This is a genomic window from Pseudomonas sp. SMV71, assembly GCF_052042015.1.
In the GTDB taxonomy this organism is placed as follows: Bacteria; Pseudomonadota; Gammaproteobacteria; order Pseudomonadales; family Pseudomonadaceae; genus Aquipseudomonas.
In genome coordinates, this window is the sequence record NZ_JBKGGU010000002.1 from 171,228 (window position 1) to 228,898 (window position 57,671).

Genomic DNA, 57,671 nt, shown 5'->3' on the forward strand with positions numbered 1-57,671 from the left:
CTCGCCACGGGATGGGTCTACTTGGCCGTTGCAGCGGTTTCAATCAACCGGGCCACCGGCTCTGGGTTGGAAACCATCACCACGTGCGAAGCCCCCTTGACCACCTTCACGGCCTTGGCATCGGCGCGCTTGGCCATGAATGCCATGGCTTGCGGTGGGATGTTCTTGTCCTTGTCGCCATAGATGTACCAGGACGGAATCTGCTTCCAGGCCGGTGGGCCCGACGGTTCGTTCAGCGCGGCGTCGGTGACTGGACGCTGGGTCGCTGACATCAGCGCCGCCTGGCCGGCCGGGACATCGGCTGCGAACTGGTCATGGAACTTGTCCTGCTGGATGTACAGATCCTTGCCGCCATCGGGCAGTGCCACAGGCGCGGCCAGGGTCGGGCCCAGGGTGCTGCCGGGGAACTTGCCGGCGAGCCCGGCGACGGTTTCGCCCGCCTCCGGTGCGAAGGCACTGACATAGACCAGCGCCTTGACGTTGGCATGGTCATTGGCCGCTTCGCTGATCACGTTGCCGCCATAGGAATGCCCCACTAGCACCACGGGCGCCTTGATGCTGCTCAGCAACGCGGAAACCGCCGCACCGTCGCTTTTCACGCTGCGCAATGGGTTGGCGGCTGCGATGACCGTGTAGCCGTCCCGCTCGAGAATCCTGGCGACGCCGTTCCAGCTTGAAGCGTCGGCAAAAGCGCCGTGCACCAGCACGACGGTGGGTTTGACGGGTTGTGCATAGGCGCCGGCAGCGATGAACAGGCCGGCGCTGCACGCCAAGGCGAGAAAGACTTTTTTCATGGGTGACTCCTTGATTGAATGGCTTTGCAGCGGCTCAGGGGGCATAGCGGGTAAAGACAAAGTCATGGTTCTGGACCCGCGCCTGGTGACAGGCGAAACAGGTCTGGTGCTGGGCTTCATCGGCGGGCTTACCGTTGATGAAGCGCCCGAATCCCCAACCGCCAGTGGCGGCATATCGCTTGGAGTCCTTGACCATTACCTGCACGGTGGTCGCCGCGCCGGGGATCGACGCCGGCTCGAACTCCGGCGACTGGACGTGCTTCCAGGCCAGCTTGACCAGCACCGTGCCGTCCGGGAACGGCAGCGTTGCGTCCTGATAGGCCTTGATCGCCTTCGCGTTGCCCAGCACTGCACGCAGCTCATTGAGTGGCTCGGCCTCCTGGGCCGGGCCGACCAGTTGCCAGGCGCGATACCCGTCGGGGATCTTCACCCCGTAGATCGGTGAAGCCTCACCACTGCCCGCCTCGCCGAGGGCCGCGCCGGTCGCGGCCAGCGCAGCCGAGGCAAGGGCAGCACAGGCTGCCAGTCGCTTGAATGTCATGTCGTTCTCCCTACGAGCCGTGGTCAGAGGTGGTCGGCATCGATCACGGCCTGGGCGAAGGCTTGGGGAGCCTCCTGTGGCAGGTCGTGGCCGATACCCCCGTCGATCAGGCGATGCTCGTACTTGCCGGTGAAGCGTTTGGCATAGGCTTCGGCCGGCGGATGCGGGGCACCATTGGCGTCGCCCTCCATGGTGATGGTCGGCACGCTGATGGCCGGGAATGTCGCCAGTTTTTTCTCCAGCGCGTCGTACTTGGCTTCGCCCTTGACCAGGCCCAGGCGCCAGCGGTAGTTGTAAATCGAAACGGCGACGTGATCGGGGTTCTGCAGGGCCGCAGCGCTGCGCTCATAAGTCGCGTCGTCGAACTTCCATTTCGGCGACGCCAGTTGCCAGATCAGCTTGGCGAAATCGTGGGTGTTTTTCTCGTAGCCCAGGCGACCGCGTTCTGTCGCGAAGTAGAACTGATACCACCACTGCAATTCGGCGGCCGGTGGCAGTGGCGCCTTGCCGGCCTCCTGGCTGCCGATCAGGTAGCCACTGACCGCCACCAGCGCCTTGACGCGCTCCGGCCAGAGAGCCGCAACGATATCGGCGGTGCGTGCGCCCCAGTCATAGCCACCGAGCACCGCCTGTTTGATATGCAACGCGTCCATGAAATCGATCAGGTCGCTCGCCAGCGCTGAAGGCTGGCCGTTGCGCAGGGTCTTGGCAGACAGGAAGCGCGTTTCGCCATACCCGCGGGCAGACGGGATCAATACCCGGTAGCCCTTCTCGGCCAGTGCCGGTGCGACGTCGGCGTAGCTGTGGATGTCATAGGGCCAACCGTGCAGCAGGATCACCACCGGCCCATCGGCTGGGCCAAGTTCGGCATAAGACACATCCAGCAGCCCCGCCTTGACGTGTTTCAACGTGCCCAGGGAGGTATGACTGCCGGGCGTGATAGCGCTGATGGTGCTCGCTGGCACCTCGGCGGCGCTGGCCTGGGACGAGGCGAGCCCCAGCGCGCCCAGCTGCATCATGGCGAACACCAGGATCGAGGGGGCCAGCAGACGGCGCTGGCGCGGTGCGGTGTGTTGTTTCGAGAGGGTCATGTCCATGGGGATCTCCTTGCGAACAGCGGGTACGCGACTCCGGGGGCGGAGCCGCCTGGAGGGTTTAACGGTTGGTTTGCGCAACGCTGTCTTCTGCCGCCGCGCGCAATGGGCGGAAGGCCTCGCGCAACTCTTCACTGAACAACTGAGGCTGTTCCCAGGCGGCAAAGTGGCCGCCCTTGCTGACCTCGCGGAAATAGGCCAGCGACGGATACGCCCGCTTTGCCCAGGTTTCAGGGGCACGATAGATCTCGTGAGGGAACACGGTGATTGCCACCGGGACTTTGATGTCCGCGGTCTTCTGCGCCGCAGCGCTGAAGTTATTGTTGTTGTTCTCCCAGTAGAAACGGGAGGACGACGCGCCGGTGTCGGTCAGCCAGTACAGGCTGATGTCGTCGAGCATTTCATCACGGCTGAGCACCCGCTCGGGTTTGCCGTCGCTGTCGGTCCAAGCGGCGAATTTCTCGTACATCCACGCCGCCGTGCCGGACGGTGAGTCGGCCAGCAGGTAGCCGATGGTCTGTGGGCGCGTCACCATCATCGCGCCGTAGGCAGCATTGCGACCGAAGAACGTGCTCAGCGAGTCATAGGCCCTGCGCTCCGGAGCGCTCAACCCGGCGGGCGCCGGGTCACCGCTGTTGATCGGTTTGACCAGCTCCGGCGGAACGGTGGCCGGCATGTTCAGGTGGATGCCCAGCAAGCCCGGCGGCGACAGTCGGCCCAGGGCATCGGAAATCACCGAACCGTGGTCACCGCCCTGGGACACGTAGTGGTTGTAGCCCAGGCGCTTCATCAACACATCCCAGGCTTTCGCCACCCGATCAGGCCCCCAGCCCAGTTCCGTCGGTTTTCCCGAAAAACCGTGGCCCGGAATCGATGGGATCACCACGTCGAAAGCGTCTTCGGCACGTCCGCCGTATGCGGTCGGGTCAGTCAACGGACCGATGGTCTTGAGGAATTCGAACTGCGACCCCGGCCAGCCGTGGGTCAGGATTAACGGCATCGCGTTGGGGTGGCGCGAACGCACATGGATGAACTGGATGTCGACGCCGTCGATGGTGGTAATGAACTCGGGCAAGGCGTTGAGCCTGGCCTCGGCCTTGCGCCAGTCGTAGCCATCGCCCCAGTACTTCACCAGCGCTTGCACCTGGGCCAACTGGACGCCTTGGGACACGTCGCTGACCGTCTCCTTGTCAGGCCAACGGCTGGCGGCGATGCGCTTGCGCATCTCGGTCAGTTTCGCCTCGTCAACGTGAATGTGATACGGGCGGATGGCGTCGGATTGGCTCGGTGCGCTGGCGCCTGACGGTTCTGCCGAGGTAGCGGCCCAGGCACCGCCGCTGGCGGCCGACAGGGCGAGGGTCAACAGGCTGATGCTGGCGGAGCGCGCCAGGCAACGTGGCCAGGCAATAGCGGACGAAGTGACAAGCATGGTGAAACTCCTTGAGTGAATAGCCCTTGGGGCTGGCGATCGTTGCCGGAGCGATCATGGGCCGCAGCACGCCTCGTTCAGATGCGTCGCCGCGACTCAGGCAGGCTGATCAAACCACCGCGATTGCGCAGCGACGATTGCACCAAGGTGTCGATCGATACCTTGGTATCGGCGACCGCAAAGTGCGGCCGCTCAAGCGCCTCTGAAGGGCCCGGGCGTCAATTGCCCTGGTCGCAGTCCTGAGCGAAGGTGCTGTAGTCAAGCGCCTGGATACGACCGCTGGAGTCCAGGTAGGTCATGCGCGATTCGACGATCCCGCAGCCCGAGGACGCCGCTTGCTTGACCGACAGCACCTTGGCGATGTCCAGGTGGTCGCCGTACATGTAGGCGTGGGGTTTGACGGCGTCCTGGGCATTGGCGGCGACAGCGCCGAGGCTCAGGATGGCGAATACTGAAGCGAGGCTGAGGTTCTTCCAGTTCATGACGATCTCTCCGATGTAGGGTTTCCTGTGAGACGGCTTGTGCTGTCTCGATGGGTCCCATTTGACGCCAGTCGGGTATCGCCGATGTGTCACCGATGGTCTGTAAAGAAACAGCGCGTATCGGCGGGTGGGTTGGATACACAGAGATACATTTGCAATGCTTCGCTTGGTTCCCTTGCGCCTGAGCAGGCGTTCAGCGATTGCACGATCAGGCAATCATCCACCCGGATCGTGCAATCGGCCCTACGGATTTGTTCCTATAGTTAACCGGAGCCAAACCATCCGGAGCTGGTCCGACTATGAGCGTCCTGAACATCAATGGCCGTGAGTACACCGTTGACATAGACCCTGGCACCCCGATTCTCTGGACCCTGCGCGACACGCTGGGCATGACCGGCACCAAGTTCGGTTGCGGCGCGGCGTTGTGCGGAGCCTGCACCGTTCACCTGGATGGCCAGGCCATCCGTTCCTGCGTAACCCCCATCGCAGCCGCCGAAGGCAAGAAGATCACCACCATAGAGGCGGCCACCCAGGGCGACGATCCGGTGGGCAGCGCCGTCTACGAGGCCTGGGTCAAGCACGACGTGGCGCAATGCGGCTATTGCCAGAGTGGCCAGATCATGAGCGCGACCGCTTTCCTCAAGGCCCAGCCCAAAGGAAAGCAACCCACCGCGGCCGAGATCGATTCGGCCATGGCCGGCAACATCTGCCGTTGCGGCACTTACGCCCGTATCCGCGCTGCGGTGGCTGACGCCGCCAAAGCCCTGGCCTGACCGGAGTTCGACATGTTGAACGATATCTTCCAGAGCGAGCTTCCCGGTGCGTTGCAATACATGCACGAACGCGATGCGCTCGACGGCCCCGCCACGCTTGCCCGGCGCAGCTTCCTCAAGATCGTCGGTATCGGCGGCCTGGCCCTGGGTGCATTTCCTCACCTGGCCCTGGCGCAACAGGACGACACTGTCGGCGCCTCGCTCAAGCCGCAGCAGCAGCCTTCTGCATTCGTGCAGATTGCGCCAGACGGCCAGATCACAGTGACAATCAACCGGTTGGAGTTCGGCCAGGGCGTGCAGACCGGCCTGCCCATGATTCTCGCCGAAGAACTCGACGCCGACTGGAGCCTGGTACGCAGCCGCAACGGCAACAGCGACGCGGCCTATCAGGACCCGGTTTTCGGCCTGCACCTGACTGGCGGCTCCAGCTCGATCAAGAACAGTTATGTCCAATACCGCGAACTCGGCGCCCGCGCGCGCGCCATGCTGCTTGCGGCGGCGGCCTCGCGGTGGAACGTGGAAGTCACAAGCCTGAGCACTCAGGCCGGTACGGTACTCGGCCCGGCAGGCCGCAAAGCCAGTTACGGGGAACTGGCCGAAGCTGCGATGGCCCTGCCCGTCCCGCAGACGGTCACGCTCAAGGACCCCAAGGATTTTCGCATCATCGGTCAGGCCACCACCCGCATCGATGCCAAAGCCAAGAGCAGCGGCCAGCAGGATTTCGGCATCGACGTACACCTGCCCGGGCAACTGACCGCCGTGGTGGCCCGTCCACCGGTGTTTGGCGGCAAGATCGGCTCATTGGATGACAGCGCGGCACGGGCGACCAAAGGGGTCAAGGCCGTCTTGCGGGTGCCGCTCGATGGCGGTGCGCAAGGCGTGGCGGTGATTGCCGAGGGCTACTGGCAGGCGAAACTGGCGCGTGATGCGTTGAAGCTGGAATGGGACCTTTCCGCTGTCGAGAAGGTGGACAGCGAACAGCAAGTGCTCCAGTACCGGGAGCTGGCCAGCCAGCCTGGACCGGTGCATTTCGATGCCGACATGACGCCACTGGCCGGGGCGCCGCATCGACTGGAGGCAGAGTTCCTGTTCCCCTACCTCGCCCATGCCCCCATGGAACCGCTGAACTGTACCGTACAGGTTGCCGACGGACGCGCCGAGCTGTGGGTCGGCACGCAGTTCCCTGGCGGGGACAGTGTCGTCGCTGCCAAAGTGCTGGATCTCAAGCCGGAGCAGATCCGGATGAACGTGCAAACGGCAGGCGGAGGCTTCGGGCGGCGCGGTGTGCCCAGTGGCGACTTTGTCGCGCTGGCGTGCGAAGTGGCCAAGGCCGCCCGCGGCGTCGGGCTGACCGCACCGATACGCACGCTCTGGAGCCGTGAAGACGACATCAAGGGCGGCTATTACCGTCCCATGCACCTGCACCATGCGCGTATCGGCTTTGACGACAACGGCACGGTGCTGGCCTGGGATCATGCTCTGGTCGGGCAATCGATCCTGACCGACACGCTGTTCGGCGCACGGGTGAAAAACGGCATCGACCCCACCGCGACCGAAGGCATGCGCGATCCTTACCCGGTGCCGATGCGCCTGACGGTCCATCACCCGAAACTCAATGTACCGATACTGTGGTGGCGCAGCGTCGGCTCTACCCATACCGCGTTCGTGATGGAAACGTTGATCGATGAAATCGCCCGAGCCACCGCACAGGACCCGGTGGCTTACCGGATGAAGCTGTTCGCCGATCAACGTCCGCGCCATCGGGCTGCGCTGCAACTGGCCGTCGACAAAAGCGAGTACGGCAAACGTCAGTTGCCGGCGGGACGCGCCTGGGGCGTCGCGGTCCATGAGTCATTCAGCTCGGTGGTGGCCTACGTCGTGGAGGCCTCGGTGCAGGAAGGACGGCCGGTGCTGCATCAGGTGACCGCCGGGGTGCATTGCAATCTGGTGGTCAACCCGCGCAGCGTCGAGGCCCAGGTGCAAGGCGCCGCGCTCATGGGCCTGTCGATGTGTCTGCCCGGTGGAGCAATCACGCTCAAGGAGGGCGTGGTGCAGCAGAGTAATTTTGCTGACTTCAGTGTTCCGCGCATCAGCGACATGCCGCAAATCAGCGTGCATATCGTACCCAGCGCCGAACCGCCCACCGGCATGGGAGAGCCCGGCCTGCCGGCGCTGGCTCCCGCGTTCGCGAACGCCATCGCGAGCCTGACGGGCAAACCGATACGTCAGTTGCCGTTCAAGCTGGCGTAGCGGGCGCTGGTCAGCGTTGCAACTTGCTTTATCATGACGGCCATCTCACTACGCGACCTGATGGAACCATCATGACATTCGATTTCGACACGGTACTGGAACGCCACGGCACCGGCAGCACCAAGTGGAGCCGCTATCCGGCGGATGTGTTGCCGATGTGGGTGGCCGACATGGATTTCCCTGCCCCGCCGGCGGTGATCGATGCGCTGCACAAGCGCCTTGAACACCCGATGCTCGGTTATAGCGTGGCCCAGGACAACTTGCGGGCCGCGGTGGTGGCCGACCTGTGGGACAAGTACGCCTGGCGCGTCGAGCCACAGCAGATCGTGTTCCTTCCGGGTGTGGAACCGGGTTTCAACATGGCGCTGCACGCGCTGGTGGAGCCGGATCAGAATGTGGTGGTGCAAGTGCCGAACTACCCGCCGCTGCGCAATGCACCGGGTCACTGGAAACTGAACAAGGTCGAGCTGCCGTTCGACCCGGTCGATGGCCAGTTCCACACGCCCCTGGCCACCTTGCGCGATGCGTTGCAAGGCGGTGGCGCGCTGTTGCTGAGCAACCCTCACAATCCGCTGGGCAAGGTGTTCGATCGGGACGAGCTGCAGGCCGTGGCCGACATCTGCCTGGAACAGGATGCCTGGATCATCTCCGACGAGATCCACGCCGAGCTGTGCTTCGATGGCCGCGTGCACATTCCCACCGCGTCCCTGAGCCCGGAAATCGCCGAGCGCACGATCACACTCATGTCGGCCAGTAAGGCCTTCAACATCGCGGGGTTGAAAACTTCGTTCGCCATCATCCAGAACGCTAAAGTGCGCGAGCGGGTCAACAACGCCCGCGCCGGCATGGTCGACAGTGTCAATGCCCTGGGCCTTGAAGCGACCCGCGCCGCCTACAGCGAAGCCGGCCCATGGCTGCAAGCCCTGAAAACCTACCTGCAGGCCAACCGCGATTACCTGGTCGACGCCGTGAAGACGCGCTTGCCTGGCATCACCATGACCGTACCCCAGGGCACTTACCTGGCGTGGCTGGACTGCTCGGCATTGGGACTGGACGACCCACAAGGGTTCTTCCTGAAGCAAGCCAAGGTCGGCCTCAGCGCCGGGCTGGATTTCGGCGACGACGCCGCCCAGTTCGTGCGCCTGAACTTCGGCTGCCCACGCAGCCTGCTGGAAGAAGGCATCGCACGCATGGAGCGCAGCCTGAAGGCCCGCCGCTAACTTCCCGACACCTTGGCCCCGTGGCGAGGGAGCTTGCTCCCGCTGGGGCACGAAGCGGCCCCGAAGGACTGTATCAGGTAGAACAAGGGGGCTGCTTTGCAGCCCAGCGGGAGCAAGCTCCCTCGCCACGGGGAATCCGGGTGTTGAATATTTTTTGCCCACCACGCTCATCCATCACGCCAGACATTCAACCGAACTCTCCCGCAAACCCCATAGTCCACCCTCCATCGCATTCACAAACTGCATGGAGATCCATCATGGTCGACTACCCTACCCCACCGTTCCCGAAACAGAGCCAGCCGGTGCCCGGCACGCAGCGCAAGATGGACCCGTATCCCGATTGCGGCGAGCAGAGCTATACCGGATCCGGGCGCCTGGCGAACAAAATCGCGCTGATCACCGGCGCTGACAGCGGTATCGGTCGAGCCGTAGCGATTGCCTTCGCCCGTGAAGGCGCCGACGTCGCGATTTCCTACCTGGACGAACACGACGACGCCCGAGAAACCGCCCGCTGGGTCGAGCAGGCCGGTCGACAGTGCCTGTTGCTGCCGGGAGACCTGGCGGACAAGGCCCAGTGCTACAAGATCGTCGACGAAACCGTGGCGCGCTTTGGCCGCATCGACGTGCTGGTCAACAATGCCGCGTTCCAGATGACTCACGAAAACCTCGAAGACATCCCCGACGAAGAATGGGTGCGCACCTTCGATATCAACATCACCTCGATGTTCCGGATCTGCCAGGCCGCCGTACCGCACATGAAGGCCGGCGGCTCGATCATCAACACCAGCTCGGTCAACTCGGACATGCCCAAGCCAACCCTGCTGGCCTACGCCACCACCAAGGGCGCCATCGCCAACTTCACCGGCGGCCTGGCGCAGATGCTCGGCCCCAAGGGCATCCGCGTGAACAGCGTTGCGCCTGGACCGATCTGGACGCCGCTGATCGTCGCCACCATGCCCGAGGAAGAAGTACAGAACTTCGGCTCCCAGACCCCCTTGGGCCGCCCCGGCCAGCCGGTGGAAGTCGCACCGATCTACGTGCTGCTGGCGTCCGATGAGTCCAGCTACATCTCCGGCTCGCGCTATGGCATCACCGGCGGCAAACCCATCCTCTAGCTCCCCACAATTCCCGTGGCGAGACAGCTTGCTCCCGCTGGGCTGCGCAGCAGACCTCGTGTCTGACTGCCGGCCCTTGGGCCAAACGAGTTCCAACCTGAAACCGGATTGCCCCTGCGACCGCTATCGCGAGCAGGCTCGCTCCCACAGTTGGAGTGGGGTATGCCGCGAGAGATAGGTTGGCTGTCAGGCCGTCTTCGCGAGCAAGCCCGCTCCCACAGGATTCAGGTACAGCCGGAAAAGCCAAGCCGACCGTCAGGCCGCCTCGCTTTGGCTTTTGCTCTGGCTTTTGCTCTGGCTTTTGCTCTGGCTTTTGCTCTGGCTTTTGCTCTGGCTTTTGCTCTGGCTTTTGCTCTGGCTTTTGCTCTGGCTTCTGCTCTGGCTTTTGCTCTGGCTTCTGCTCTGGCTTTTGCTCTGGCTTTTGATCTTGGACGCCCCATCAACCACAAGGGCCGAACGCAGGCATTGCGCAGTGGGCATCCCGGCATGGATGCCGGGATAGCCGCGCAGGGCCATGGATGCCCATCGCGGCGGGCCCACGGAGCAATGCCGGAGTGAGGGAACACCGAGCCTTGGCGAGGTGCCCAGTGGTGGGGCGAGGCGCTTTTGGTTACTTTTGGCGCCCTTTCAAAAGTAACCCGCCGTAAAGGCGGAACCGTAAGAAGCCATTACCGCAGCAACGGATATGCACACGAAAATCCAGGTCGACACTAGGCCGCCATCGCGAGCAACCTCGCTCCCACAACGATCTAAACAACCGATCAAGAGGACTCCTTGGCAATCACCGAAATCTTCCCATTACGCTCAATAATCGCAAACTTGATCTGCTCCAGCGTCTCAATCCCCTGGCTCGAACGAGCCGCTTCCATGATGTCCGCCTCCACCAACCGCGCATGCCGCATCCGCCCCTGCAAAATCCGCCCATTCTCGACAATGACGGTCGGCCCGCCATCGATCAGCTGCGACACCCATCTGGAACGCTGTTTAAGCAACGACAGCCCCACATCGATGGCAATCAGCGTGACAATCACCATCAGCGAATTGGTCAACGAAAAATCGTCCCCCAGCAGGGCCTGCTGGGTGGCCTCGCCGATGATCATCAGCAAGACGAAATCGAACGTGGTGAGTTCCGCCAACGAACGACGCCCGGCGATCTTGAACAGCACCATCAACGCCAGGTATATCGCGGCGGCCCGCAGCACCGAATCCATAGGTCACCTAAGGAAAAATGAATTGATCGAAAGTGACTGCCGCGCCACCGGGCATGGCAATCCGGCTGTGGTAAGTCCCCAGGCCTTCGCTGAGCAGGGACAGATAGAGACTCGCCTCGCCCTGGGCGTCGGTCTGGACCCAGAATTTCAAGCCCTGCCCCGCGCTGGCCGAGCGCGTAGGCTGGGGCTGCACCGCTTGCACGTCAAAACCCTCCAGCCAGTCTCCACCCAGCTCCACCTCCAGTAGCGCATTGGGTTGGCCTTTCAAACGAACAAGCATGGGATTGGTCGAGCCGCTGCGATGAAACCGTTCATACTCGACGCTCAACCGCCCGTCGCTGCTGTGTAGGTCTCGGCTGCTCAAAGGGCCGTGGGAAAACAACCCCAGCAAGGTGAGGATCACCAGCAATACCAGTGCATACCAGCCCACCCGCTCGAATCGCCAGACCTTGAGCTGGTAAGCCATGTCCTCGCGTACCGGAAACACGCGGTCGTGCAGATCGTCCGGTCTGCTGCCTTCACTCATGGCTCGCTCCCTAACGGCATTCACCCGCCAGGGCGCGCTGGTGAAAATGCCGCAACTGCATCAGTGCGTGTTCGCTGGCGCTGCGCTGCACCTGGTTGCGACTGCCGAAAAAGCGCTCCCGACGGCTGAACAGCGCGCGCCTGCCATTGATATCGAATGCCCAGGCAAAACATACGGTGCCGGCGGGAATTCCGTCCATGTCATCCGGTCCCAGGATTCCGGTGGTGGCCACCGCCACGTTGGCATCGGCATCGTGCAAGGCGCCCAGCGCCATTTCCTCGGCCACCTGGCGACTGGTGAGGTTGAACGTATCGATGGTCTGCGGGCTCACTCCCAGCAGCCGTTGCTTGGCCTCGGGGGAATACACCACATACCCGCTTTCGATCAGCGAACCACTGCCCGGCACCTCGGCCAGCAGCGTGACAATTTGCCCGGCGGTGCAGGACTCCGCCGTGGTCAGGCGCAGCTCATGCTCGCGCAAATATTCAACCAGGGATTGGGCAACAGTCATGGCAACAAGTCCTTCAGGGATGCTGATGGGTTGACCCTTGGCGCGGCGAATCATTCCCTCTGATCGCCCTGCGGGCCGCGGCTCCCAGAAAAATGAAACCCCTGGCCGATCCCGCACCTCAAAACCATAAGGGCCTCATGCGGAGGCTGTCTCGATCAGGAGGTCGTCATGTCTGCATCCTTCGTCAAACTGTTCACCAACCCCGAGTTCGCCTGGAAGGACATCCGCGAACAGGAACAGGCGCACCCGCGCCACTACCTTGGCCATCTGCTGTTGTTGGCGCTGATCCCGGCGGTCTGCCTGTTCATCGGCGTGACGTGGACCGGTTGGAGCCTGGCGGAAAACGAAACGGTCCGACTCAACAGCGCCAGTGCGTTGCAACTGTGCGTGTTGCTGTACCTGACCATCGTCGTCGGCATCGTGCTCATGGGGCTGTTCATTCGCTGGATGTCCCGCACCTTCGATGCGCGGCCTTCGGTCAACCAGTGCATCGGTTTCGCCGCCTATACCGCTACCCCCTACTTCCTGGCCGGTGTGTTCGGGGTCTATCCCAACCGTTGGCTGGCGGTCATCGTGCTACTGGCGGCGTCGGCCTATTCGACTTTCCTGCTGTTCGTCGGCCTGCCCAAGTTCATGAACCTCAAGAAGGAACAGGGCTTGCTGTATTCGGCCAGCGTCTGGGGTGTGGGCCTACTGGTGCTGGTGACCATTCTGGTGGAAATGATCCTGCTATGGTTCAACGTCCTGCAGCCCGAATACCTGCGGGTCCCCGTGGGCTGATAGTGCGAGAGACGGCCTGAATGGCATAGAACCCGTGGCGAGGGAGCTTGCTCCCGCTGGGCCGGGCTGGCGCTCCGGCGCGAAGCGGCCCCCTCGCAAACTTGACACAGTTCACCCTGGCCCACTGCAGTATCCGGCCTGATGGGGCTGCTGCGCAGCCCAGCGGGAGCAAGCTCCCTCGCCACAAAAGCATAAGCGCCTTGTCAGTCCAGCTTCTGGAAAGCCCCTCGCCACAGGTTTACTCAACACCTCAGGATTTTTTCATCCCAATCCGCCGGCGCATCTCGGCAGTGATGCTTTGTCGGGTTTTCTTCAGATCAGCCCAAGGTTCATGGCCGACTTCCGCCAGGCGCTCGTGGACGTTGTGCACATTCCACAGGTTGGCGCCTTTAAGCTCAGCCACCTCCTCGCGAAAAATCGGCACCGAGACCGGCAGCCCTTCGCGGGTGCGTGCGGCGTAGGCGCAAATGGTGGTCGCGCCAAGGCCATTGCGCAGGTAATCGATGAAGATCCGCCCTACCCGGTTCTTCGGTCCCGACACCGCCGAGAAACGGTCCGGCAGCAGCTTGGCGATATGACTGACGATGGCATGGCTGAAATCCTTGACCTCATCCCAACCCAGCTTGCGCGTCAGCGGCACCACGATGTGGATGCCCTTGCCGCCGCTGGTCTTGAGAAACGCCTTGAGCCCCAGCTCGTCCAGCACGGTCAGGGTCAGTTGCGTGGCCTCGACCATGCTTTTCCATGGCAGCGCCGGGTCCGGGTCGAGGTCGAGTACGAAACGGTCGGGTTTTTCCAGGTCCACGGTCGTAGCGTTCCAGGTGTGCAACTCCACCGTGCTCATCTGCACCGCGCCGATCAGCGCTTCAGGATTGTTGATGATCATCACCGGATGGCCGGTGACTGACTTGTCCAGGCTGGTGATGCCGGGGATCGCCAGGCGCTCGGCGTTCTTCTGGAAGAACAACTCCCCGGCAATCCCGTCCGGCGCCCGGACCAACGCCACCGGGCGGTCGGCCAGCTGCGGCAGGATGAATTCGGCGACGCTGGCGTAGTACTCCGCCAGTTGCAGCTTGGTCGTACCGCTGCTGGCGTCGATCACCCGCTCCGGATGGGTGATGCGCACCTTGCCCTCCATGGCCTGCGCTGGGGCGGCCTTGGCTTTCGCCTTGGTTTTGGGCTTGGCATGTTCGGGGGCGGGCTCTTTCTGTGCAGTTTTTTTTGCAGCCGTGGGCTTCTTCACGGGTTTCGCCAGCTCCTCAGTGATGTCTTTGGCAGGTTTGTCATTGCGCAGGCCATGAAACACCGCGTGGCGCACCGAGCCTTCCTTGGTCATTTCAGCGAACGCCACCTCGGCCAGCAGGGTCGGCTCAAGCCAGTGCACGCCTTTGGCCTCATAACCCGTGGGCGGATTAACCACCGCGGCCTTCTTGGTTTCCAGTGGCAAGAGTTGCTGGTAGATGCTTTTGAGCGTTGCTTCATTGAAACCGGTGCCGACCTTGCCGGCGTAGCGCAACTCACCGCTGTCAGCGTCATGCAAGCCCAGTAGCAAGGCACCGAATGCACTGCGAGCGCCCTTGGGTTCGCTGAAGCCCACCACCACGAATTCCTGGCGTCGCTTGCACTTGAGTTTGATCCAGTCATTGCTGCGCCGGGATACATAGGCACTGCCCACCCGTTTGCCGATCAGCCCTTCCATCTGCATCTGGCAGGCGCTGTTGAGCAAGGCCTCGGGGGTTTCCTCGAACGAGTCGGAGAACCGTAACAGCGGGTCCTCGTTGTCCTTGAGCACGGCCGCCAGCGCAGTCCGCCGCTCTTCGACCGGCACTTTGCGCAGGTCCATGCCGTTGAGGTACGGCAAGTCGAACAGGTAATAAGCGATCTTGCCACTGCTCCCGGCATCAAAGGCGTTTTGCAGGGCCTGAAAGTCCGGCACGCCCTGCTCGTTGGCGACCACCATCTCCCCATCGAGCCAGGCCGACTCCAGGCCCAGCGCCGCCAGGGCTTCGGCTTGCTTGGGCAGTTTGTGCGTCCAGTCGTGGCCATTGCGGGTGGTCAGCCGCACCTCACCGTTGTCGATGCGCGCCATGACCCGATACCCGTCGAACTTGATTTCGTACAGCCATTCGCCGTCGGGAGCGCTGTCCACCAGGGTCGCCAGTTCCGGCTTGAGGGTTTCCGGAAGCGGCCCCGGTGCCGCGCCGCTAAGCGTGGCTTTGGTGGATTTTCTGGCCGCCTTGGGTTTGGCGGCTTTTTCCGGTTGCTTCACGGCTTTGGCGGCAGCGGTCTTGCCCCGCCGCTTGGGCACGAGGGTGCGGTCGCTGAGCACGCTGTCCGGCTCGGCCTGCACCACGTCGTATTCACTCTCGGGCCGGGCCGCCTCGTCCTGATGCTTGATCAGAAACCACTGCTCCTGCTTGCCCGGCATATGAGTGCGCACCAGGTTCCACAGACCAGCGAGCTTTTCGCCTTGCAGCTCGAACTTGAGCCGGCCTTTTTCATAGGCTTCGTGCGGGTCGCCCTGAGGAATCCACACGCCCCGGTCCCAGACGATCACGTCTCCCGCGCCATAATGGCCTTCGGGGATACTGCCTTCAAACGTCGCATAATCCAGTGGATGGTCTTCGACATGCACCGCCAGGCGCTTGGACTTGGGGTCCAGGGACGGTCCCTTGGGCACCGCCCAGCTCTTGAGCGCACCGTCCAGCTCCAGGCGAAAGTCGTAGTGCAGGCGCGTGGCGTCGTGCTTCTGGATACAGAACTGCAAGGCGTGGGCGGTTTTTTTCGATTGGCGCGCACGCTTGGCCGCAGGCTCCGGAGTGGCGGCGAAATCGCGCATGCGGTTGTAGTCATCAAGGGTCTTGCTGGTCATTCTCCACCTGCGGCTTTTTGCAGCGTCGGCGGGGCCACCGGCATCCCGGCGGTTTCCGACAACAGTTGATCGACGACCCGGCTCAACGCTTCTTCGGTGGAATCGCCCAGCAGCAGGCCTTGTTCGTAGACGACTACTTGCCGATCAGCGCTGCTGCCTTCCTGGACAATCCGCCGTGCTTGCCGGAACACTTCCGGTACGCCCAGCTCGGCAGCAGTGTCGCCGAAAGTTTCTTCTGCCAACGTGAGCCACTCACCGATCAGCAACGGTTGCTCCTGCCCTTCGTCGATGAACTCGGCGAGGATCCCGTGGCGCTTGGCACGCCAGCGGTTTTCCTTGAGGATCCAGTAAGACATCGGGCTGTACCGTGAGCCGGGCTGAGGCTGGGCAATCGCATGGGCGACCATCACCCGAAACAGCGAGACCAGGCACAACGCGTCTTCCACCCGTGGGCAGGCGTCGCAGATGCGCAGTTCCAACGTCGGATAGCGCGACGATGGCCGCAGCACCCACCAGCAGTCGCTGGCCTGGCGAATGGCGCCGGTGCGGCTGAGCATGTCGATGTAACGGGAAAACGCCGCCTCGTCCTCGAAGAACTCTGGGACGCCCATGCGCGGCCATTCATCGCAAGCGGTCTGGCGGTAACTGCTGAAGCCGCTGTACGCGCCATTCCAGAACGGTGACGAGGCGCTCAACGCCAGCAGCATCGGCAGCCAGGGCAACACCTCGTTCATGACCCGGACCCGATCCCGGTCCACCGGCACCTCGACGTGTACGTGCAGGCCCGACAGCACACTGCGCCGCGCCACCCGTTGGTAATCATCGAACAACTGCTGGAAGTGCAACTCGTCGGTGGGCTGCAGGTCTGCGGTGGTCATGGGATGGGAGCCGGCGCAGAGCAACCCCAGGTCATGTTCCGCCAGGCACTTGGTCAGGCCGGTGCGCACCTGGGTCAGGTAATCGGCGGCCTCGGGCAGGCTGCGAAAGGTCGGCGATGCCATCTCGACCTGACACTGGAACATCTCATGGGCGAAATGCTTGCCCAGCTCGGCCTGGCACGCCGCGACAGCGGCCGCCGGTGGCTGGCCGGGCATGCGTCGGGTTTGCAGGTCGGTAATGAAATATTCCTCTTCAATGCCGAACTTCAGACGCCTGTTCATCGATATTCCCTCCGATACCCGCACCGATGCGGGTCACGACCAACGCCACCACGGCGATCCTTTCCACGTCCTGGTAACCCGGTGTCAGCAGTTCCTCGCCGAACACATCCGGGTCCAATTCCTTGTAGGTCCAACCGAAATCCGCCGAGTCGCGCCAGGTGCCCAGCGCTTCCAGGAACGGATCGCGGCCATCGACCATCGCCACGCCGGTATAGAGCACCAACGAGCCACCGGGCGTCAGCCGGGGCAAGGCCTGTTCGACGATGCGCAACGACAGCCCGGCCCCCAACGCGCCGCCGCCGTGGCGGTAGGCGCGCTCGGAGGGGTCGGCCATGTACGGCGGGTTGGCGACGATCAGGTCGAAATTGCCCTGTACATCCTTGAGTACATCGCTGTGGGCGATCTCGACGTTGGCCACTTCGGCCAGCGCAGCATTGACCGCTGTCAGCCGCAGGGCCAGCGGGTTGATGTCCAGGGCCAGGACCTGGGCTTCACGACGGGCGCGGGCAATCACGATGGCCCCGACGCCGGCCCCGCAGCCGATGTCCACGGCGCGATGCACCGCCGTGAAGTTCTGTTGCAAGTGACTATGGATCAGTTGAGCAAAGCGGTAGCTGTCGGGGCCGAAAAACACCGCGTCGCTGGCTTGGGTAGGAAATTGCGAATGGGCAAACAGCAGGCCGTCCAGGCTCGACCAGCGCACCCGACTGCGCAGCAGCCCGGCGCACTCTTGCAGCACATCGGCCGCCTGCAATTGCCGCTGCTCATCCGCCGAGATCAAGCCTGGCGCGAAGGGACGCGACCAGCCGAACACGTCCCGCAGGGTCTTGGAGCGTTCATTGCCGGGCCGCTGGTTGACCCGCTCGTGGGTCAAGGGCGTCGGGGTAATAAATCGATAACCGTCGGCTTGCAGCCGCCGGCCCAATTGCAACAGCGCCAGGTCGGACTCGGACAGGCGTTCTTCCTCACTCATGCAAAGCTCCTAGCGCAGTACGGATTTGAGTTCGATGAATCGACGCGTCGCCAGCAGCCCGGCCGGATGACTATGGCAACGGGCGGACAACCACGGCATCAGGGTCTGCATCTGCTCATCTGGGGCCTGGCCGCGCAAAGTCTGTTCAAGGGCCAGGACGTCCGGATCTTCCACGCCGACTTGTGACTCACACGCCGCGCCCAGGCTGCGCCGTGGCGCCCTGCGCGAGCCCTGCTTGAGCCAGTCGCCGGCAATCCAGTCGTGCAGCAATTGTTTTTCATAGGGGCTGAACACCCCGAACATCGCGGCGCCGGCGCCTTCGATCAGGGTCCAGAAGCGGCTGTTCTGCGGGTCTTCATGCCGCTTGATCCAGCCCTTGTTCTGCATCGCCGTGAGGAACCCTTCCAGTTGGCCCGGTGCCGAAAGCCACTCATTGACGGTCTTGCCTTCGAACTTGCAGTAGTCCGAATGCATGTGCTGGCCGAACGGGCGCTTGCGTTCGAGCATGTCCAGCACTTCACGGTCCAGGTCGAACGCTTCGATGATCGCCCGGCTGCCCTGTCCCAGGTCGTTGAGGCGATAGCCCAGGGTGACCCGCCGCCAGAACGCCTCGCGGTCGGCTTCCATCGGCAGCAGTTGCATCAAGGCTTGCACCGCTTTTTGAGCGTGGCCGGTGCTGGCGTTGTCGATGGTCACGTGGAGGGTGAAATAGTACGGATCGATGTCCAGTTCGGCCAACTCGTAGGCGCTGATCAACAGGTGCAACGGCAGTTGTTCATAGCCCAGGTTGTAACCGATGACCTCGGGCAGGTATTCATCGCCGGCGTATCCCAGGGCCAGTTGCACAGTGCCTTGCAGGTAGCGCTCGTCGTCGATGTCCGGCATGTCTTGCAGACCGTGTTCAGCGAGCAGCTTGCGATAGATCACCACGTGATTCTGCGCCGGACTGCCATCGCCCAGCTCTTCGAGGTAGGTGCACAGCAGCCCTTCGAAACGGTGGTCGTGCCAGTGCTTGAGCACGCCATAGAGCCAGGCACCGTCCACCAGTTTGGTCGGCGCTACCGCCTGGAGGAAATACAGGGCGTGGGCTTTGTTGCTGAAAAATTCCCGAGGGCCGCCGCTTTTGCGCCGTTCGAGGTAGTCGGCATATTGCAGGGCGACGCCGGCACTGTGCTGCTCGACCCAGGCCTGCAGGGCCGTGGGGTCGTCTGGCGTTTCCTGGGGCAAGGCCGCTGCCTGTTCGAGGCATTGCTCCAGGAACGCCTGGGCGATGGATTGTCTGTCGGCATCGTCCGGGCCTTGCAGCAGCCGTTCGTAGCATTGGCGGACAGTCCCGCCAGCGGCGATGGGTTGCACGGTTGCGGGCCTGGATTGGAGGGGTGTCAGCGCAGTCATAAGGGCCTCTTGGGTTCTCGGCAGGACGCTGAATAGGCACGTCTCTATAGTTGGCAGAGCCTTTGAAGGGCAAAAAAATTCCCTTGGATTGTCTGACAGCCGGATAAACGGGATAGCGCTGTTTGCGAAGGAACCCTCGCTTCGCTTTGGGTCTCGAATGGTATAGCCCTCACCCCAGGCAAAACTGTTTTTTGTGGCAGGAGCGCCTTTGTGGCGAGGGAGCTTGCTCCCGCTGGGGTGCGAAGCAGCCCCAAGAAACTTGCGAGCGCTTCGCACTCGAGCGGGAGCAAGCTCCCTGCCACAAAAGCTCCTTTGCCACAAAAGCGCTCTCGCCCATGAGACAGGGCCATTCACTACCCAAGGAGCAACCATGATCTTCACAGTGTGGGTAGCGGTGCTCGGTGCCGTATTGCTGACCCTGGCCCTGACATCTTCCTACTTGCGCTGGATGCCGGTAACGACTTCGGCGATGTGCCTGGCGCTGGGCGTTGTCATCGGGCCTGCGGGGCTGGGCCTGTTGAAGCTGGACCTGGGCGACTCATCGGTGTGGATGGAACACCTGACGGAAGTCGCCGTGGTGTTCTCGCTGTTCGTCAGCGGCCTCAAGTTGCGCCTGGCTTTCAAGAACCACGCCTGGCGCGTGGCGTATGGCCTGGCCGGGCCGGTGATGATCCTGTCGATCGCCGGGTTGTGCCTGGCCCTGCATTATCTGTTTGGCCTCGCATGGGGCGTGGCGATGCTGATTGCCGCGATCCTCGCGCCCACCGACCCGGTACTGGCCGCGCTGGTACAGGTCAACGATGCTCGCGACGACGACCGGGTGCGGTTCGGCCTGTCGGGCGAAGCCGGGTTGAACGATGGCACGGCGTTCCCGTTCGTGATCCTGGGCCTGTTGATGCTGCGCGAGGACGGCAACGGGTTTGTCTCCGATTGGATCCTGCTGAACCTGTTATGGGCGGTGCCGGTCGGCTTGCTGATCGGCTACTGGATGGGCCGCGGCATCGGCAGATTGACCTTGTCGATGCGTATCAGGAATGCCGACAGCACGCTGTCACCCAACGACTATCTGGCACTGGCGCTGATCGCCCTGGCCTACGTCGCAGCCGTCTGGGTGCAGGCCTACGGCTTTCTTTCGGTCTTTGCGGCGGGGCTGGGCCTGCGTCAGGCCGAGGTGCGATCCACCGATGAAAACGCGCCACCGGCAGAGCATCTGGTGCAGCCGGTAGTGGGCCACGAAGCCGTCGATCCCGAGCAGGCCGTCCTGGGCGACACCGAATCCCTGGAAGAAGGCCAAGTGGCTGCCGGGGTGATGATGGGCGACATGCTCGCCTTCGGCAGTCTGGTGGAGCGCTCCATGGAGGTGTTTCTGGCGACACTGCTGGGGGTGGTGCTGGCCAACCACTGGGACTGGCGCGCCCTGGGCATCGGTGCGCTGCTGTTCGTGGTGATCCGGCCGTTGAGCGTGCTGTTGATGCCGTGGGGCCGTTTGCTTGACGGCCCGCAACGGATGCTCATCGGCTGGTTCGGCATTCGCGGCATCGGCAGCCTGTTCTATCTGTTCTACGCCTTGAACCACGACCTGCAACCTGAGGTGGCCGGGGTGTGCATCGACCTCACGCTGTCAGTAGTGGCCCTGAGCATCCTGGTGCACGGGGTGAGCACCCAGCCGACGCTAGCCTGGTACGAACGCCGCAAGCGGGCAGACTGAGCAGCACGGTTCAGCCGCCGGGATCGGTCACCTGGATGAACACCGAATACACCCCCAGCAGCACCCAGAACCCGGCAAAGATCCAAGGCGTGCGCAGGGAAAACAGCAGCGATTTGCGATAGCCCTTTTGGGTCGACTCACGCTCGCTGAACAGCGGCGACTCGTCGTAGACCAGGCCCATCATCGGCTCGGCGCGCAACAGCTCGCTTTGTTTGAAGTGCCAGTGGCCGATGATCTCGTAGGCCGCATGAATACCGGGCCAGGCATTGAGCGAACTCAGGACGCCGAGCAGCGCCAGGAATGGCGGGACGATCAGGGTGAACAACTTGCCCCACTCCGGGTTCAGGTTCGCCATGCAGGATGCGAAGGCAATGACCAGAAACGACTGAGCGGCCAGGTACGCATCGGTGCGATTGGCCAGGATGCTGGTTTCGTACTGGATCTCGCGGCGGTAGAAATCCAGCCGTTCCTTGGGTGATCCGAACAACTTGGCGTTGTGTTCCGTCAGTTCTTCTTCCGGGGTCTGGGTGGTCAGGATTCTCGGCATTGGAGTGGCGGTTCCTCGGTAATGGCTGCGAACCTTTAGAAGAATCGAGCGTTCGGCAAGTTCACGCCAATGGACGAAACGCCGCCGCACCGACAGGGTCTTTTAGAGGATCACAAGCATGAGGAGGACGTTGTGGATTGGCTTGGATGGCTGCAATGGCCAGCAATGATCGTGACGGTGCTCGCGGCCTGGTTGATTGGCTCGCGCCAGCCACGACGGCGGATGGTGGGGTTCAGTTGTTTTATCGCGAGCAATATCCTATGGGTGGCCTGGGGGTTGCACACCGATGCCTATGCGCTGATCGCGTTGCAATTCTGCCTGTGCGCGATGAATGTGCGGGGGTTCAAGAAGAATACTGAATGAGGGGTGTGCTTCTTTTGGCACACCGCCCCTTGTGGCGAGGGAACTTGCTCCCGCTGGAGCGCGCAGCGGTCCCCAGCTTTTTGGGGCCGCTACGCAGCCCAGCGGGAGCAAGCTCCCTCGCCACGGGGACTGAGCATCAAATCATTTCATCGTCTGGCCGATCACCTGCACCAGGTCAATCTGCTTGAATGGCTTGGTCAGCCGTGGCAGTTGGGTGGCGAAGCCTTCCAGGCGCTCGGCGTAGCCGGTGGCGAGGATGATGGGCAGGTCCGGTTGCCGGTCGCGCAGCAGTTTGGCCAGTTGTGCGCCGTCCATCTGTGGCATGGCCATGTCGGTAATCACCAGGTCGACGTCTCGGTTGCGCTCGAACAGCTCCAGCGCCTGGGCGCCGGAGGGGGCACACAGCACCCGGTGCCCCAGGTCTTCGATCAGCAACCGGGTGCTGGTCAATACCAGGCTGTCATCGTCGACCACCAGCACCAGCAGTTCGTCGACCGGCGGTGCGGTGGTGTCCTGGGCCGGTGCCTGGCCCGGGGCCGAACTGCCCGCCACGGGCAGCCACAATTCGGCGCTGGTGCCGACGCCTTTCTGGCTCTTGAGCGTCAGGCGTCCGCCCAACTGTTCGGCCAGGCCGTGGACCATGGACAATCCCAGGCCCGTGCCCTTGCCCACCCCCTTGGTGGTGAAAAACGGATCCACCGCCGAGGCCAGCGTCGCCTCATCCATGCCCTCGCCTTCATCGGTGATCGACAGGCAGACATAACGCCCCGGAGCCATCAGCTTGTCCTGCCCGGCCTCACTGGCATCGCGTTCATGGGCGGCGATCACGATCCGCCCGCCGTGGGGCATGGCGTCGCGGGCATTGGTCGCCAGGTTGAGGACCGCCAGTTCCAGTTGGTTGACGTCCGCCAGCACGGGTGACAGCGACTCGGCAAAGGAGGTCTGGATGTGGATCGCCGGCCCCATGGAGCTTTGCAGCAGCCCGCTGATGCCCTGGACCAACCCCGCCAGTTCGACCGATTCAGAGGTGAGTTTCTGTCGACGGGCAAACGCCAGCATGCGCTGGGTCAGGGAAACCCCACGCAACGCGCCCTGGGTGGCGTTATCGAGCAACTGCGCAAGCTTGGGCTCGGCAGGCATGCGCTTGCGCACGATTTCCAGGTTGCCGAGGATCACCGTCAGCAGGTTGTTGAAGTCGTGGGCGATGCCGCCGGTGAGCTGGCCGATGGCTTGCAACTTCTGGGATTGAAACAACGCTTCACGAGCCTGTTCGAGGGCTTGCTGCGCCAGGGTGGCATCGGTGATGTCGCGGGTGATCTTGGCAAACCCCAACAGTGTGCCGGTATCGCTGCGGATCGCATCGATGACCACGTGGGCCATGAATCGCGTGCCATCCTTGCGCACGCGCCAGCCCTTCTTTTCGAAGCGCCCCTCACTGGCGGCGATGCTCAGCGCCCGCTGTGGTTCACCAGCGGCGCGGTCCTCTGCGGTATAAAACATCGAAAAATGTCGGCCGATGGCTTCGATCGGCAGATAACCCTTGATTCGCTGGGCGCCCTGGTTCCAGTTGGTCACCTGACCCTCCGGATCGAGCATGTAAATGGCGTAGTCAGTGACGCTCTGCACCAACAGGCGGAATTGCTGCTCGCTCTGCTTGAGGGTCTCCTCGGCCATCTTGCGGTCTGTCAGGTCGCGGGTGATCTTGGCGAACCCGAGCAATTGGCCGGTCTGGCTGTCGATGATCGGGTCGATGACCACATGGGACCAGAACAGCGTACCGTCCTTGCGTACCCGCCAGCCCTCGCCTTCGAAGCGCCCCTCGCGCATGGCGGTGTCCAGCGCGCGCTGCGGCAGGCCGTCGGCGCGGTCCTGATCGGTGTAGAAACGAGAAAAGTGCTGCCCCAGGATCTCCGATTCCTCGTACCCCTTGAACCGCCGCGCACCGGAATTCCAACTGGTGATGATCCCCGACGGGTCCGTCATGTAGATGGCGTAGTCGACCACGGCGTCAATGAGCAGCCGAAAACGTTGCTCTTCATTTGCACGCGGGGTCTTTGGGTCGTTCTCAAGCATTTGGGCCGGGGCATCCGTAGGGATATTTTGCAAAGTATGGAGCAACTCTGTGTTGGGAAAAACCATGGGGCTTGTGGGGGGAAACGCACCTCACGGAATCAACCCCCGTCCCCCTTGTGGGAGCGAGCCTGCTCGCGATAGCAATGGATCAGACACCCATCAGATAACTGAAACACCGCCATCGTCGGATCGCCGCCCGGAGCAAGCTCGCTCCCACCAGGGGCTTTGCATCCCTCTTGATTGACTGACCACCAACGCGGCAACAAGTGCTGTACCCGGGCCTCGGCAAACCGGTCATCGATCAGCATCACCACTCCACGATCCTGTTGGGTACGGATCACCCGTCCGGCCGCTTGCACCACCTTCTGCAAGCCAGGGTACAGATAGGTGTAATCGTAGCCATCACCGAAAATCGCCGCCATGCGCTGTTTCATCTGTTCATTGACCGGGTTGAACTGCGCCAGCCCCAGGGTGGCGATGAACGCGCCGATCAGCCGTGACCCTGGCAGGTCGATGCCTTCGCCGAACGCGCCGCCCAGTACCGCAAAGCCGATGCCCTGGCTGTGCTCCATGAATCGTTCGAGAAAAGCCTGTCGCGGCGCTTCGCCCATGCCCCGTGATTGCGTCCAGGTGGCAATCGCCGGGTAGCGCTCGGCGAACAACCCGGCAACCTGCTGCAAGTAATCGAAGCTGCTGAAGAACGCCAGGTAGTTGCCTGGTCGCTCGCTGAACTGGCGGGCCATCAATTCGACAATCGGCTCCAGAGACGCCTGGCGGTGGGCAAAACGCGTAGATATCCGGCTGACGATCCGTACGTCCAACTGTTCGGCCTGGAACGGCGAGTCCACATCGATCCACACCGTATCCGCCGGCGTACCCAGCAGATCGGCGTAATAGTGCCGGGGGCTCAGGGTCGCGGAAAACAGTACGCTGCTGCGGGCCGCCTTCAACCTCGGCCGCAGGAACCCGGCCGGCACCACGTTGCGCAGACACAGCGTCGACAGGCTGCGTTGGCGGCCGAGTTCGCGCTTGTGGATGTCGAACAGGAAATTCTCGTCGAAGGATTCTGCCACCCGGCCGAACTGCAGAGCCTCGAAGTAAAACCCTTGCAAGCCGCTGTCCAGCCCTTGGGGATGATCATTGAGGTAATCGCCGATGGCCGTGGTGCAGCTCGCCATCGCCTGGAGCAGCTTTTCCGGCGGTCTGTCATACGCCTGGTAGGCCGCGATTTGCGGCGCGTGCAAGGCGTTCCACTGGCGATTGACCCGTTCCAGGCTTTTCTTCAACGGCTCGGGAGCGGTTTTGCGTACCGCTGCCAGCGTCGCCTGGTCCAGGGTCGCGCTGTACATCTGCCGGCCCCGCTCCACCAGGTTGTGGGCCTCGTCCACCAGGGTCGCGACGTTCCAACCGTTGGCCTGGGCCAGGCCAAAGAGCAAGGCGCTGAAGTCGAAATAATAGTTGTAGTCGGCCACCACCACGTCGGCCCAACGGGCCATTTCCTGGCTGAGGTAGTACGGGCAGATCTGGTGAGCCAAGGCTATTTCCCGCAGCGCCGCCTGATCGAGCAAGGTCACCTGACTCGCGGCCGACCGGGCTGCCGGCAGGCGGTCGTAGAAGCCACGGGCCAGCGGGCAGGACTCGCCATGGCAGGCTTTGTCCGGGTGCTCGCAAGCCTTGTCCCGGGCGATCATTTCCAGCACACGCATCGGCAAGGACGGCGCGCTGTGGCTGATCACCCGCGCCGCCTCCAGGGCCAGCTTGCGGCCCGGGGTTTTTGCAGTGAGAAAGTACACCTTGTCCAGCTGCTGCGGCGCCAGGGCCTTGAGCATCGGGAACAGCGTGCCAATCGTCTTGCCGATCCCGGTCGGTGCCTGGGCCATCAGGCAGCGGCCGGTGCTGACCGCCTTGAACACCGACTCGGCCAGGTGACGCTGTCCCGTCCGAAATCCGGCATGCGGGAACGCCAGGACTTGTGCGCCGAGATTACGCGCCTGGCGATGGGCCATTTCCTGTTCGGCCCAGGCCAGGAACAGTGCGCACTGTGCTTCGAAAAAGGCCTGGAGTTGTGTCGCCTCGAAGCTTTGGACCAGGCAGGTTTCCTTTTCGGTGACGATGTCGAAATACACCAGCGCCACGTCAATGCGCGGCAGCTGCAATGTGTCGCACATCAACCAGCCGTAGATTTTCGCCTGGGCCCAATGCAACTGGCGATGATTGGGCGGTTGCTTGCTCAGGTCGCCACGGTAGGTCTTCACTTCTTCCAGGCAGTTGCCGGTCGGATCGTAGCCGTCGGCCCGGCCTTTTACTTTCAAGCTCTGGTAGCAGCCTTCGAGGCTGACCTCGGCCTGGTAACCCTCGCTGCGGCGGGAGGCCACGGTGCGATGCCCGGCGATGCCTTCCAGGGCCGTGGGCGACGGGGTGAAGCGCAGGTCCAGGTCACCCACCTTGGCGGTGAACTCACACAATGCGCGCACCGCGATGCTGTAGCTCGGCGCCGGGTTCACGCGCCCTGCTCCGCCCACTGTACGTAGCACACCGCAACCGGCATCTGGTGCTCGTGACAGAACTCCAGCCAGCGCAGTTGGTTGTCTTGCAGGCGATCGCCGGGGCCTTTGACCTCGATCATGCGGTAGGCCTTGTGCTGCGGCCAGAACTGGATCAGGTCCGGCATGCCGGCGCGATTGGCCTTGATGTCCAGCAACAGGCGCAGGAACCAGTGCCTGAGGTGTTCGGCCGGCAGGCAATCGAGGGCTTGTTCCAGCAGTTCCTCGGACAGCGCGCCCCAAAACACGAAAGGCGACTGTACGCCCCACTTCTCGGTATAACGACGCAGGATGGTCTGGCGATAACGGCCATCGTCCAACTCGGCAAAACAGGCGGCGAACAGCTCGGCGCGCCGTTCGTGGAAATCTTCGTTGAGCAAATCTACCGGGCCGCGCTGGAACGGGTGGAAGAACGCCCCCGGCAACGGCGCGAATATCGCCGGCCAGCACAACAGGCCGAACAATGAGTTGATCAGGCTGTTCTCGACGTAATGCACGGGCGCAGCGTCATCGTGCAGGTGGGCCTGGACGTGGTACTCCACCGACAACGTCGGATCGAGCCGGGGAAGATGCAGATCCAGTCGCTCGACTTCCCGCGCCAGGCTGCGCCGCACCGGCGGTCCACCCAGCTTGCGTCGTAGCCGGGGCAAGATCCTTAGCAGCGCCTGGGTTTCGGCGGCATTTTGCGGCGACTGCGCGGCCGCCTCTCCCAGTTCAAGGGCCAAGGTGTATTCGCCAATCCGCTCCAATACGCGAATCATCCGCAGCCGGGCTCCGGGGTAGGTGCAATCGCGATAGATGCCCAGCGCCAGAGCGAAGTCGCCGATGCGCTCGCCATGCTGGCCGATCTGGAACAGCAGCTTGGCGCGACGTCGCTCCAGCCAAGGATTGTCGAGGGTCAAGCCATTGATGTGGGCGACGACCTCTTCAAGGGCCTCGCCCGCTTCGAAGCGCAGCTGGCAGTCGTAGAGGAACAGGCAGGCGTCGACGTCCTGACGGCTGCGCAAACCGCGGGACTCGGCGCTGAATTCAACGGGTTCGTAGGTGAAGATGCCGAGGTCTGCGAGCACGAACTCCGACCAGTCCTGGTAGAGATTGCCAAAGAACAACAACCGCAATCGATCACAAAGCGGCATGACGGTCAGGCTGTACAGCCGGTCTTCAAGCTGCGGGCACCAGCTGCGAAACGCCTGGGGTTGGCTGAACTGGCCCTCCAGCGCCTGCAGCCACTCGGCTTTCTTGGCCTTGGGCTGTTCGATCAGATGGCCCAGGCAGGATAGGATTTCGGCCTTGAGCAGCACTTCGAACAGCTCGACCAGCGCCAGGGGGGCCTGTTCATCGACCCAACCGAGCGTCAGCAACGGTGCGACGGCGCTGCCGATGTCGCCAATTTCCCCGTAGTTGAGCTTGCTGTGGCGAAAACGCAACCCCTTGCGCATGACCATCCGCACCAGCAAACCCTGGGACACGCGCGGCAGCGCGGAGAAATTCTCGATGAAACGCTGCTCCTCGTTGCCCAATACATCGGCATAGCGTTGCGACAGCCAGGCGAGTACCTGCTGGAAGTTGTTCAGGTAATAGAACGGGTCGTCGAGGGGATTGGCTGTCACGAAAAGAAGCGCCACGGATGCTGGAGTACTGGTTATGCGTACAGATATCAGCTACGAACAGCCCAGGCAACTGTAAAGGATGAACGGTCTCCTATATTTAAGAGTGAAATCCTTTTGACGGCGATGAACTTTCCTACAGCAAGCGAGACAAATGGCGGTTGACTAACGTGATGGCGCGATCGAATCAGCCGGTCCGTGTCTTTTGATTTTGAGAGGTTATGGTTATGAACATCAGGTTTCTGGGCCTGCCCCTGGTCGCCGTGGCATTCCTTGCGCTGGCCGGCTGCTCTTCCCCTACCGTCGTGACGTTGCAGAACGGCACCCAGTATTTGACCAAGGACACGCCCGACACCCGCACCAAAGACGGCTTCTATGAATTCGAGGACATCTCCGGCAAGAAAGTCCGGGTCCGCGCGGATGATGTGGCGACGATTCGTAAGGAAGACTGATCCGGAATCGGGGGGAATGTGGGACCGCTATCGCGAGCAGGCTCGCTCCCACAGTAGGGCTCGGGTGTCTGAAATCTGAGTTCACCACCGATCCCCTGTGGGAGCGAGCCTGCTCGCGATGACGGCCTCAGGCAAACACGATCCCTTCGCCTCCCACCTGCCCTGGCGCTACACCGACCAGCGTCACGGAGCTGTCGCCAACCGTGAGCAGCGTGTCGCTGCCGACCTGGCTCAGGTGCTGGCTGTAGTCGTAACCGCTGCCTGCACCCTGGACGCCGATGAACACCAACTTGTCCCCGACATCGAAACCACTGATGCGATCCTGGCCGAACGCGCCATTGAAGATAAAGGTGTCACTGCCGCCGCCCGACTGCATCAGATCATTACCCGCGCCACCGACGAAGGTGTCGTTGCCTTTGCCTCCCAGCAGCGTGTCATTGCCGTCCTGGCCGAACAGCCAGTCGCCGGTCGCCCGCGCCACCAGCGTGTCGTTGGTTGCGCTGCCCAGCACCGATGACGCGTAGGCCGTCAGGTGACTGCCGGCCAGCAAGCCGTTGGCGGTCACGCTGTGGCTCACCTCATCTTTTAGCAGCCCCCAGAACAATCCGGACTCCTTGCTGATCAGCGTGCCGAGATCGCGGGCGATACTGATCCCGCCGTGGGCATCGCGCAGGTACAGCGTCCCGGCGCCATCCCGGGCGACACTCAAATCATTGATCGATTGCTGTAACTGCAAGCTGTTGTTGCCCTGCCCTCCAAGGATCACGTTGTAGCCGCCACCGTCGCGGAAGGTGTCATTACCGGCGCGGCCTTCGAGGTAATCATTGCCTTGGCCGCCCTGGATCAGGTCGTCCTTGTCGGTGCCGATGATGAAGGTACTGCCAGTATGCGTCTCTGCGTTGCGATTGAGGTCCTGGACCCAAGTGTTGCCTCGCGTCGGGTCCGAGAGGTTGGCGACGATGACGGTGGAGTCCTTTTCGGTGAGTTCGTAGAACGCTGACCCCATGACCCGGCCCATGCCGTCGCCATAACCGGTGGGCAGGTGGGAAATCCAGGTGGGGATGTTGAGGATGGAAAACGGCAACACGTTCCAGGTCGCCGAAGCATAGTGATCGTTGAAGCTGACGATGTTATTGGTCGCCGATTCCTGCGGCGTATCGTGCACGCCCACCGAAGACAGGTTGAATGTCGAACCGTCCAGAGCACGGAACACCGGGTCGTTTTCGTAGCCGATGTTCAGCACCTTGTCCGTGCTGCTTTGGGTTGGCGAGGCGTAAGCGATGTAATTCGCATCGTCATAGAAGCCCGACCATCTGCCAGCGCTCAAATCCGCCAGGCTGTTGACCGCCAGCCCGCCCAGGCTGTGGCCGCTGACCAGCACGTCCTTGCCGCTCAAGCCGTGGGCCTGGGCGAACTGCGCGACGTCGCCGAGCAGGTTGCCGAAGGCTTCGCCGGCGTAGTTTTTCGCATAGTCCTTGGGCCCGAGCGCGGCCATCAGGTCGTTGATCGCATCGCCGATGGAATCGACGATCAGGTTTTCCCGCGGGCCACTGGTGCCGCGAAACGACACGCCGATTTCCGTCAGGTGCCCGGCGCCATCGTACTTGCCCAGTATTTCCACCTGAGCGGTGGTGTAGCCGGCCTTTTCGCCGAAGAATGTGCCGCGCCCGTCCACTTTGCCGGCGTAGCCCAGTTGCGAAGCGCTGATGGGCGTCCATCCGGCTTTTTGCAACGCTTGCAGGGCGAGTTTTTCCGAATCGGGATTCCACGGCACACCGGGAATCACGCCCTGGGAATCGGTGCCGCCCAACAGCGCAGTGACCAACGTTGCCGGCAGGCCGGCGCCGAAGCCGTTGTGCTGGTAGCCGGCGGCAAAGCCGTTGTCGAGATTGTGATAGGAATACAACATGATCGCCATCGCATCGCTGACCAATGCTTTGGATTCGAGGGTGCCGAGGTGCTTGTAGTCGAAGATGCCCATGGTGCTTGCTCGCTTTTTTGTTGTTGGAATGGGTGTTCGAAGTTGCGCGAAACTTTTGTGGCGAGGGAGCTTGCTCCCGCTTGACCGGGCTGGCGCACCAGTGCGCAGCGCTCACAAGCTTTTTGGGTCTGCTGCGCAGCCCAGCGGGAGCAAGCTCCCTCGCCACAGGGTGATGCGTTCAAACCTCCCTGCTCAGAACTGCCAATCCAGCGTCAGCCCCACGCCATGGGTTTTATCCCGCGAGCCCAGCAAGCCGTTGTAGTCCAGGTTGACCCGCACGTCCTTGGCCACCGCCAGCCCGGCACGCGCGCCGACCACCGCGGCGTTGCGGTCCATCGACACGCTTTGCACGGCGAAGGTGTTCGGGCTGCCGGCGAAGGCCAGGTCCTGCTCGGAGCGGGTGTTGCTCAGGTTGTGCTGCCAGCCGAGGGAGCCGGACAGTTGCAGTTGCTGCTCCTGTGACAGCGCAAGGGTATGACTGGCCCGCAGGCCCAGGGTCGAGAGCACGGCATCGCGGCGATCATCACCACCGCGCAGGGCCGCGTTGTCACCTTTCTCGCGGAAGCTGTCACTGTCCAGGTGCACATAGGCCAGGTTGGCGAATGGTTCCAACGCCAGCGGTTGCAGTTCGAGGCGATAGGCCGCTTCGGTGAACAGCTGGGCGCTTCGGGCATCGCGCTTGGTTTTTTCCCGACCGGCGCTGTCGCCCCACTGCACGTCACGCTGGACATCGATGCGATGCCAGCTGTAGGCGCCACCGACGCTCAGGCGCAAGGCGTCGATTTCATGCCCCAGGTAGGCGCCCAGGTGATAGCTGTCGATCTTGGCCGAAGAATGCGTGCCATCGCCCATGCTCAAGGAGCTGTCGCTGTAACCGGTGACGAAACCCAGGCGCGTCTGCTCGCTGATCAGGCCATCGACGCCGGCCAGCAGGCCACCGATGGAGCTGGTAGAACTGGCCTGGTCATGGCCGCCATCGCTTTTGCCCCAGGCACCGAGCACCTTGACCCAGACGTTGCTGTCCGCGTCGGTCGGCGTGTTGGCATCATATAGCGCGTCCTGGCGCAGACGGTCAGTCACGGCGTCGCGCAAATGACGACTGTCGTTGATCAGCAGCGTGCCGACGGCGGGATGAATCTCACCGGACAGTTGCTGGAACGCCTGTTGCGCCGCCGCAGCGCTGGGCGACAACAACAAGGCTTCATAAAGCCCGTTGCCCGCGCCCAGTTGCTCGACGGCGTTCGCCACGGCACGTTGATTGGGCGTCAGGCCGAGGCTGGCAAAAGACGCGTCATTACGTGCCACCGCCAATTGAATGCCGTTTCCGGTATAGGCCAGATTGCCGCCGAGAAATGCATAGTTGGGCAAGACCTCGCCGAAACGCCCTTCGATACCACCGGCCGCCTGGAGGATATTGAACTGCGTGCCGACCAGGCTTTTCACTTCGCTGGCAGTGAGCAGGGTCGCGCTGTTTTCCAGGGACAGCGCCACGGTCGCGCCCTCGATGGACGCTTTGCCGCCCGCGACGATCATGTCGCTGGAGGTCGGCGAGACTTCCACCGCGTAGGTCGAACCGGGCTGGAACGTCACGTCACCGGCCACTTGCAGCGTGCCGATGGAATTACCCGGCGCCACGCTGCCGCCACGGTTGGCGGTCAGGCTGGCGATGCGTCCGTTGCCGCCGAGGATACCGCCTTCGTTGACTGTAACGGCCGACGCCAGCGAACCGTTGATCGCCAATCTCCCCTGGTTGACCAGGGTCGGGCCGCTGTAGGTGTTTTCGCCGGTCAACACCAGCGTCCCGAGCCCTTCCTTGGTCAGGCCGCCATGACCGGAAATGTCGTTGCGCCAGACGTCCAGGCCACACTGAATGCCGCTGCACACCCGCTCAGTGGGTTTGCCGGCATCGATGATCGCGCCGATGCCCGGCAAATTCGCGACGAACTGCCCGGAGCCGTAGGCGCCATCGATACGAAACTCCTCGGGAATATCTTGCTCGGTGACCAGCATCGATGGGCCATCGATGGCCTTGCCCAGATTGATCATGCCCCACCCATAGAGCGAATCGACCCCCGGCGCGCCCATGTCGGTGGCTGTGGTGCGCAGCACGCTGGCGATCTGCGCGCCGGTCATGTAAGGGAAGCGCTCCATCAGCACCGCCGCGCTGCCGGCCACGTGAGGCGCGGCCATGGAAGTGCCGCTCTTGTTGCCGTAGCCCACGGTCAGGTCGTCGGCACTGGTGCCACCGATGATCGCGCTGTAGACCCGGGTGCCAGGTGCCGACACGCAGAAGCTCGCCGTGTAACCGCAGCGCGACGAGAAGGTGCTGATGGTGTACGGATTCGGGCTGGCGGTGTCCGGGTTGACCTGCAGGGCGGCGACCGTCAGCCAGTTCGGCGCGATCTCGGGTACGAAATATGCCAGGCCAGCGATGGCGTCGGGGTTGTTGAGGTTGTAATCGTTGCCGGCGGCAAAGATCGTTACGATGCCACTGCGGGCGGCGGCGATGGCGCCTTCATAGGCGCCGCCGGGCTTGGTGCCCAGCAACGGTTTGATCTGGTCGAATTGCAGCTGCGCGTCCTGCACGGTGAAGTGCGGGAACGCCGGGTCCCGGCCGCCCTGGTCGAAGCGGTCCGTGATGCCGATGCCCCAGCTGTTGTTGATGATTCGTGCACCACTGGCGATCAGCGCATCCCAACCGGCCTTGTATACCGCGCCGTCGTTGCCCAGGATGATGCCGTCCTCGGGGCCTGGATCACCGTTGTCGGCGCTGATGATCTGCGCATCGAACGCCACCCCGTGCATCGGCCCGCCGTCGCGACTGCCGGCCGCGATTCCGCCGACGTGGGTGCCATGGGAACCGAGCTTGCCGTCGGAACCGACCGTGGGCGAGCCGTCATAGCGGAACGGATCGCCAGCCTTCACCGGAATGTACGGGTCGGTGTACTCACGGATGCCGCTGGTGACCAGGGTCACGACTTTGTTGGCGCCGGAGAACTCCGGGTGGGCCGCATACACCGGCTGGTCGAAGATCCCCAGTTTCACGCCCTTGCCGGTGTAGCCCGCCGCGTAGGCTTGCTGGGCGTTGATCGCGCCCAGGCCCCACTCGGCATTGAATTCGCTGCTGCGCCAGCTGTCCGGGTTGCCCCGCGTGCCGCCTTCGACATAGGGCGCCGCCTGGGCCGTGCCCAGGGTTGCCAGCGCGCAGAGCATGGCATGGTTGAGGGTGTTGAGCGCAAACATGCGCCCGAATTTTCTCGGGTATTTGTTGTTAGCGGTTTTCATCACGCACCATCCTTAGTTGTTGCAAAGAACCTGTGGTTACTGCCTGATCAGGCCTCGCTGGTATGACGACCGGCCTTACTGCCTGATCAGGCCTCGCTGGTATGACGACCGGCCCGATCCCCTGTGGCGAGGGAGCTTGGTCCCGCTGGGCTGCGCAGCAGACCCAAGAAAGCTTGCGAGCGCTACGCACTCGAGCGGGAGCAAGCTCCCTCGCCACAGGGGTATCGCCAGCCTGGGCACCCTCAGCGCGCTTGGGTTACAAACGCTTCATCCACCTTCGCCAAATCCTGCGCCCCCAGCGTGCCGGCGTAGTAATGCAACCGGGTCCAGGCCATCAGGTAGTCGTAGCGGGCCTGCGCCAGGTCGCGGCGGGTGGTGTAGAGCTGTTGTTCAGCGTTGAGCGCGTCGAGGTTGACCCTTTCACCGCCAAGGATGCTTTGCCGGGTCGACACCACCAGCGCCTCGGCGGATGCCAGGGCTTTTTTGTAGGCCCGCAGCTTGTTCACCCCGGACACACAGGCGCTGAACTGGCGACGCAGTTCGATCAGCGTCTCGCGGGTCTTGGCATCCAGCTCGTATTCGGCCTGCTCCTTGTGGCGGCTGGCCTGGCGGGTCGAGGCCGAGACCCCGCCGCCGGCGTACAACGGCACGCTGACTTCCAGGCCGATGGTGTTGGTGTCGTAGCGTTGGTTATAGGTATTGCCGCTCTCCGACTCGTTCTGGCGCATGGTCGCGTAGGCGTTGATCTTCGGCAGGTGGCCGGCGCGGTTGCGCTCCACCTCGTAGCGCGCCACCTCCACCGCCTGACGCTGGGAGGCCAGGTTCGGATTGTTGCTCACCGCCAGTTCGTGCCAGGTGTCGAAACTGGCCGGCTGCAAGGCAAAGGTCTGGAAGCTGTCGTTCAGGGGGGCCAGGTCGCCGATGTCCAGGCCCGGCACGCCAATCAGCGAACCCAGCTCACGCAAAGCGGCATCCTGCTCATTGCGTGCCTCGATTTCTTCGGCCGTTGCCAATTCATAGCGCGATTCGGCCTCCAGGATGTCGGTGCGCGTCCCCTCACCCTGGCGAAACAACTGCTCGTTCTGCCGAAACTGTTGTTCGAAGGCTTTCTTCTTGGCCTGGGCGATGTCGATCTGGTCCTGGGCGAACAACGCCTGGGTGTAACTGCTCAGCACTCGCACCAACAGTTCCTGGCTTTTGCCCCGGAAGTTTTCATCGGCGAACAGCGCCTGGGCCACGCCTTTGCGGTATGCCGCGTAGGCCTCGTAGTCGAGCAAGGGTTGTTGCAGGGTCAGGCTGGAGCCGTAGCTGCTGTAGTTGCGGTCGTCATGCTGGCTGGCGCCGCGGTCGTTGAGGTAGGTGACCTTGGATTGGTTGCGGCCCTTGTTGTAGCTGTAGCCCAGGTGTGGCAGCAGCCCGGCGCGACCAATGGCGCGATTCTCCAGGCCTGCGTCGCGCTCCTTGATCGCTCCCAGATAGACCGGGTCATTGCGCAGCGCCTGCTCGTAGAATTCGAACGGGCCCATGGCGCGGACGTCGGAACAGCTAAAAGCGGCCAGCACGGCCAGCCAGTGGAAACGCTTCATGGCGCCGGAAATCCTTCTTATTCTTCGGTCAACGCAACGCCTGCTCGGTCGAGCAGCGGTTTGAACAGGTAGTTGAGCAGCGAGCGCTCGCCGGTACGCACGAACATCTCGGCCGGCATCCCCGGCTTGACCACCAGGCCGTTGAGTTTTTCCAGGGCCGTATCGCTGACGCTGCTGCGCAGCACGTAATACGGCGCCCCGGTCTTTTCATCGATCATCTGGTCGGCGGAGATCAAGCTGACCTCCCCCGGGACCCGGGGCGTGCGGTTCTGGTTGAAGGCGGTAAACAGGATGTCTACCGGCAAATGAGTGCCGACCTTGTCGACCAGGTTGACCGGCAGGTGCCCTTCCACTTCCAGGCGCGTGCCCTGAGGCACGATTTCCAGCAAGGTATCGCCCTGGCGCACCACCGCGCCTTCGGTGTGCACCCCGAGGTTGACGGCGATGCCATCGGCGGTGGCAAGGATTTCGCTGTGTTGCAATTCGAAGCCAGCGGATTTCAATTGCTGCTGCAGGGTTTCGCTCTTTAGCTGGGCCTCGGCCAACTGGCTGCGCACTTCCTTCTGGTATTCCTCGCGGTGCTGCTGCAGCTTCAGGCGCGACTCGACAATCCCCTGCTCCACCCGGCCGCTCTCACCGCTGTTCTGCGCCAGTTCCTGCTGCACCTGTGACAGCTGGCGTTGGTAGTCCAGCAGGCGGTTGCGCGGGATGTAGCCATTGTCTGCCAAGGGTTGCAGGTTGCCCAGTTGCAGGCGCAAGGATTCGGCCTGTGCCGTCAGGTCGCTGCGAGCCCGGCGCATGCCCGCCAATTGCGCGGTGGCGCCTTCGATGGCGGCGCGCAACGCGGCCTGCTCGCGGGCAAAGGCTTCCCGCCGGCTGCTGAACAGCTGCCGCTGGCCTTCGAGCATCAGGGCCAGGCGCGGATCGGAATCCTGGCTCAGCTCGACCGGGAAACTCACTTGCGTGAGGCCATCGCGCTCACTTTGCCAGCGTGCCAGGCTGGCCCAGGCCATCCGGTACTGCGCCTGCAACGACTGGACATCAGCGGCAGCCTGGGTCTGATCGAGGCGGAACAGCGGTTGGCCCTGGGTCACGGCCTCGCCTTCACGCACCAGAATCCGGCTGACCACGCCGCCGCTCATCGATTGCACCGCCTTGCGTTTGCCGGAGACCACCACGGTGCCTTGCACGGCAATGCCCTGGTCCAACGGCGCAAGGCTGGCCCAGGCAAAGAAACTGCCGGCGCCCATGATCGCCAGCAGCCAGCCCAGGCGGGTGAAGAAACGCGCGTCGCGCTCGGGGCGCTCAAAAGCTTGAGTGTGTTCAAAACTCATGCAGCAATCCTTGCTCATGCGCCGCCGGGTTTGCCGGCAGTCTGATATTGACGACTCATGCTCAGGCCATTAGGGGCTGGCTGAGGGCTGGCGGGCTGCGCGCTTCGCTGTGACTCCGACTGGCCGGACAGCGCCCGCAGCACCTCCTGGCTCGGGCCGAAGGCCTGGAGCCGGCCTTCATTGAGGACCAGCAACTTGTCTGCCTGGGCCAGCGCCGAGGAACGATGGGTGACCAGCACGACGCTGGTGCCTTGGGCTTTCATTTGCGCGATGGCGCTGGCCAGCGCCGCCTCGCCGACCGTGTCGAGGTTCGAGTTGGGTTCGTCGAGCACCACCAGGCTTGGTCGGTCGTACATCGCCCGGGCCAGGGCGACGCGTTGCTTCTGCCCGCCGGACAAACCACTGCCATCTTCACCCAACAGCGTGTCGTAGCCCTGGGGCATGCGCAGGATCAGTTCATGGACCCCGGCCTGTTGCGCGGCCGCCACGACCTTTTGCGGATCGGCCTCGCGAAACCGGGCGATGTTGTCGGCAATGCTGCCGCTGAACAATTCGATGTCCTGGGGCAGATAGCCGATGTAAGGGCCGAGCTGGTCGCGGTTCCAGCGATGGATATCCGCCCCATCCAGGCGCACGGTGCCGCCGAGGGTCGGCCAGACGCCTACCAGCACGCGGGCCAGGGTCGATTTACCGGAGCCCGACGCGCCGAGTACGCCAAGTACCTCGCCGGAGGCCAGCGCGAAGCTGACCTGCTGCAACGTCGCCTGACGTTGCCCGGGCGGACCGGCGCTGACTTGTTCGAAACTCACCTGGCCCTTGGGCGCCGGCAATGCCATCCCCTCGTCCCGCGGCGCAAATGCCTGCAACAATGCATCCAGGCGCCGATAAGCCAGCTTGGCACCGCTCCACTGCTTCCACACCGCAATCAGTTGGTCGATGGGGCTCAACACCCGGCCCATCAGGATCGACCCGGCGATCATCATCCCCGCGGTCATCTGGCCCTTGATCACCAGCAGCGCCCCCAGGCCCAATACCAGCGATTGCAGGCACAGGCGCAAAGTCTTGCTCAGCGAGCTGATCACCGCACCGGTGTCACTGGCCTGGTTCTGCAAGCCAAGAAAGCGCGAATGCACGGCAAACCAGCGGCCCCGCAACACATTGAGCATGCCCATGGCCTGGATCGTCTCGGCGTTGTGCAAATGGCTGGTGGCCAACTGGCTGGAACGTTGGGAGAACACGCTGGCCTGGCTCAACGGTTTTTTGGTCATGGTTTCGTTCAGGCAGGCCAGACCGATCAGCAGCAACGTGCCGACGGAGGCGAATACGCCGAGCCAAACATTGAACAGGTAGATCACCAGCAGATAGATCGGGAACCAGGGCGCGTCGAAGAACGCGAACAGCGCCGGCCCGGTGACGAACTGGCGGAGCTGAGTGAGGTCGCCCAAGGACTGCCCGGCATTGCCTTCACCCTGGCGCAGGTTGCGCTCGAATGCCGCCTGATACACCTGGAGGTTGAAGCGTCGCTCCAACTGGCTGCCGATGCGAATCACAACGAAGCTGCGCAGCATCTCCAGCAGCCCGATGAATACAAAGAACCCCACGACCATCAGCGACAACATCCACAAGGTCGTTTCATTCTGGGATGACAGGCCCCGGTCATAGACCTGGAGCATGTAAATCGATGGCGCCAACATCAGCACATTGACCAGCGCAGTAAAACAACCGACGCTGATCAAGATGCTCTTGTAATCGCCCAGCGCTTTATACAACGGCATCGCAGCGGCGCTCCTTGCCTTATCCATGGTCTTCCTTGCTGTTGGCTTCGCCAGGGAACTGGCTTGTTATTCAAGCGGCTGATTTTTTGTTATTAACGCTGGCTACGTCGAAACACACGCCTGATATAACAGGTACGCCCAAAACATCGTTCAAAGCCGTGCAGTATTAGTCTTCAGCAGTAGGTTTCTTGCGCTCTAGCCTCAGCGTCAAACCGGACTTCAACAAGACTTGATAGTGATGTTCACGCCGTAATCCCAAGTGAACTCTCAAGTTGCGCCTGCCAAGAAGGGAAAGACCGTCGGGCTCGGTGAACCATTGGACCGGCTCTTCCCCCAACCAGTGACCCAGGCAATCGGTTTGCCCGGCCAGGGTCTGGTCGGCCTTGAGCTCAACCAGGCAGACATTGGAAGGCTTGTCCTGCATCGCCTGGGTTTGTGCGTCTTCATTCGGGCCCGACAACACGGCCTGCCATTGACCTGCCAATTGCGACGGTTCCATTAACAACAGACTGCGGGCCATGACTGCTTCTCCAGACAACATCATCAGCGTGGCAAGCAGCACCGAGAAAGCCGAGGTGCTGCGACGTATGAATTCTTCGCTCATTTCCCTTGCGTTATCACCTGGCTCAGCAGTTGAAATGAGTTGTGGCGAGGGAGCTTGCTCCCGCTCGGGCGCGCAGCGGCCGCCAGCCCTTGGAGCCTCTGCGCGCCTCAGCGGGAGCAAGCTCCCTCGCCACAGGGACATCAGGCTACGATGTCCGAGACCGCCGCCTGGCCGACGGTGCTGACCAGGAAGTCAGCCACGCCATGCCCGGAGAAGTCCACCGACAACAGACTGTTGCCGCCGGATGTCGACAGCACTGCATCGCCCGCCGCACCGGTAAATGCATTCACGAAGTGCAGGCCTGCGCCTTTGGTGATGCCGGTCAGGTCAATCTTGTCCAGGCCACTGACAAAGTCGAGGATCTGGTCCACCGTCCCCGGCCGCGAGTCGGAACTGGCGGCAAACACGAAAGTGTCCGAGCCCGTGCCACCCCACAGTTTGTCCGCACCGCCAGCGCCCCAGAGAATATCGTTGCCGGCGCCGCCCTTGAGCTCGTTGGCCGCCGCGTTGCCGATCAGCAGGTCGCTGCCCGAGCCGCCAATGGCGTTTTCGATGATCGCGCCCTTGGCGATGGACACGTTGCCCACCAGGCCGCCGACGTCGGAGAACGAGGCGTCATTGAGGTTGATTTTCTGGTTCTGGGTGAAGCCGGAGAAATCCAGGGTGTCGCGACCGCCGGCGTCCCACACAGAGAACACCACCTTGTCCGACGACGAGGATGCGCTCAGGAAATCGCGGCCGGCATTGGAGTTGAAACCGTAGGTGGTGTCACCCGTGCGCGTGCTGGTATTGGCGCCGTAAAGCTTCTGGATTGCGGCAATGTCGTCCATCAGTGGGCCGGAGGAATAGGCTTCCACCCCGCCCTTGCTGAAGTTCTGGCCAGTATTGCTCTCACTCCAGTAACTCATGACGCTGTAGCCACGGGTGTCCTGGCCATAGGTGGCGTCATCGTAGGTCGGCGCACCTTCGCCGGCGTTGTAGTCACCGGGGTGCGCCAGGCCCAGGGTATGGCCGATCTCGTGGGTCAGGGTCTGGCGACCGTAGTTGTTCAAGTCCGGATTCTTGTTCTGGGTGTAGCTGCTGTTGATCAGGTACCACGACGTTCCGTCGTAGCCGGCACCGGTGCCCGGCAGGTAGGCGAACGCCGCTGCACCGTCCTGGCCGCTGCTGTAGTTGCCGAAGGTCATATGGCCATCGCCACCGCTGGCCTTCTCGGTGAACGTCACGTTGGCTACGTCGGCCCAGGATTGCATGGCAAGCGCTGCCTGCGCTTTTTGCTGGGCGCTGAACTGGCTGAAACCGCTGATCCCGTGCTTGTTCATGGTGCTGGACGAAGCCGAGGTCAGGAAGGTGTAGGTCAACTCGATCTTGCCGCTGCCATCGCGGTCCTGGTACGCCGCGCCGTCACGCAGCAACTGCGTGGCCGCCTGGTCGACCGAGTAGGAGGGTTTGCCGTTGACGGTCAGGTTACCGCCCCGGTCATATTGGTGGCTGAAACTATTGATCTGATTGAACGCGTTACTGGGGGCGGCCAATGCCTGCGGGGCCCACAGCAATTGTTCGGCGGAATCAATAGCGCTGTTTTTGACTTTCGACATAAACACACTTCCTTGTTTGCAAAAGTGGAACAGTTTTTATTGGATAGGCGATCTCTGGCGAGATCGTCCAATCACTCGCCCAATGAGGACGCAAGAAAACTGACACAATTGGAAATCAAACGTCTAGCGATTTTTTCAGCCTGGTTTTCTGGACTAACCGTTTAACCGCGACGCAAAACGCCGCGCCCCCGTTACTACAGGGAGCAAACAGCCGAAACTAGCGATTGTCCGACAATTCATTATTTAAATATTAAATATCGGTAACTTGCCATATGCGTAACGCCGCGCAACAAGTGCCAGCGTAGTGCTATTAATTAATACCTACTAGTTATCTATCGTTTTGCGACTGCACACTTCGCGCAAACAGCCTCGGAGCCAGCGATGGACCGGATCAGCATCCAGCCGCGGGTGCCAGAGCATTGCGATCGTGAACGCCGGAACCGCAAACGGCAACGTGAAGCTGTGCATACCGGCGCGCAGTCGGGTGGTGTAGCGTTCAGGCACCGTGGCGATCAGGTCACTGGAACGGGCAAGCCCCAACGCCGAAGAGAAACCCGGGACGACAGTGATGATCTCTCGCGACAGCTTCAAAGGCACCAGGGCCTGGTCGACGGGCCCCTGGTCCAGGCCGCGCATGGAAACGCCAATGTGCCCGCCAGCCGCGTAATCGGCGGCACTGACGGTAGCCTGGCTCAGCGGATGGCCCGAACGCACAACACCGATCAAGCGGTCGCCGAACAGCGCCTGGGTGCGCAGCTCCGGGCCGGTGTCCCGGTCCACCACGGCCGTTTCCAGATCGGCGGTGCCCTCGCGCAGCGCCGTGCTGTCCTTGCTGGCTTTCTCGACGAAACGCAGGCGGACGCCGGGCGCCTGCGCGCTGATGCGGGCAATCAGGTCGATGGCGAAGTTTTCCACGAAGCCCTCGCGGGTACGCAACGTGAAAGTCCGGTTCAACCGGCTCAGATCCGGCACCTGCGCCGGGCGCAACACGGCTTGCGCGTCCTGCACCAGTTCACTGACCCGCTCTCTCAACTCCAGCGCACGCGGAGTCGGTACCAACCCGCGCCCAGCCCGTACCAGCAGCGGATCCCCAGTGGTTTCGCGTAATCGGGCCAGTGCCCGGCTCATGGCCGACGGGCTCAGGCGCAATCGCCGGGCTGCACGGGCCACGCTCCCTTCGGCCAACAGCACATCGAGGGTGATGAGTAAATTGAGATCAGGCGAAGACATAGCGGGATCCTGTTGGCGTTCAATAGATGGCGTCTGATGCAGCTGTAACGTGCAGATGCTGCGTCTTCCGCCATGTTATGCCCAGGCGTATGGTTGCGACAGCTCCGTTTCGAACGTCGCATACAAGGTGAATCATGAAACCACTTAATCCTGAACCGCGTGCCTCATCTCGCTGGGCGCTGGCAAGCCTCGCGCTGTCGACACTGCTGGCGTCCCTCGGCGCGAGCGTTGCTACGGTAGGCCTGCCGACACTGGCCCAGGCACTTGATGCCTCGTTCCAGCAGGTGCAATGGGTGGTGCTGGCCTACCTGCTGGCGATCACCACCATGATCGTCAGTGTCGGTCGCTTGGGCGATCTGATCGGGCGGCGCAAGCTATTACTGGCAGGAATTGCCCTGTTCACCTTTGCGTCAGCGCTGTGCGGCGTGGCCCCTTCGTTGTGGTGGCTGGTGGCAGGCCGGGCGCTGCAAGGCCTGGGCGCTGCGGTGATGATGACACTGACGCTGGCGCTGGTTGGCGAAACGGTAGCCCAGGACAAGACCGGCAGTGCCATGGGGCTGCTGGCCACCCTGTCCGCGGTGGGCACCGCCCTCGGGCCCAGCATGGGCGGCCTGCTGATCAGCGGCTTTGGCTGGCAGGCGTTGTTCCTGATCAACTTGCCCCTTGGGCTGCTTACGCTGTGGTTGGCGTGGCACGCTTTGCCTTCACCGCAGCCCGCGCAGACGGGACACAGCCGCTTCGACATACCCGGGACCCTGCTACTAGCCGCAGCCCTGGCCGCTTATGCCTTGGCGATGACGACCGGACGCGGAGACTTCGGTTGGATCAACGGCGCTTTACTGCTGGCCGCGCTCGGTACCGGTGGGTTATTTGTCCGGGTTCAATCCAGGGCCGTATCGCCGTTGATCCAGGTGGCTATGTTGCGGGACCGGCAGCTGGTTTCGGGCCTGGCCACCAGCGGGTTGGTTGCGACAGTGATGATGGCCACGCTGCTGGTCGGGCCTTTCTATCTTTCCATCGCCCTGCAATTACCCGCGACCTGGGTGGGGCTGGTGCTGACGGCGGGCCCCTGCGTCGCAGCCCTCGCCGGGGTACCGTCCGGGCGCCTGACAGACCGCTTCGGTGTGACGCTCATCCGACGCACCGGGCTGGCGATCCTGGTCCTGGGTTGCCTGATGCTGTCCGTGGTGACCCCAGACCTTGGCATCGGCGGCTATGTAGCGTCCATCGTGACAACCACCCTGGGCTATGCACTCTTCCAGACCGCCAACAACACGGCCGTGATGGCTGAAGTCGCGGGGAACAGGCGAGGCGTCATCGCGGGGCTGCTCAATCTTTCGCGCAATCTCGGGTTTTTTACCGGGGCATCGGTGCTTGGCGCGATATTCGCGGCGGCCTCGGCGATGAACGGTACCGGTCGGGCAACAGCCGAGGCAGTGGCCGACGGGCTGCACATGACCTTTGGCATCGCCGTGCTATTGATGATTCTAGCTTTGGTCATTGCCGTCAGAAGCCGCGTTCCAGAGCCTTCGCCTGGACATCAGGACGCTGCCTGCGAAAAGTGATGGCACTCCTAACATCACGACTTAAGTAGTGATCCAGATCAAAAAAACTGAACCAATCGCAAAACGGACTGAAAAAAGCCACGTGTCTTTCATTTTCAGGTGCTATTTTTAGTTCTCATTGGTGGAGCCATGAAGGCTCTTCCTTCCTGACATGAGCAAAAGGAAGCGCTTGATTGAAGAAGGTGGGCAACACATGAATAAAGGATCTTTCAGCAAGGTTACCTTCCCTAACGCCTGCCAGTTGATGCGCTGGCATTTCCATCCCATGGGCTTCGAAGCCAGTATGGACGCGCCAGGCAGCATGGTCGCCCGCCTGTTCGACCGTGCCAGTGGCGAGACCATGATCGCCATTGCCGGCATTCCGTGCGCAACCGTCATGAACGCCCCGGACGTGGAGCGCATCATCGAAGCGGTGGAGGCCGAACTGGAATCCTTCGTGCCGCCGGTCGGCTTGCGACGGTTTGCCTCCTGAACTGGCCCCTGTGGCGAGGGAGCTTGCTCCCGCCGGGCTGCGAAGCGGCCCTTTTTTGTGGGTGCTTCGCCCCCAAGCGGAAGCAAGCTCCCTCGCCACAATGATTCAACCCACCTTTTCTGCCAAACGCTCAACCGTTACGCACACCCCGATAGTCCGCAAAAAACGGCTTACCCTTCGCAATACGATCCGAAGCCTTAGGCGCATTGGCGGCCTGACCCTCCTGGCTGTCGACATACCAATAGCAATGCTGCACCGCCCGAGTGATGCCCACGTAAGCCAGACGCAGGATTTCGTCCTTTTGCGCCGTGTCGTAGGGCTCGGTATCGCCATCCTGGCCCAGCCCGGCCATTCGATACACTTGGTTCTTGTAGGGGGAGCTGCTCAAGTGCTGACAGTCGCCCAGCAGAAACACCGCGTCGGCCTGTAAACCCTTGGCGCTGTGATAAGTCATTTGCCGCAAGCGTCGCGCCTCATAGGGCAAGCTAGAATCCACATTAACTGTTGGAAGAATATGCTTTTCTATCAACAATTTATCGCTACTTTTTCGATACAACATCAAGACGGAATCACCGTTGCGATAGTGTTCGTCCAGGCGTTGCGCCAGTCCTTCATCATCTCGATCCAGCACATTGACCGGGCTTGGCGAGCGCGGCTGGCCGCTGGCCTTGGCTTTTTTCCCTGGAATGGCGGCGGCCGCTCGCACGACATGTTCGGCGGCATCAATGATGTATTGATGGCTGCGGTAGTTGTCGGTCAGCATGACCCGGGTCGTCGACGGCGACGGGAACTGCTTGTTGAATGCCATGAAGTAACTCGGTGAGCTGCCCCGCCAGCCATAGATCGATTGCCAATCATCACCAACACACAGCAAGGATGAACGCTGGGCGGCACGGCCTATGTGCATCGTCGGTCCGCGCCGACGTACCTCCTGCAGGCTGGCCCGCAGCCAGGAGACGATCTGCGGCGAGACGTCCTGGAACTCGTCGATCATCAGGTGTGCCATGGGCCGCAGTTGCTCATCGCTGAGCAATTTGAAGTTTTCCGGCGAGTGCTCGCTGAACAACGCGAACATCCGGTTGTAGGTCATGACCGGCGGCGACTGGTCCAGCAGGTGATCTTCAAAGGCCCGCCAGAAACGACTCAACGCCTCGAAGAAATAGCGATCAGGGTCATCCTGGGCAAATGACATCCGGCCTACCGCATCCGGGACGTCGAGCCCGAGATTTTCGATAAATCCGGCCGCTGCCACGAAACAGTCAAGCAAGGGTGCCGATCCCAACTCGCCCTTGACCTTGTAATCGAAGCCGGGGCCGGCGCTGGCGTCACCCGCCAATGAACCTAGGACTCGCTTCGCTGATTCATAACTTTCAAGCCAAATCATAGGTTTACGGCAGAAAGCTTGAAACAGGGTTCGCTTGACCGCCCACTCTGCACGGATACTCAGTTTGGCGCCTGGACGACTCAGACGGGCATCTTCCCTCGGATCGAAACCCAGCATCACCCAGGCGTCCAGGGAGGGAATGTAGCCATGGCTGTAGAACGTCGAGCCATTGATTTCGAAAGCCTGCCGCTTCGGCTCGATCCCCTTGATCGGCCATGCTCCGGCGCGCTGCCAGAGATCCTGCACCGCATCGCATAACGCTTTGTCACGCTGGGCAGCCAGTTCAGTCACAGCGATGCGCTTTTGCACGCCTGGGTGATCGCGTTCCAATGCTTTGAGCTCAAGCGCATGCCGGGACAATGGCTTGATCAGCTCACGGAAGCGTTCGTCGCGCTGGTAGAGGCTGTGGTAGCAGGCGTTGAGTCGCTGGCGTTGGGCGTCGTTGATCCGCAGATCGAAGGGATTGCCGTCGATGTCGGCATCATTGGCCTCGGACCGGTGACTCAATGTCTCGAAAGCCTGCAGCCGCTCGAAGCCCGGAAGACTGCGAACCATAGGCAGGATGCGCGCGTGGAAGGTGCGCACCAGATCGCGCGCCTCCCTGAGGCTGAGGGTGCGCCCCCACAAGCCAAACACCTCGATGAGTTTGTGAATGAAATCCTTGCGCGACTCACGTGTAAATGTCACCACCGTCATCGAATCCAGCTCGAACCCAAGGTAATGGACCAGCAACACAATCCGCAGCACCAGGGTCGTGGACTTGCCTGCACCCGCTCCGGCAACCACCGAGGTCGAAGGTGTGTCGCTGAAGATCATCTTCCACTGTGCGGCACTGGGTTGGGCATGGGCCGGTAACAACCGCGCGACATCGGCCTTGATGCGTTTCTTCAGCTCAGCGGTCAGCGGCAGGCGCCAGTCATCGAACAACAGGTCATCGACCTGTGGGGCCGGATGTTCGGTGCTGCGGGAGTCACGGATCAACAGGACTTGGCGTCCCTGCTCCAGCCCCTCGGCGTGACCTTCCTTATAACCATAATCAAAACCTGCGGTATGGCCGCTGCGAAATCCATCGGCCTGCCCATGCAGCCACGAGGCGCGATGCTGGGCCCGCAACCGATTCAGGCCATGACCGAAGAACCGGGCAGCCAAACGCTTGAACCAGGGCATCTGGGCCAGGGGAAGAAGTTCGGGGGGAAGATCGGGTGTGTGTTGCGACACGCGGGAGACTCCGGGCTCTGAACCAAGACCGCTATGGTGTCTGGATTTGCCCTCCGGTTCCAGCCAAAACCTTTTGCGTCATGGGGTTAGGCGATGAAGTGAAAGTTGGCTCGCCGGTCGGCATCAGAATAATCGATTGTTTTGACGCGTTTTTTACGCTTTTTATCGATGTATTTCTCGAAGAAGATGATCGCTATCAATCACCCTTTCCCTCCTAGTGGAGAAGGACACGATCATGCTCGAACTCAGGCCTTTCGCCTCCCTGGGCGCCGCCAACCATGGCTGGTTGGATGCGCATCATCACTTTTCATTCGCCGAATATTACGATCCCCAGCGCATGCATTGGGGCAACCTGCGGGTCTGGAACGACGATGTCATCGCTCCTGGCAGCGGCTTCCCCCAACACCCGCACCGGGACATGGAAATCATCACCTATGTGCGTGAAGGCGCTATCACCCACCACGATAACCTCGGCAACAAAGGGCGTACCGAGGCGGGTGATGTGCAGGTGATGAGCGCGGGCACCGGCATCGCCCACAGCGAGTACAACCTCGAATCGACGGCGACGCGGATCTTCCAGATCTGGATCATCCCCAACGAAGCAGGCTTGGCGCCATCGTGGGGTGCCAAACCCTTTCCCAAGGATTCTCGCGAGGGATTCGTGACCCTGGCCAGCGGCAAGGCAGGCGATGACCAGAGCCTGCGCATTCGCGCCGATGCACGATTGGTGGCCGCCAACTTGAAGGCGGGAGAAAGCGCAGAGTATGTACTGGATGCAGGACGTCGGGCTTACCTTGTTCCAGCTACCGGTACTATTGAAATCAACGGGTTACAGGCACAAGCTCGAGACGGTGTTGCGATTGAGGACGAGCGGGTATTGCGGGTGACCGCTGTCGAGGACAGCGAAATCGTTCTCGTGCATTTGGCCTGAAACCTGCTCTGGCGGCAAAAGAGTCCGTGGCTAAGTAGCTTGCCTGTGGCGAGGGAGCTTGCTCCCGCTGAACTGCGCAGCAGTTCCCTTTTTTTGGCGGTCGCTTCGCCCACGGCGTCGGACCGACCGAGCGGGAGCAAGCTCCCTCGCCACAGTAACTTCCTTGCCACAGGCAAGCGTCCCCGCTACAGGTTCGGATTATTGGTCGCTGATAGCCCCATCCACCAACGTCTGCGCCTCACTCACCAACTGCTTGAGGTGATCATCACCGATGAAGCTTTCGGCGTAGATCTTATAGATGTCCTCGGTGCCCGATGGACGCGCCGCGAACCAGCCGTTTTCAGTCATCACCTTCAGGCCGCCAATGGCCTGGTCATTGCCCGGCGCGTGGCTGAGGATGCTCTGGATCGTCTCGCCAGCCAGCTCGGTGGATGACACCTGCTCCGGTGACAGTTTGCTCAGCAACGCTTTCTGTTGCGGGTTGGCCTTGGCGTCGACGCGCACCGAGAACGGTTCGCCCAACTCCTCGGTCAGCGCGCGGTAGGCCTGACTGGGGTCACGCCCGGTGCGAGCAGTCATTTCAGCCGCCAGCAATGCCGGGATCAAACCATCCTTGTCGGTGCTCCATACGCCACCGTCCTTGCGCAGGAACGAGGCGCCGGCGCTTTCTTCGCCGCCGAAGCCCAGGGAACCGTCGAACAGACCGTCGGCAAACCATTTGAAACCGACCGGTACCTCATAGAGGCGCCGGCCCAGGCGTTTTGCTACGCGGTCGATCAGGCCACTGCTGACAACTGTCTTGCCCACTGCGGCATCGGCGCGCCATTGCGGGCGATTCTGGAACAGGTAATCGATGGATACCGCCAGGTAATTGTTCGGAGCCAGCAGGCCGCCGGATGGCGTCACGATGCCATGCCGATCATGGTCCGGGTCACAGGCGAAGGCGACGTCGAAGCGTCCCTTCAAGCCGATCAAGCCCTGCATGGCGTGGCTGGAAGACGGATCCATGCGAATCTGACCATCCCAGTCGACGGTCATGAAACGGAAGGTCGAATCGACAGCCGTGTTCACCACATCCAGATCCAGACGGTAATGTTCGGCGATAGCTGGCCAGTAGCGCACCCCTGCGCCACCCAGCGGGTCGACACCCAGGCGCAGCCCGGCGCCACGGATGGCGTCGAAATCGATGACATTGATCAGGTCCGCGACGTAGCTGTTGACGTAGTCGTGGCGGTGGGTGGTTTCTGCCTTCAACGCCTGCTCGTAGCTGATGCGCTTGACGCCGGCCAGTTGGTTGGTCAGCAGTTCGTTGGCCTTGGCTTCGATCCACTTGGTGATGTGAGTGTCGGCCGGGCCGCCATTGGTGGGGTTGTACTTATAGCCGCCGCTTTGCGGGGGATTGTGGGACGGGGTAATCACGATACCGTCCGCCAGGCCCGAGGTGCGGCCACGGTTGTAGCAAAGAATGGCGTGGGAAACCGCTGGGGTCGGGGTGTAATCATCGCCCTCGGCGATCATCACGGTCACGCCATTGGCTGCGAATACTTCCAGCGCACTGGCGCCTGCAGGGGTCGACAATGCATGGGTGTCAATGCCGACGAACAATGGCCCGTCGATGCCCTGCGCCTGGCGATACAGGCAGATCGCCTGGCTGATCGCCAGAACGTGCCATTCGTTGAAGCCCAGGTCGAAAGAGCTGCCACGGTGACCGGAGGTGCCGAACGCCACACGCTGGGTGGCAATCGAGGCATCGGGGCGGCCGGTGTAATAGGCCGTCACCAGTCGCGGGATATCGATTAACAACTCTGCCGGTGCCGGCTTGCCCGCAAATGGACTGACTGTCATGCAAAACCTCTGGATGGAGTGGCTCAGGAAATGGGATGCAGTTTACTGACAGTTCGACCCCGGCGCGATGAGTTCGATCCATCGTCGCCATCAGGATTGTTCGAGCCGCAAGGCATCGGCCAGCGCTCCGAGCACCAGATCAAGGTCCTCGGCACCGCCCAACGCGTGGGTCAGGCGCAGATGTTGCCCGTACATCCCCTGGAGACTGAACAGTTCCCCCGGCGCAATGACGATCCTCTGAGCCAGCAGTCGATGGAAAACCCGTCGCAGGTCCACCCGACGCGTCGAGCGGATCCAGATCGTCGCGCCACCCTGGGGCTCGGCCCATTGCAGGCTATCCCCCAGTCGTTCCCTGAGCAGTTGCGTCGCCGAAACGGCGCTTTCGCGCAGCAAGCGCCGCAGGATCAGCAGGTGCTGGTCGATCCGGCCGTTGCTGTACAGGCGGGCGATGGCTTTCTGGCGAATCGGCGACAACCGAAACGCACGAAGCAGGAAATGGCGTTGCAGATTCAAGGTCAACTGCCGTGACAACACGTAGCCATAGGGTGCCTCTGCCCCGATGGTTTTCTCGAAGGTGGAGTAGACGATCAGTCGCTCCGGGTCGAGCAGGTCCCGAAAGGGTGTGATCCCGGCCTCGAACGCCAGCTCAGAGTAGCTGTCGTTCTCCAGCACCCAGGTGCCATGGCGTTGCAGCAACTGCGCAACGGCGCGGCGGTTTGCCTCACAGGCAAATGTCGCCCTGGGCATGTTCAGGGTTGAAGACAGCACCACCAGATGTACCATTTCACTGACAAGCAATTGCTCCAGGTGCTCGATGGGAATTTCCCCACTGGCCAACAGGGGCAATTCGATCACCTTGACCTCGGCGCCTTGCAATAACCGCAAGACCGCCCAATCGCAGGGTGATTCGACCAATACCACAGCACCCCGCAAGGACAGTGCGGCGATCAGGATTTCCAGGACTCCGCGCAAGTCGGCACCGATATACACATCATCGGCATTCCAGCAACGAGCCGGCGAAGAGGTATAGCGAGCCGCCAATGCAGTTCGCAGTTCCAGTTCACCCCAGGGTTGCGGAGGCGTCTGCGCGGTCCGCGGATACTGGCGCAACAGTTCCCGCTCGAGCAGCAACAGAGGGCTATCCAAGGGCTGGATCAGCGCCGGCTCATCCGTGCTCAACACCCGCATGCCGGGCCGCCGCGCATTGACGTACAAGGTCTCAAGCAGGTCGCCTCCGCCATCGACGGGTGTCATGCTGGGCATCGGCAGTGCGTAGTAACCGGACTTGGCGATGGAATAGACCCGCCCTTCCTTCTCCAGCAAGGAATAGGCGTACTGGATGGTGGAAATCGACACGTTCAACCGGTCGGCCAGTTGTCGAAGCGATGGCAGGCGCACCCGGGCATCGCTTCCCATCTCGTTGATCAGCGTAGTCAGGTACCGGTAGACCGCCTGGTAGGCAAAGCCTGTCTCCCGACCGCCTTTCATGGGATCGGCCCGAGCAAATGGCCTACAGCCGGCCAGGGCCCCATGTCGGACGCACCGGCCGGATACAGGATGAAGGAATCGGTCAAACCTGATACCTCAATGCCTGGCCGAACGTTCGCAAGATCCGTCGGCGTGCTGCCCGGCTTCCGTGGTATCGACGCCGTCAATTGCCTGTTGCAGGTCGCTTCCCGGTTGGATTTGCGCCTGTTCAGGTTGCGCGACGTTCGCCTGGTACAGCTTGCCAAGCACATCGACAGGCAGGCCGCTGACCTCGACCATCCACTGCGTCACCTGGTCAGCGATGGGCGCGCCCTGCATGGCCTTGTGCAGGTCCGGCATCGCCACGAGCATGCCGGGATGGCAGCACCGCAGGAAATTCTCCATGCCTGCGCCCTGCTCCACGAACGGCGCGAACAGCATGCATACCAGTTGCGTCTCATTGAGCCCGAGGATTCTGTACGCGTCCTCGGCCGCCTGGGCACGGCGCTCGGGCACCAGGGCCGGCGAACCAAACAACAGCCGGGCTTGTTCGCACGCGTGTTTCGGCAGTTGCTTGCGGTGCATGATCATGATTGCCCGCTGCACATAATCGCCATAACCGGTCTCATAGCTGCGCCCTTGCAGGTAGCACGCCTGCAAGCCGTGCAGATGAGCCAGGAGCAATGGGCTGAGATTGCCGTTCTCGGGCGCAGGAGAAATGAACTGCTCGGTCTGCACCCGCAGGAATTCGCTGAACAGCGGCCAGTTGGTGCCCTCCGAACGGTCCACGGTCAGGTCGTCGATACCGATGTGGCTGACGCGCCGGCAGGCTTGGAATTGCGCCTCCGGCTTCCATGCGCCGTGGTGCTCCGGACCGTAGAAATGCTTGTAGGGATCGCCGCCCAAGGTATCGAGCTGCGCAATGAGGCTGTCGAAGCTGCTGATATTGTCGACTGTCAGGCCGATCTTGCGTGTTGCACGACGCAGTCCCGACATGAACTGTTTTTGCTGGCGCGGTGTGTTGTTGGTAATCAATGAGTCCACCCCGGCGTCCCAGCGAGCCATGTGCCGATAGAATTCCGCCATCGCCAGGTAGCCCTCGTCACCAATCTCCAATGGACCGTCCACCGGGCGCAGGTGCCCCACCAGCAGCATGTCCATGCGGTTGGCATGGTGCCCTGCCTCCGACAGCGGCTGCTTATGGTTGAACGGCATCACTTCGCGGTTGTCGGCCATCAGCAACTCGACACGGGGATCGTCATAGACGAATAACGCGCTGTAGCAGCGGTGTATGTTTTCCAGGGTCGCCTGGCTGGTCTCGCTCAGGCGAGGCGTGGCGACACGCAAGGTAAACGTCACTGGATGCCGACCCGCGATACTCAACTGCGCGGCGCGCAGGGCGGTCAGCACATAGAAGCTCTCCCGGCTGCCGTTCTGGACCGTCAGCACCCGATAATCGCCAATCCGCTCGATGCCCCCTGCGGCAACAATCAAACGCTGGATCAATAACTGCAACGCGGTTCGTTCCCCCCGGGAATAAAAACTCAACAGGCGCTGCAATACCTGTTGATACACGTGAATCATTGCTTGTTCATGAATTGCACTCATAGCTATTTACCTGGAGATTCAACTATCGGCGCCGCACCTGCACCAACGTGACTGCGCGACGTGTTGGTCTAGATGATTGTTCTAGTGCTGTAGAGAGTATTGGTAATACGGCATGTCTTGCTGCCGTAATTATTTGATACAAGTAGGGGGTGTCGCCCCGCACACTTCCCTCATCAGCCTGTAGGCCGCAGAAAAGCTGGGCTGTGTCGACTGGATGGCGCGTCCTAGGAGATTTCCGACAACATCCCACAGACAACGAGTACGAGAATTAAAGAACATGCCTAAGTTCAATCGGCCGTCTACCACTCCCGGCTTTCCCCATAGCCGATAGAAAGCCGCACACGCAAATGTGCCTGGGGCGTGAGTTGAAGAATGCCGACCTGCGAAAAAGTTATACCGCACCACGACTTCGTCCTTGAGAATTGAAATCAGCATTCAATTATCAGGACTTAAACAATGATTAGAAGATACAGATTAAAGGCAAAAACCAGTTCAGATGGGGGCCGGCGGATGGCGCCAGGTTCGAGTGCTTCGCCCGATAATGCTCAAGGATCGTCGTGTGCGGCAAGGGTTTGCAGCCGCGAGCGTCTGGAAGGATGACCGAAGGGAAACGATCGGGATTGCCCACGGGGATGCGCAAGAGTCTGGAGAATGACTCTTGCGCAAGACAGGAATCAGGTAGGGTCGACCACCTGAAGGGCAACACGTTCACGGCAAGGGCATTCGCCCATGTAGCGGTGAGCCTCGACGAACTCGGCGAATGGGAAGACCCGGGTCTTGAGGGGCAACAACACACGATCAGCCGTCAGTTGGTTGATATCGCGCAATGCGCGCTGCAACGCCACCTGGTCCTGAATGATGCCCAGTTCCGGCTTGCCGGTGAAGTTGCCGATGCAGTGCACGAAAAACTGGATGTTCTTCTGGAACGCCGCGCAGGCCGGGAATGGTGTCTGGTTACCACCCTGCAAGCCGTACAGCACCAGGCTGCCACGGGGCGCCAGTACATCGCCGAGCAGCGACATCTGCGGTCCGCCAAGACCATCGAACACCACATCCACGCCGCGATTGTCGGTGAGCTTGTTGATTTGCATGAGCAAATCCTGCTCCTCGGTCACGATGACCTTTTCAGCCCCCAGCGATAGCAGATACTCACGCTCGTCTGCCGTCTTCGTGGCGGCGATTACCCGCACACCCAGGGCCTTGCCCAATTGCACGAAGGATGGGCCGGCGCAGTGGCTGGCATCGGTGACCAGGGCGAACTGCCCGGGTTTGACCCGCGCCAGATCGACATAGGCGAAATAGGCGATCAACAGCGGTGTGTAATGCACCGCCGCCTCAATCGGGCTGAGCACATCGGGATAACGCGTCAGCGCGGTGCGCGGCAGCACGATAATCTCACCGTAGACCGGGTAATCGTTCGCGCTTTCGGCAGGGAAGCTTGCAACCTTGTCGCCCACGGCCAGATCGTCGACCCCGTCGCCCACCGCCGTGATCACCCCGGCCATCTCATGGCCCAGGCCTGAAGGCAGGCGTGCCTGGGAGGACGCCAGGTTCTGGCGCCACAGCGTGTCGTACCAACTGACGCCGATCGCTTCGACACGGACCTGCACTTCTCCTGGCGCAGGAAGGGCCGCCACGTGCTCTTCGCATTTGAGCACCTCGGCACCACCAAACTTGTGAAAACGGATCGTGCGGGACATCGCAAACCTCGTCAAAGTAACCTCTAATGCCATGAACTCTATCCGGGCTTTGTACCCAAGACCATCAGTGGCTATTAATAGTCGACATGCCTGTCATTGATTCCGCAGCAAGAAAATGAACCGTCCTTGTCGGTTTTATCCGTGTGAAACCCGAATTAGCCAGTGCAGAGTACCAGCCTTTCCCCGTAAGATTCATGCCGGCCATTGTTCCCATATGGCCGCCCACGTCAAGCTTACCGAATCAGCCAGGACCCCAGATGAATCGTAATGACCTGCGGCGTGTCGACTTGAACCTGTTGATCGTATTCGAAACATTGATGCATGAACGCAGTGTGACCCGTGCCGCCGAGAAATTGTTCCTCGGCCAACCGGCGATCAGCGCCGCGCTGTCCCGCCTGCGCAGTCTGTTCGATGACCCGTTGTTCGTGCGCACCGGCCGCAGCATGGAGCCGTCGGCCCGGGCGGTGGAGATCTTCGCCCTGCTCTCCCCGGCGCTGGACTCGATTTCTACCGCCGTCAGCCGCGCCGCCGAGTTCGACCCGGCCACCAGTACGTCGGTGTTTCGCATCGGCTTGTCGGACGACGCCGAGTTCGCCCTGCTGCCGATGCTGCTCAAGCGCCTGCGCGCCGAAGCCCCCGGCATCGTGCTGGTCGTGCGCCGGGTCAATTACATCCTGATGCCAAGCATGCTGGCGTCCGGTGAAATCTCCATCGGCGTGAGCTACACCGATGACCTGCCGGCCAACGCCAAACGCAAGGTCCTGCGCCGCAGCTCGCCCAAGGTATTGCGGGCCGATACCGCACCGGGACGCCTGACCCTGGACGAGTTCTGCGCCCGCCCCCACGCGCTGGTGTCTTTCGCCGGCGACTTGAGCGGTTTCATCGATGAAGAACTGGAAAAACTCGAGCGCAAGCGCCACGTCGTCCTGGCCGTGCCGCAATTCAACGGCCTGAGTACGCTGCTGTCGGGCACCGACATCATCGCCACCGTGCCCGACTACACTGCCGACGCCCTGACCGCCGCTGGTGGCGTGCGCGCTGAAGACCCGCCCATCCCGGTGCGCAGTTTCGAACTGCACATGGCTTGGCGCGGTTCACAGGATAACGATCCAGGGGAGCGTTGGTTGAGGTCGCGGATTCAGATGTTCTTCGGCGATCCGGACAGTCTCTAAGCCACCCCCTCAGACACGGATGCAAGATCGCCGCGCATGCCTATCGCGCCGGCCGCAGGACCGTGGCCGAAGAACTCGGACCATCGGGCAGAATCTGCGAACTTCAGGCGCACCGCCCCACTCGTAACGTCTAGATACAAATAATGACGAGACGAGGTCTGACATGAGGTTGATTCACGGCACTTCACACTTTCGACCTTACACCTCAGCGTCGGGCGGCTGGGGATCGGCCCATTCGGTGATGAACATCCTTTGGCGTGAGCAGGCCTTCATCAAAGGCGGCGCCGCTTTGATCAAGCAGAACAAACCGCAGGGTTTCGCCTGCGTCAGTTGCGCATGGGCCAAGCCTGGCGATCCCCACGCTCTGGAGTTTTGCGAAAACGGTGCCAAAGCCACCGCGTGGGAACTGACGTCGTTACGCAGCGGCCCCGATTTTTTCCAGTCTCACTCGGTGACCGAACTGCGCGGCTGGACGGATTTCGATCTCGAACAGCACGGTCGTCTCACCCATCCGATGCGTTACGACGCTGAGTCTGATCGCTACGTAACGACGACATGGGAAGCGGCAACCAACGCTATCGCTAAACAGTTACAAACCCTGAGCCCGGACGAGGTCGTTTTCTATGCCTCGGGGCGCGCCTCGCTCGAAACGTCATTCATGTATCAGCTGTTTGCCCGCGCCTTTGGCACGAACAATCTCCCCGACAGCTCCAACATGTGCCATGAAAGCACCTCGGTGGGTTTGCAAGAAAGCATCGGAGTGCCTGTCGGTACGGTCACCCTGGCCGATTTCGAGCACACCGACTGCATTTTGTTCTTCGGACAGAACGTCGGCAGCAACAGCCCACGCATGCTCCATCCGCTTCAAGAGGTGCGCAAGCGCAAGGTTCCGATCATCACCTTCAATCCGATCCGCGAACGTGGGTTGGAGCGCTTTGTAAACCCCCAGTCACCTGTCGAAATGCTCGGCCCGAAATCGACCGCCATCAGCACGCAATATCACCAGGTGGCTATCGGTGGCGATACGGCGGCGGTCATGGGCGTCGCCAAGGCGCTCCTCGACATGGAGGAGCGGGCAAAACAAAGCGGCGAGCCGAGCGTCCTGGATCACGACTTCATCACGCAACATACGGACGGCTTCCCCCGCTTTGTGGAGCAGGTACGCGGTTATTCATGGAATGAGCTGGAACAGCGATCCGGGCTGACCCGCAGCGCCATGGAGGCTACAGCCACGGTTTACGCGCGCAGCGAGAAGGTGATGATCGTCTACGGCATGGGCATGACCCAGCACAGACACGGTGTCGGCAACGTACAGATGCTGATCAATCTGCTGTTGCTGCGTGGCAATATAGGTAAGCCGGGAGCCGGCATCTGTCCCGTACGAGGTCACTCGAACGTACAGGGGCAGCGAACCGTCGGAATTACCGAGGACCCTGCAAAGGTCCCCAAGGACAAACTGGAGGCCTTGTTCGGCTTCACTGTTCCTGAGCGCAAAGGGCTGACGACCGTAGACACTTGCGAGGGGATTCTTGATGCAAGCGTGAAGGGCTTCATCGGGCTCGGAGGCAACTTTCTGCGTGCCGTTCCTGATACCTGTCGAATGGAGCCCGCGTGGGCGGCGCTTCGCCTCAACGTACAGATCGCTACCAAACTCAATCGCACGCATTTGGTGCCTGGCGAACATACTTGGCTGCTGCCCTGCCTGGGACGCATCGAGATCGACCGGCAATTGGGCATTGAGCAGGCGTACACCACCGAGGACAGCACCGGTTGCATTCGCGCGTGGCGCGGCAACGCAGAACCGGCCAGTGAGCAACTGCGCTCAGAGGCGGCGATCATTGCGGAGTTGGCCAACGCTACGCTGGGTGACACGGCCACTGTTCCATGGTTGCACTGGCGGCATGACTACGCCCTCGTTCGCGAAGCCATCAGCAAGGTGTATCCGGAAATCTTCCATGATTTCGAGGCGCGCATGTGGGAGCCCGGTGGGTTTCATCGGCCGCTGGCCGCAGCTCAGCGCCAATGGGCTACGCCTTCCGGGAAAGCCCAGTTCATCACCCCGCAAACGCTCGACGAAGACGATGATGTCTCAAAGGGCGAAGCGGGCCGAGACGTCCTGCAACTGATGACGCTGCGTAGCAACGACCAGTTCAACACGACGGTGTACGGCTACGATGATCGCTTCAGGGGTGTGAAAGGCACTCGCAAAGTCGTGTTTATGAACCGCAACGACATTGTGCGCCTGGGCTTCGCGCCGGGTGCCTGGGTACGCTTGCGCACAGCCATCGAACCAGAAGTCAGGCGCGAAGTCGGGCCATTTCAGATCATTGCCTATGACATTCCGGAAGGATGCGCGGCCTCCTACTATCCTGAATCCAATCCGCTGGTCCCTCTCTGGCACTACGCTAAACGCAGCAAGGTTCCGGCTGCGAAATCGGTGCCTGTCATCCTGATACCGGCTGAACCGGATGCTGACGATCTCGATCAAGCGGTCCCT

43 protein-coding genes (1 of these 43 only partly in view) are annotated in these 57,671 nt (G+C 61.9%); 14 read left to right on the forward strand and 29 right to left on the reverse strand.

Annotated elements, in window-relative coordinates:
* Positions 1 to 17 precede the first annotated feature (17 nt).
* The 5 genes from ACLEJQ_RS02685 to ACLEJQ_RS02705 all read right to left on the reverse strand — a co-directional run bounded on the left by ACLEJQ_RS02685 (position 18) and on the right by ACLEJQ_RS02705 (position 4,340).
* A complete protein-coding gene (locus tag ACLEJQ_RS02685) occupies positions 18 to 794 on the reverse strand; it encodes an alpha/beta fold hydrolase (RefSeq protein WP_440791923.1) in 777 nt (258 codons plus the stop codon).
* 34 nt (positions 795 to 828) lie between these two features.
* Positions 829 to 1,335, reverse strand: a complete 507-nt coding sequence (locus ACLEJQ_RS02690; RefSeq protein ID WP_440791925.1) for a cytochrome P460 family protein — start codon at positions 1,333 to 1,335, stop codon at positions 829 to 831.
* Between the two features lie 23 nt (positions 1,336 to 1,358).
* Positions 1,359 to 2,432, reverse strand: coding sequence for an alpha/beta fold hydrolase (locus tag ACLEJQ_RS02695; protein ID WP_440791927.1), 1,074 nt, complete (start codon positions 2,430 to 2,432; stop codon positions 1,359 to 1,361).
* Positions 2,433 to 2,490: 58 nt separating this feature from the next.
* Positions 2,491 to 3,858 (reverse strand): epoxide hydrolase family protein, encoded by a 1,368-nt coding sequence (locus ACLEJQ_RS02700; protein WP_440791929.1) that lies wholly within the window; start codon positions 3,856 to 3,858, stop codon positions 2,491 to 2,493.
* Positions 3,859 to 4,076: 218 nt separating this feature from the next.
* A complete protein-coding gene (locus ACLEJQ_RS02705; RefSeq protein WP_440791931.1) occupies positions 4,077 to 4,340 on the reverse strand; it encodes a DUF2790 domain-containing protein in 264 nt (87 codons plus the stop codon).
* Between the two features lie 299 nt (positions 4,341 to 4,639).
* On the opposite strand from ACLEJQ_RS02705, the gene ACLEJQ_RS02710 reads away from it, so the two are divergent.
* The 5 genes from ACLEJQ_RS02710 (at position 4,640) to ACLEJQ_RS02730 (ending at position 10,256) form a co-directional block, all read left to right on the forward strand.
* Positions 4,640 to 5,113: a (2Fe-2S)-binding protein gene (locus ACLEJQ_RS02710; RefSeq protein ID WP_440791932.1), complete on the forward strand. Its 474-nt coding sequence runs from the start codon at positions 4,640 to 4,642 to the stop codon at positions 5,111 to 5,113.
* A 12-nt stretch (positions 5,114 to 5,125) separates the two neighbouring features.
* Positions 5,126 to 7,363: a molybdopterin cofactor-binding domain-containing protein gene (locus tag ACLEJQ_RS02715; RefSeq protein WP_440791934.1), complete on the forward strand. Its 2,238-nt coding sequence runs from the start codon at positions 5,126 to 5,128 to the stop codon at positions 7,361 to 7,363.
* 71 nt (positions 7,364 to 7,434) lie between these two features.
* Entirely contained in the window at positions 7,435 to 8,583 is a 1,149-nt protein-coding gene (locus tag ACLEJQ_RS02720; protein ID WP_440791936.1) for a MalY/PatB family protein, read from the forward strand.
* A gap of 257 nt (positions 8,584 to 8,840) precedes the next feature.
* Positions 8,841 to 9,698, forward strand: coding sequence for an SDR family oxidoreductase (locus ACLEJQ_RS02725; RefSeq protein WP_440791938.1), 858 nt, complete (start codon positions 8,841 to 8,843; stop codon positions 9,696 to 9,698).
* A gap of 270 nt (positions 9,699 to 9,968) precedes the next feature.
* Positions 9,969 to 10,256: a hypothetical protein gene (locus ACLEJQ_RS02730; protein ID WP_440792133.1), complete on the forward strand. Its 288-nt coding sequence runs from the start codon at positions 9,969 to 9,971 to the stop codon at positions 10,254 to 10,256.
* Between the two features lie 203 nt (positions 10,257 to 10,459).
* On the opposite strand, the gene ACLEJQ_RS02735 is transcribed toward ACLEJQ_RS02730, so the two are convergent.
* Genes ACLEJQ_RS02735 through ACLEJQ_RS02745 form a run of 3 tightly spaced genes read right to left on the reverse strand, consistent with a single transcriptional unit; the run spans position 10,460 to position 11,946 of the window.
* Complete coding sequence (locus ACLEJQ_RS02735; RefSeq protein ID WP_440791940.1) at positions 10,460 to 10,909, reverse strand: DUF421 domain-containing protein; 450 nt, start codon at positions 10,907 to 10,909, stop codon at positions 10,460 to 10,462.
* A 7-nt stretch (positions 10,910 to 10,916) separates the two neighbouring features.
* Positions 10,917 to 11,435: a hypothetical protein gene (locus tag ACLEJQ_RS02740; RefSeq protein ID WP_440791942.1), complete on the reverse strand. Its 519-nt coding sequence runs from the start codon at positions 11,433 to 11,435 to the stop codon at positions 10,917 to 10,919.
* A 10-nt stretch (positions 11,436 to 11,445) separates the two neighbouring features.
* Positions 11,446 to 11,946 carry a CinA family protein gene (locus ACLEJQ_RS02745; protein ID WP_440791944.1) on the reverse strand — a complete coding sequence of 167 codons (501 nt, stop codon included), beginning with the start codon at positions 11,944 to 11,946 and terminating at the stop codon, positions 11,446 to 11,448.
* 168 nt (positions 11,947 to 12,114) lie between these two features.
* Between ACLEJQ_RS02745 and ACLEJQ_RS02750 the strand changes: the two genes are divergently transcribed.
* The gene (locus tag ACLEJQ_RS02750; protein ID WP_440791946.1) at positions 12,115 to 12,726 is read left to right on the forward strand and encodes a Yip1 family protein; all 612 of its coding nucleotides are present in this window, start codon (positions 12,115 to 12,117) and stop codon (positions 12,724 to 12,726) included.
* 250 nt (positions 12,727 to 12,976) lie between these two features.
* Here the strand turns inward: ACLEJQ_RS02750 and ligD are convergent, their stop codons facing one another.
* Genes ligD through ACLEJQ_RS02770 form a run of 4 tightly spaced genes read right to left on the reverse strand, consistent with a single transcriptional unit; the run spans position 12,977 to position 19,126 of the window.
* On the reverse strand, positions 12,977 to 15,598 hold the full coding sequence (ligD, locus tag ACLEJQ_RS02755; RefSeq protein WP_440791948.1) for a DNA ligase D: 2,622 nt from the start codon (positions 15,596 to 15,598) through the stop codon (positions 12,977 to 12,979).
* Positions 15,595 to 16,758 carry a carboxylate-amine ligase gene (locus ACLEJQ_RS02760; RefSeq protein ID WP_440791950.1) on the reverse strand — a complete coding sequence of 388 codons (1,164 nt, stop codon included), beginning with the start codon at positions 16,756 to 16,758 and terminating at the stop codon, positions 15,595 to 15,597. The genes ligD and ACLEJQ_RS02760 overlap by 4 nt, the downstream gene beginning before the upstream one ends.
* Positions 16,730 to 17,731: a methyltransferase gene (locus ACLEJQ_RS02765; protein WP_440791952.1), complete on the reverse strand. Its 1,002-nt coding sequence runs from the start codon at positions 17,729 to 17,731 to the stop codon at positions 16,730 to 16,732. The genes ACLEJQ_RS02760 and ACLEJQ_RS02765 overlap by 29 nt, the downstream gene beginning before the upstream one ends.
* 9 nt (positions 17,732 to 17,740) lie before the next feature.
* On the reverse strand, positions 17,741 to 19,126 hold the full coding sequence (locus ACLEJQ_RS02770) for an iron-containing redox enzyme family protein (protein WP_440791954.1): 1,386 nt from the start codon (positions 19,124 to 19,126) through the stop codon (positions 17,741 to 17,743).
* Between the two features lie 370 nt (positions 19,127 to 19,496).
* On the opposite strand from ACLEJQ_RS02770, the gene ACLEJQ_RS02775 reads away from it, so the two are divergent.
* The gene (locus ACLEJQ_RS02775) at positions 19,497 to 20,834 is read left to right on the forward strand and encodes a cation:proton antiporter (RefSeq protein ID WP_440791956.1); all 1,338 of its coding nucleotides are present in this window, start codon (positions 19,497 to 19,499) and stop codon (positions 20,832 to 20,834) included.
* A 10-nt stretch (positions 20,835 to 20,844) separates the two neighbouring features.
* On the opposite strand, the gene ACLEJQ_RS02780 is transcribed toward ACLEJQ_RS02775, so the two are convergent.
* Positions 20,845 to 21,381, reverse strand: a complete 537-nt coding sequence (locus tag ACLEJQ_RS02780; protein WP_440791958.1) for a hypothetical protein — start codon at positions 21,379 to 21,381, stop codon at positions 20,845 to 20,847.
* A 132-nt stretch (positions 21,382 to 21,513) separates the two neighbouring features.
* Here ACLEJQ_RS02780 and ACLEJQ_RS02785 point away from each other — a divergent pair, with 132 nt between their 5' ends.
* Positions 21,514 to 21,744, forward strand: a complete 231-nt coding sequence (locus ACLEJQ_RS02785) for a hypothetical protein (RefSeq protein WP_440792123.1) — start codon at positions 21,514 to 21,516, stop codon at positions 21,742 to 21,744.
* Between the two features lie 141 nt (positions 21,745 to 21,885).
* On the opposite strand, the gene ACLEJQ_RS02790 is transcribed toward ACLEJQ_RS02785, so the two are convergent.
* The 3 genes from ACLEJQ_RS02790 to ACLEJQ_RS02800 form a co-directional block, all read right to left on the reverse strand.
* Positions 21,886 to 23,817 (reverse strand): PAS domain S-box protein, encoded by a 1,932-nt coding sequence (locus ACLEJQ_RS02790; RefSeq protein WP_440791960.1) that lies wholly within the window; start codon positions 23,815 to 23,817, stop codon positions 21,886 to 21,888.
* A 98-nt stretch (positions 23,818 to 23,915) separates the two neighbouring features.
* Positions 23,916 to 26,321: an ATP-dependent DNA helicase gene (locus tag ACLEJQ_RS02795; protein ID WP_440791962.1), complete on the reverse strand. Its 2,406-nt coding sequence runs from the start codon at positions 26,319 to 26,321 to the stop codon at positions 23,916 to 23,918.
* On the reverse strand, positions 26,318 to 27,970 hold the full coding sequence (locus tag ACLEJQ_RS02800) for a VRR-NUC domain-containing protein (RefSeq protein WP_440791964.1): 1,653 nt from the start codon (positions 27,968 to 27,970) through the stop codon (positions 26,318 to 26,320). Before ACLEJQ_RS02800 ends, ACLEJQ_RS02795 begins: the two co-directional genes overlap by 4 nt.
* Before the next feature lie 224 nt (positions 27,971 to 28,194).
* Between ACLEJQ_RS02800 and ACLEJQ_RS02805 the strand changes: the two genes are divergently transcribed.
* The gene (locus tag ACLEJQ_RS02805) at positions 28,195 to 28,419 is read left to right on the forward strand and encodes a YgdI/YgdR family lipoprotein (RefSeq protein WP_440791966.1); all 225 of its coding nucleotides are present in this window, start codon (positions 28,195 to 28,197) and stop codon (positions 28,417 to 28,419) included.
* A gap of 127 nt (positions 28,420 to 28,546) precedes the next feature.
* Here the strand turns inward: ACLEJQ_RS02805 and ACLEJQ_RS02810 are convergent, their stop codons facing one another.
* From ACLEJQ_RS02810 to ACLEJQ_RS02845, 8 genes are all read right to left on the reverse strand, one after another.
* On the reverse strand, positions 28,547 to 30,400 hold the full coding sequence (locus ACLEJQ_RS02810) for a polyurethane esterase (protein ID WP_440791968.1): 1,854 nt from the start codon (positions 30,398 to 30,400) through the stop codon (positions 28,547 to 28,549).
* A gap of 192 nt (positions 30,401 to 30,592) precedes the next feature.
* Positions 30,593 to 33,643, reverse strand: a complete 3,051-nt coding sequence (locus ACLEJQ_RS02815) for an autotransporter domain-containing protein (RefSeq protein ID WP_440792125.1) — start codon at positions 33,641 to 33,643, stop codon at positions 30,593 to 30,595.
* A gap of 284 nt (positions 33,644 to 33,927) precedes the next feature.
* Positions 33,928 to 35,271, reverse strand: coding sequence for a TolC family outer membrane protein (locus ACLEJQ_RS02820; RefSeq protein ID WP_440791970.1), 1,344 nt, complete (start codon positions 35,269 to 35,271; stop codon positions 33,928 to 33,930).
* Between the two features lie 17 nt (positions 35,272 to 35,288).
* Complete coding sequence (locus tag ACLEJQ_RS02825) at positions 35,289 to 36,605, reverse strand: HlyD family type I secretion periplasmic adaptor subunit (protein WP_440791972.1); 1,317 nt, start codon at positions 36,603 to 36,605, stop codon at positions 35,289 to 35,291.
* Positions 36,606 to 36,619: 14 nt separating this feature from the next.
* Positions 36,620 to 38,407, reverse strand: a complete 1,788-nt coding sequence (locus ACLEJQ_RS02830) for a type I secretion system permease/ATPase (RefSeq protein ID WP_440791973.1) — start codon at positions 38,405 to 38,407, stop codon at positions 36,620 to 36,622.
* A 139-nt stretch (positions 38,408 to 38,546) separates the two neighbouring features.
* Positions 38,547 to 38,984, reverse strand: coding sequence for an AprI/Inh family metalloprotease inhibitor (locus tag ACLEJQ_RS02835; RefSeq protein WP_440791975.1), 438 nt, complete (start codon positions 38,982 to 38,984; stop codon positions 38,547 to 38,549).
* A 140-nt stretch (positions 38,985 to 39,124) separates the two neighbouring features.
* Positions 39,125 to 40,582 (reverse strand): serralysin family metalloprotease, encoded by a 1,458-nt coding sequence (locus ACLEJQ_RS02840; protein WP_440791977.1) that lies wholly within the window; start codon positions 40,580 to 40,582, stop codon positions 39,125 to 39,127.
* A 324-nt stretch (positions 40,583 to 40,906) separates the two neighbouring features.
* A complete protein-coding gene (locus ACLEJQ_RS02845; RefSeq protein WP_440791979.1) occupies positions 40,907 to 41,812 on the reverse strand; it encodes a LysR family transcriptional regulator in 906 nt (301 codons plus the stop codon).
* Between the two features lie 134 nt (positions 41,813 to 41,946).
* Between ACLEJQ_RS02845 and ACLEJQ_RS02850 the strand changes: the two genes are divergently transcribed.
* Entirely contained in the window at positions 41,947 to 43,377 is a 1,431-nt protein-coding gene (locus tag ACLEJQ_RS02850; protein ID WP_440791980.1) for an MFS transporter, read from the forward strand.
* Between the two features lie 193 nt (positions 43,378 to 43,570).
* Positions 43,571 to 43,849 carry a DUF1652 domain-containing protein gene (locus tag ACLEJQ_RS02855; protein ID WP_003181824.1) on the forward strand — a complete coding sequence of 93 codons (279 nt, stop codon included), beginning with the start codon at positions 43,571 to 43,573 and terminating at the stop codon, positions 43,847 to 43,849.
* A gap of 130 nt (positions 43,850 to 43,979) precedes the next feature.
* Here ACLEJQ_RS02855 and ACLEJQ_RS02860 read toward each other — a convergent pair whose 3' ends face one another.
* The gene (locus tag ACLEJQ_RS02860; RefSeq protein ID WP_440791982.1) at positions 43,980 to 46,451 is read right to left on the reverse strand and encodes a UvrD-helicase domain-containing protein; all 2,472 of its coding nucleotides are present in this window, start codon (positions 46,449 to 46,451) and stop codon (positions 43,980 to 43,982) included.
* Positions 46,452 to 46,686: 235 nt separating this feature from the next.
* On the opposite strand from ACLEJQ_RS02860, the gene ACLEJQ_RS02865 reads away from it, so the two are divergent.
* Positions 46,687 to 47,382, forward strand: a complete 696-nt coding sequence (locus ACLEJQ_RS02865; protein WP_440791984.1) for a pirin family protein — start codon at positions 46,687 to 46,689, stop codon at positions 47,380 to 47,382.
* A gap of 198 nt (positions 47,383 to 47,580) precedes the next feature.
* Here the strand turns inward: ACLEJQ_RS02865 and pgm are convergent, their stop codons facing one another.
* The 4 genes from pgm to ACLEJQ_RS02885 form a co-directional block, all read right to left on the reverse strand.
* Positions 47,581 to 49,227, reverse strand: a complete 1,647-nt coding sequence (gene pgm, locus ACLEJQ_RS02870; protein ID WP_440791986.1) for a phosphoglucomutase (alpha-D-glucose-1,6-bisphosphate-dependent) — start codon at positions 49,225 to 49,227, stop codon at positions 47,581 to 47,583.
* 90 nt (positions 49,228 to 49,317) lie between these two features.
* Positions 49,318 to 50,715: an aminotransferase class I/II-fold pyridoxal phosphate-dependent enzyme gene (locus tag ACLEJQ_RS02875; protein ID WP_440791988.1), complete on the reverse strand. Its 1,398-nt coding sequence runs from the start codon at positions 50,713 to 50,715 to the stop codon at positions 49,318 to 49,320.
* Positions 50,716 to 50,811: 96 nt separating this feature from the next.
* On the reverse strand, positions 50,812 to 52,302 hold the full coding sequence (locus tag ACLEJQ_RS02880) for a hypothetical protein (protein ID WP_440791990.1): 1,491 nt from the start codon (positions 52,300 to 52,302) through the stop codon (positions 50,812 to 50,814).
* Positions 52,303 to 52,976: 674 nt separating this feature from the next.
* Positions 52,977 to 54,002 carry a zinc-dependent alcohol dehydrogenase family protein gene (locus tag ACLEJQ_RS02885; protein WP_440791992.1) on the reverse strand — a complete coding sequence of 342 codons (1,026 nt, stop codon included), beginning with the start codon at positions 54,000 to 54,002 and terminating at the stop codon, positions 52,977 to 52,979.
* A 257-nt stretch (positions 54,003 to 54,259) separates the two neighbouring features.
* Between ACLEJQ_RS02885 and ACLEJQ_RS02890 the strand changes: the two genes are divergently transcribed.
* On the forward strand, positions 54,260 to 55,174 hold the full coding sequence (locus ACLEJQ_RS02890) for a LysR family transcriptional regulator (RefSeq protein WP_440791994.1): 915 nt from the start codon (positions 54,260 to 54,262) through the stop codon (positions 55,172 to 55,174).
* 163 nt (positions 55,175 to 55,337) lie between these two features.
* Positions 55,338 to 57,671, forward strand: partial view of an FdhF/YdeP family oxidoreductase gene (locus ACLEJQ_RS02895; RefSeq protein WP_440791995.1) — the 5' portion only. The gene runs 21 nt beyond the window's last position; the window shows 2,334 of its 2,355 coding nt (coding positions 1-2,334); its start codon is at positions 55,338 to 55,340; the stop codon falls past the right edge of the window.

What these genes read in the sequence shown, in the direction of transcription:
- ACLEJQ_RS02685 (WP_440791923.1), bottom strand. Translation starts at nt 794, where the DNA reads ATGAAAAAAGTCTTTCTCGCCTTGGCGTGCAGCGCCGGCCTGTTCATC.
- ACLEJQ_RS02690 (WP_440791925.1), bottom strand. Translation starts at nt 1,335, where the DNA reads ATGACATTCAAGCGACTGGCAGCCTGTGCTGCCCTTGCCTCGGCTGCG.
- ACLEJQ_RS02695 (WP_440791927.1), bottom strand. Translation starts at nt 2,432, where the DNA reads ATGGACATGACCCTCTCGAAACAACACACCGCACCGCGCCAGCGCCGT.
- ACLEJQ_RS02700 (WP_440791929.1), bottom strand. Translation starts at nt 3,858, where the DNA reads ATGCTTGTCACTTCGTCCGCTATTGCCTGGCCACGTTGCCTGGCGCGC.
- ACLEJQ_RS02705 (WP_440791931.1), bottom strand. Translation starts at nt 4,340, where the DNA reads ATGAACTGGAAGAACCTCAGCCTCGCTTCAGTATTCGCCATCCTGAGC.
- ACLEJQ_RS02710 (WP_440791932.1), top strand. Translation starts at nt 4,640, where the DNA reads ATGAGCGTCCTGAACATCAATGGCCGTGAGTACACCGTTGACATAGAC.
- ACLEJQ_RS02715 (WP_440791934.1), top strand. Translation starts at nt 5,126, where the DNA reads ATGTTGAACGATATCTTCCAGAGCGAGCTTCCCGGTGCGTTGCAATAC.
- ACLEJQ_RS02720 (WP_440791936.1), top strand. Translation starts at nt 7,435, where the DNA reads ATGACATTCGATTTCGACACGGTACTGGAACGCCACGGCACCGGCAGC.
- ACLEJQ_RS02725 (WP_440791938.1), top strand. Translation starts at nt 8,841, where the DNA reads ATGGTCGACTACCCTACCCCACCGTTCCCGAAACAGAGCCAGCCGGTG.
- ACLEJQ_RS02735 (WP_440791940.1), bottom strand. Translation starts at nt 10,909, where the DNA reads ATGGATTCGGTGCTGCGGGCCGCCGCGATATACCTGGCGTTGATGGTG.
- ACLEJQ_RS02740 (WP_440791942.1), bottom strand. Translation starts at nt 11,435, where the DNA reads ATGAGTGAAGGCAGCAGACCGGACGATCTGCACGACCGCGTGTTTCCG.
- ACLEJQ_RS02745 (WP_440791944.1), bottom strand. Translation starts at nt 11,946, where the DNA reads ATGACTGTTGCCCAATCCCTGGTTGAATATTTGCGCGAGCATGAGCTG.
- ACLEJQ_RS02750 (WP_440791946.1), top strand. Translation starts at nt 12,115, where the DNA reads ATGTCTGCATCCTTCGTCAAACTGTTCACCAACCCCGAGTTCGCCTGG.
- ligD (WP_440791948.1), bottom strand. Translation starts at nt 15,598, where the DNA reads ATGACCAGCAAGACCCTTGATGACTACAACCGCATGCGCGATTTCGCC.
- ACLEJQ_RS02760 (WP_440791950.1), bottom strand. Translation starts at nt 16,758, where the DNA reads ATGAACAGGCGTCTGAAGTTCGGCATTGAAGAGGAATATTTCATTACC.
- ACLEJQ_RS02765 (WP_440791952.1), bottom strand. Translation starts at nt 17,731, where the DNA reads ATGAGTGAGGAAGAACGCCTGTCCGAGTCCGACCTGGCGCTGTTGCAA.
- ACLEJQ_RS02770 (WP_440791954.1), bottom strand. Translation starts at nt 19,126, where the DNA reads ATGACTGCGCTGACACCCCTCCAATCCAGGCCCGCAACCGTGCAACCC.
- ACLEJQ_RS02775 (WP_440791956.1), top strand. Translation starts at nt 19,497, where the DNA reads ATGATCTTCACAGTGTGGGTAGCGGTGCTCGGTGCCGTATTGCTGACC.
- ACLEJQ_RS02780 (WP_440791958.1), bottom strand. Translation starts at nt 21,381, where the DNA reads ATGCCGAGAATCCTGACCACCCAGACCCCGGAAGAAGAACTGACGGAA.
- ACLEJQ_RS02790 (WP_440791960.1), bottom strand. Translation starts at nt 23,817, where the DNA reads ATGCTTGAGAACGACCCAAAGACCCCGCGTGCAAATGAAGAGCAACGT.
- ACLEJQ_RS02805 (WP_440791966.1), top strand. Translation starts at nt 28,195, where the DNA reads ATGAACATCAGGTTTCTGGGCCTGCCCCTGGTCGCCGTGGCATTCCTT.
- ACLEJQ_RS02810 (WP_440791968.1), bottom strand. Translation starts at nt 30,400, where the DNA reads ATGGGCATCTTCGACTACAAGCACCTCGGCACCCTCGAATCCAAAGCA.
- ACLEJQ_RS02815 (WP_440792125.1), bottom strand. Translation starts at nt 33,643, where the DNA reads ATGTTTGCGCTCAACACCCTCAACCATGCCATGCTCTGCGCGCTGGCA.
- ACLEJQ_RS02820 (WP_440791970.1), bottom strand. Translation starts at nt 35,271, where the DNA reads ATGAAGCGTTTCCACTGGCTGGCCGTGCTGGCCGCTTTTAGCTGTTCC.
- ACLEJQ_RS02825 (WP_440791972.1), bottom strand. Translation starts at nt 36,605, where the DNA reads ATGAGTTTTGAACACACTCAAGCTTTTGAGCGCCCCGAGCGCGACGCG.
- ACLEJQ_RS02830 (WP_440791973.1), bottom strand. Translation starts at nt 38,407, where the DNA reads ATGGATAAGGCAAGGAGCGCCGCTGCGATGCCGTTGTATAAAGCGCTG.
- ACLEJQ_RS02835 (WP_440791975.1), bottom strand. Translation starts at nt 38,984, where the DNA reads ATGAGCGAAGAATTCATACGTCGCAGCACCTCGGCTTTCTCGGTGCTG.
- ACLEJQ_RS02840 (WP_440791977.1), bottom strand. Translation starts at nt 40,582, where the DNA reads ATGTCGAAAGTCAAAAACAGCGCTATTGATTCCGCCGAACAATTGCTG.
- ACLEJQ_RS02845 (WP_440791979.1), bottom strand. Translation starts at nt 41,812, where the DNA reads ATGTCTTCGCCTGATCTCAATTTACTCATCACCCTCGATGTGCTGTTG.
- ACLEJQ_RS02850 (WP_440791980.1), top strand. Translation starts at nt 41,947, where the DNA reads ATGAAACCACTTAATCCTGAACCGCGTGCCTCATCTCGCTGGGCGCTG.
- ACLEJQ_RS02855 (WP_003181824.1), top strand. Translation starts at nt 43,571, where the DNA reads ATGAATAAAGGATCTTTCAGCAAGGTTACCTTCCCTAACGCCTGCCAG.
- ACLEJQ_RS02865 (WP_440791984.1), top strand. Translation starts at nt 46,687, where the DNA reads ATGCTCGAACTCAGGCCTTTCGCCTCCCTGGGCGCCGCCAACCATGGC.
- pgm (WP_440791986.1), bottom strand. Translation starts at nt 49,227, where the DNA reads ATGACAGTCAGTCCATTTGCGGGCAAGCCGGCACCGGCAGAGTTGTTA.
- ACLEJQ_RS02875 (WP_440791988.1), bottom strand. Translation starts at nt 50,715, where the DNA reads ATGAAAGGCGGTCGGGAGACAGGCTTTGCCTACCAGGCGGTCTACCGG.
- ACLEJQ_RS02880 (WP_440791990.1), bottom strand. Translation starts at nt 52,302, where the DNA reads ATGAGTGCAATTCATGAACAAGCAATGATTCACGTGTATCAACAGGTA.
- ACLEJQ_RS02885 (WP_440791992.1), bottom strand. Translation starts at nt 54,002, where the DNA reads ATGTCCCGCACGATCCGTTTTCACAAGTTTGGTGGTGCCGAGGTGCTC.
- ACLEJQ_RS02890 (WP_440791994.1), top strand. Translation starts at nt 54,260, where the DNA reads ATGAATCGTAATGACCTGCGGCGTGTCGACTTGAACCTGTTGATCGTA.